The sequence below is a fragment of the Nocardia sp. BMG51109 genome, assembly GCF_000526215.1.
Taxonomy (GTDB): domain Bacteria; phylum Actinomycetota; class Actinomycetes; order Mycobacteriales; family Mycobacteriaceae; genus Nocardia.
Genome location: NZ_JAFQ01000004.1, coordinates 1,896,166 through 1,953,836, shown reverse-complemented (window position 1 = coordinate 1,953,836; position 57,671 = coordinate 1,896,166). Strand labels below are relative to the sequence as shown.

Annotated in this window: 50 protein-coding genes, 1 tRNA gene and 1 other RNA gene (1 of these 52 running past the window's edge); 26 read left to right on the top strand and 26 right to left on the bottom strand. The window is 68.1% G+C overall.

What is annotated here, in order from left to right; genetic code table 11:
* Positions 1-130: 130 nt before the first annotated feature.
* A complete protein-coding gene (locus D892_RS0110185; RefSeq protein ID WP_024801138.1) occupies positions 131-2,437 on the bottom strand; it encodes an MMPL family transporter in 2,307 nt (768 codons plus the stop codon).
* A gap of 253 nt (positions 2,438-2,690) precedes the next feature.
* Entirely contained in the window at positions 2,691-5,051 is a 2,361-nt protein-coding gene (locus D892_RS0110180) for an MMPL family transporter (RefSeq protein ID WP_024801137.1), read from the bottom strand.
* A gap of 232 nt (positions 5,052-5,283) precedes the next feature.
* On the opposite strand from D892_RS0110180, the gene D892_RS0110175 reads away from it, so the two are divergent.
* The 5 genes from D892_RS0110175 (at position 5,284) to tgt (ending at position 11,469) form a co-directional block, all read left to right on the top strand.
* Positions 5,284-5,910 (top strand): TetR/AcrR family transcriptional regulator, encoded by a 627-nt coding sequence (locus D892_RS0110175; RefSeq protein WP_024801136.1) that lies wholly within the window; start codon positions 5,284-5,286, stop codon positions 5,908-5,910.
* Positions 5,894-6,364: an Rrf2 family transcriptional regulator gene (locus tag D892_RS0110170; RefSeq protein ID WP_024801135.1), complete on the top strand. Its 471-nt coding sequence runs from the start codon at positions 5,894-5,896 to the stop codon at positions 6,362-6,364. The genes D892_RS0110175 and D892_RS0110170 overlap by 17 nt, the downstream gene beginning before the upstream one ends.
* Before the next feature lie 78 nt (positions 6,365-6,442).
* Complete coding sequence (locus tag D892_RS0110165) at positions 6,443-8,176, top strand: ABC transporter ATP-binding protein (protein ID WP_024801134.1); 1,734 nt, start codon at positions 6,443-6,445, stop codon at positions 8,174-8,176.
* 8 nt (positions 8,177-8,184) lie between these two features.
* Positions 8,185-10,119: an ABC transporter ATP-binding protein gene (locus D892_RS0110160; RefSeq protein ID WP_051499036.1), complete on the top strand. Its 1,935-nt coding sequence runs from the start codon at positions 8,185-8,187 to the stop codon at positions 10,117-10,119.
* A 105-nt stretch (positions 10,120-10,224) separates the two neighbouring features.
* Complete coding sequence (gene tgt, locus D892_RS0110155; protein WP_024801132.1) at positions 10,225-11,469, top strand: tRNA guanosine(34) transglycosylase Tgt; 1,245 nt, start codon at positions 10,225-10,227, stop codon at positions 11,467-11,469.
* A gap of 30 nt (positions 11,470-11,499) precedes the next feature.
* Here tgt and D892_RS0110150 read toward each other — a convergent pair whose 3' ends face one another.
* Positions 11,500-12,246: a queuosine precursor transporter gene (locus D892_RS0110150; protein ID WP_369801817.1), complete on the bottom strand. Its 747-nt coding sequence runs from the start codon at positions 12,244-12,246 to the stop codon at positions 11,500-11,502.
* A gap of 85 nt (positions 12,247-12,331) precedes the next feature.
* Between D892_RS0110150 and D892_RS0110145 the strand changes: the two genes are divergently transcribed.
* Positions 12,332-12,907 (top strand): DUF4190 domain-containing protein, encoded by a 576-nt coding sequence (locus tag D892_RS0110145; protein WP_024801130.1) that lies wholly within the window; start codon positions 12,332-12,334, stop codon positions 12,905-12,907.
* Positions 12,908-12,994: 87 nt separating this feature from the next.
* Here the strand turns inward: D892_RS0110145 and D892_RS0110140 are convergent, their stop codons facing one another.
* From D892_RS0110140 to D892_RS40840, 3 genes are read right to left on the bottom strand one after another with little or no spacing between them, the layout of a single operon-like run.
* Positions 12,995-13,735: an RDD family protein gene (locus D892_RS0110140; protein WP_024801129.1), complete on the bottom strand. Its 741-nt coding sequence runs from the start codon at positions 13,733-13,735 to the stop codon at positions 12,995-12,997.
* 45 nt (positions 13,736-13,780) lie between these two features.
* On the bottom strand, positions 13,781-14,701 hold the full coding sequence (gluQRS, locus tag D892_RS0110135) for a tRNA glutamyl-Q(34) synthetase GluQRS (protein ID WP_024801128.1): 921 nt from the start codon (positions 14,699-14,701) through the stop codon (positions 13,781-13,783).
* Positions 14,702-14,705: 4 nt separating this feature from the next.
* Positions 14,706-15,176: a DUF309 domain-containing protein gene (locus D892_RS40840; protein ID WP_036566889.1), complete on the bottom strand. Its 471-nt coding sequence runs from the start codon at positions 15,174-15,176 to the stop codon at positions 14,706-14,708.
* A gap of 392 nt (positions 15,177-15,568) precedes the next feature.
* Between D892_RS40840 and D892_RS0110125 the strand changes: the two genes are divergently transcribed.
* Entirely contained in the window at positions 15,569-15,778 is a 210-nt protein-coding gene (locus D892_RS0110125; protein WP_024801127.1) for a DUF397 domain-containing protein, read from the top strand.
* 67 nt (positions 15,779-15,845) lie between these two features.
* On the opposite strand, the gene D892_RS0110120 is transcribed toward D892_RS0110125, so the two are convergent.
* Positions 15,846-17,483 carry a cytochrome bc complex cytochrome b subunit gene (locus D892_RS0110120; protein ID WP_024801126.1) on the bottom strand — a complete coding sequence of 546 codons (1,638 nt, stop codon included), beginning with the start codon at positions 17,481-17,483 and terminating at the stop codon, positions 15,846-15,848.
* A 103-nt stretch (positions 17,484-17,586) separates the two neighbouring features.
* On the opposite strand from D892_RS0110120, the gene D892_RS43570 reads away from it, so the two are divergent.
* The 4 genes from D892_RS43570 to D892_RS46535 all read left to right on the top strand — a co-directional run bounded on the left by D892_RS43570 (position 17,587) and on the right by D892_RS46535 (position 20,543).
* Positions 17,587-19,197, top strand: coding sequence for a WS/DGAT domain-containing protein (locus tag D892_RS43570; RefSeq protein WP_198036870.1), 1,611 nt, complete (start codon positions 17,587-17,589; stop codon positions 19,195-19,197).
* Between the two features lie 352 nt (positions 19,198-19,549).
* On the top strand, positions 19,550-20,092 hold the full coding sequence (locus D892_RS0110110) for a TIGR03086 family metal-binding protein (RefSeq protein ID WP_024801124.1): 543 nt from the start codon (positions 19,550-19,552) through the stop codon (positions 20,090-20,092).
* Between the two features lie 27 nt (positions 20,093-20,119).
* Positions 20,120-20,207 (top strand) — tRNA-Ser (locus D892_RS0110105).
* Positions 20,208-20,387: 180 nt separating this feature from the next.
* Positions 20,388-20,543, top strand: coding sequence for a hypothetical protein (locus D892_RS46535; protein WP_156959448.1), 156 nt, complete (start codon positions 20,388-20,390; stop codon positions 20,541-20,543).
* 116 nt (positions 20,544-20,659) lie between these two features.
* Here D892_RS46535 and D892_RS45005 read toward each other — a convergent pair whose 3' ends face one another.
* Both D892_RS45005 and D892_RS47660 read right to left on the bottom strand, forming a co-directional pair.
* Positions 20,660-21,307: a hypothetical protein gene (locus D892_RS45005; protein ID WP_232236047.1), complete on the bottom strand. Its 648-nt coding sequence runs from the start codon at positions 21,305-21,307 to the stop codon at positions 20,660-20,662.
* 353 nt (positions 21,308-21,660) lie between these two features.
* On the bottom strand, positions 21,661-22,674 hold the full coding sequence (locus D892_RS47660; protein ID WP_024801123.1) for a hypothetical protein: 1,014 nt from the start codon (positions 22,672-22,674) through the stop codon (positions 21,661-21,663).
* 148 nt (positions 22,675-22,822) lie between these two features.
* Between D892_RS47660 and ffs the strand changes: the two genes are divergently transcribed.
* The 3 genes from ffs (at position 22,823) to D892_RS0110085 (ending at position 24,703) form a co-directional block, all read left to right on the top strand.
* Positions 22,823-22,917: signal recognition particle sRNA small type (gene ffs, locus D892_RS44455), an RNA gene on the top strand.
* 149 nt (positions 22,918-23,066) lie between these two features.
* The gene (locus D892_RS0110090) at positions 23,067-24,353 is read left to right on the top strand and encodes an aminotransferase class I/II-fold pyridoxal phosphate-dependent enzyme (protein WP_024801122.1); all 1,287 of its coding nucleotides are present in this window, start codon (positions 23,067-23,069) and stop codon (positions 24,351-24,353) included.
* A gap of 137 nt (positions 24,354-24,490) precedes the next feature.
* A complete protein-coding gene (locus D892_RS0110085) occupies positions 24,491-24,703 on the top strand; it encodes a hypothetical protein (protein ID WP_024801121.1) in 213 nt (70 codons plus the stop codon).
* Positions 24,704-24,759: 56 nt separating this feature from the next.
* On the opposite strand, the gene D892_RS0110080 is transcribed toward D892_RS0110085, so the two are convergent.
* A complete protein-coding gene (locus tag D892_RS0110080) occupies positions 24,760-25,560 on the bottom strand; it encodes a methyltransferase domain-containing protein (protein WP_024801120.1) in 801 nt (266 codons plus the stop codon).
* Positions 25,561-25,872: 312 nt separating this feature from the next.
* On the opposite strand from D892_RS0110080, the gene D892_RS45000 reads away from it, so the two are divergent.
* The 3 genes from D892_RS45000 (at position 25,873) to D892_RS0110070 (ending at position 27,635) form a co-directional block, all read left to right on the top strand.
* Positions 25,873-26,499, top strand: coding sequence for a DUF433 domain-containing protein (locus D892_RS45000; RefSeq protein WP_084161007.1), 627 nt, complete (start codon positions 25,873-25,875; stop codon positions 26,497-26,499).
* Entirely contained in the window at positions 26,496-26,912 is a 417-nt protein-coding gene (locus D892_RS46525; RefSeq protein ID WP_156959447.1) for a hypothetical protein, read from the top strand. Before D892_RS45000 ends, D892_RS46525 begins: the two co-directional genes overlap by 4 nt.
* Before the next feature lie 144 nt (positions 26,913-27,056).
* On the top strand, positions 27,057-27,635 hold the full coding sequence (locus tag D892_RS0110070; RefSeq protein ID WP_024801118.1) for an HhH-GPD-type base excision DNA repair protein: 579 nt from the start codon (positions 27,057-27,059) through the stop codon (positions 27,633-27,635).
* Positions 27,636-27,659: 24 nt separating this feature from the next.
* Here the strand turns inward: D892_RS0110070 and D892_RS43565 are convergent, their stop codons facing one another.
* The 9 genes from D892_RS43565 to D892_RS40810 form a co-directional block, all read right to left on the bottom strand.
* Complete coding sequence (locus tag D892_RS43565; RefSeq protein ID WP_156959446.1) at positions 27,660-28,667, bottom strand: RDD family protein; 1,008 nt, start codon at positions 28,665-28,667, stop codon at positions 27,660-27,662.
* Positions 28,667-29,311, bottom strand: a complete 645-nt coding sequence (locus tag D892_RS43560; protein ID WP_024801116.1) for a hypothetical protein — start codon at positions 29,309-29,311, stop codon at positions 28,667-28,669. Before D892_RS43560 ends, D892_RS43565 begins: the two co-directional genes overlap by 1 nt.
* A complete protein-coding gene (locus D892_RS40815) occupies positions 29,311-30,558 on the bottom strand; it encodes a hypothetical protein (RefSeq protein ID WP_024801115.1) in 1,248 nt (415 codons plus the stop codon). The genes D892_RS43560 and D892_RS40815 overlap by 1 nt, the downstream gene beginning before the upstream one ends.
* 7 nt (positions 30,559-30,565) lie before the next feature.
* Positions 30,566-30,853 (bottom strand): hypothetical protein, encoded by a 288-nt coding sequence (locus tag D892_RS0110050; protein ID WP_156959445.1) that lies wholly within the window; start codon positions 30,851-30,853, stop codon positions 30,566-30,568.
* A 442-nt stretch (positions 30,854-31,295) separates the two neighbouring features.
* The gene (locus D892_RS0110045) at positions 31,296-32,447 is read right to left on the bottom strand and encodes an LLM class flavin-dependent oxidoreductase (RefSeq protein WP_024801113.1); all 1,152 of its coding nucleotides are present in this window, start codon (positions 32,445-32,447) and stop codon (positions 31,296-31,298) included.
* Between the two features lie 14 nt (positions 32,448-32,461).
* Positions 32,462-33,463, bottom strand: coding sequence for an ABC transporter substrate-binding protein (locus tag D892_RS0110040; RefSeq protein ID WP_024801112.1), 1,002 nt, complete (start codon positions 33,461-33,463; stop codon positions 32,462-32,464).
* Positions 33,460-34,302: an ABC transporter ATP-binding protein gene (locus tag D892_RS0110035; RefSeq protein WP_024801111.1), complete on the bottom strand. Its 843-nt coding sequence runs from the start codon at positions 34,300-34,302 to the stop codon at positions 33,460-33,462. The genes D892_RS0110040 and D892_RS0110035 overlap by 4 nt, the downstream gene beginning before the upstream one ends.
* On the bottom strand, positions 34,275-35,081 hold the full coding sequence (locus D892_RS0110030) for an ABC transporter permease (RefSeq protein WP_232236046.1): 807 nt from the start codon (positions 35,079-35,081) through the stop codon (positions 34,275-34,277). Before D892_RS0110030 ends, D892_RS0110035 begins: the two co-directional genes overlap by 28 nt.
* 215 nt (positions 35,082-35,296) lie before the next feature.
* Positions 35,297-36,322, bottom strand: coding sequence for an AfsR/SARP family transcriptional regulator (locus D892_RS40810; RefSeq protein WP_156959444.1), 1,026 nt, complete (start codon positions 36,320-36,322; stop codon positions 35,297-35,299).
* A gap of 135 nt (positions 36,323-36,457) precedes the next feature.
* On the opposite strand from D892_RS40810, the gene D892_RS0110020 reads away from it, so the two are divergent.
* Positions 36,458-39,097 (top strand): AAA family ATPase, encoded by a 2,640-nt coding sequence (locus D892_RS0110020; RefSeq protein ID WP_024801108.1) that lies wholly within the window; start codon positions 36,458-36,460, stop codon positions 39,095-39,097.
* A gap of 111 nt (positions 39,098-39,208) precedes the next feature.
* On the opposite strand, the gene D892_RS0110015 is transcribed toward D892_RS0110020, so the two are convergent.
* Positions 39,209-40,045 (bottom strand): SDR family oxidoreductase, encoded by an 837-nt coding sequence (locus D892_RS0110015; RefSeq protein WP_051499584.1) that lies wholly within the window; start codon positions 40,043-40,045, stop codon positions 39,209-39,211.
* Between the two features lie 229 nt (positions 40,046-40,274).
* Here D892_RS0110015 and D892_RS0110010 point away from each other — a divergent pair, with 229 nt between their 5' ends.
* Positions 40,275-41,855, top strand: a complete 1,581-nt coding sequence (locus D892_RS0110010; RefSeq protein ID WP_024801106.1) for a succinic semialdehyde dehydrogenase — start codon at positions 40,275-40,277, stop codon at positions 41,853-41,855.
* Here D892_RS0110010 and D892_RS0110005 read toward each other — a convergent pair.
* Both D892_RS0110005 and D892_RS0110000 read right to left on the bottom strand, forming a co-directional pair.
* Complete coding sequence (locus tag D892_RS0110005) at positions 41,814-42,632, bottom strand: AfsR/SARP family transcriptional regulator (RefSeq protein WP_198036869.1); 819 nt, start codon at positions 42,630-42,632, stop codon at positions 41,814-41,816. The two genes, D892_RS0110010 and D892_RS0110005, sit on opposite strands and share 42 nt — an antisense overlap.
* Before the next feature lie 130 nt (positions 42,633-42,762).
* Positions 42,763-44,355, bottom strand: coding sequence for a long-chain-fatty-acid--CoA ligase (locus D892_RS0110000; protein WP_024801104.1), 1,593 nt, complete (start codon positions 44,353-44,355; stop codon positions 42,763-42,765).
* Between the two features lie 320 nt (positions 44,356-44,675).
* Between D892_RS0110000 and D892_RS0109995 the strand changes: the two genes are divergently transcribed.
* From D892_RS0109995 to D892_RS0109980, 4 genes are read left to right on the top strand one after another with little or no spacing between them, the layout of a single operon-like run.
* The gene (locus D892_RS0109995) at positions 44,676-48,077 is read left to right on the top strand and encodes a type I polyketide synthase (RefSeq protein ID WP_024801103.1); all 3,402 of its coding nucleotides are present in this window, start codon (positions 44,676-44,678) and stop codon (positions 48,075-48,077) included.
* Positions 48,074-49,024, top strand: coding sequence for an AfsA-related hotdog domain-containing protein (locus tag D892_RS0109990; RefSeq protein ID WP_024801102.1), 951 nt, complete (start codon positions 48,074-48,076; stop codon positions 49,022-49,024). Before D892_RS0109995 ends, D892_RS0109990 begins: the two co-directional genes overlap by 4 nt.
* A 20-nt stretch (positions 49,025-49,044) precedes the next feature.
* Positions 49,045-50,379: an NAD(P)/FAD-dependent oxidoreductase gene (locus D892_RS0109985; protein WP_063630019.1), complete on the top strand. Its 1,335-nt coding sequence runs from the start codon at positions 49,045-49,047 to the stop codon at positions 50,377-50,379.
* 29 nt (positions 50,380-50,408) lie between these two features.
* Positions 50,409-52,400: an AMP-binding protein gene (locus D892_RS0109980; RefSeq protein WP_024801100.1), complete on the top strand. Its 1,992-nt coding sequence runs from the start codon at positions 50,409-50,411 to the stop codon at positions 52,398-52,400.
* A 164-nt stretch (positions 52,401-52,564) separates the two neighbouring features.
* On the opposite strand, the gene D892_RS0109975 is transcribed toward D892_RS0109980, so the two are convergent.
* Positions 52,565-53,155: a hypothetical protein gene (locus D892_RS0109975; protein WP_156959442.1), complete on the bottom strand. Its 591-nt coding sequence runs from the start codon at positions 53,153-53,155 to the stop codon at positions 52,565-52,567.
* A 223-nt stretch (positions 53,156-53,378) separates the two neighbouring features.
* Here D892_RS0109975 and D892_RS0109965 point away from each other — a divergent pair, with 223 nt between their 5' ends.
* Together D892_RS0109965 and D892_RS46515 are read left to right on the top strand one after the other, a co-directional pair.
* Positions 53,379-53,897 carry a flavin reductase family protein gene (locus D892_RS0109965; protein ID WP_024801098.1) on the top strand — a complete coding sequence of 173 codons (519 nt, stop codon included), beginning with the start codon at positions 53,379-53,381 and terminating at the stop codon, positions 53,895-53,897.
* On the top strand, positions 53,884-54,045 hold the full coding sequence (locus D892_RS46515) for a hypothetical protein (protein WP_156959441.1): 162 nt from the start codon (positions 53,884-53,886) through the stop codon (positions 54,043-54,045). The genes D892_RS0109965 and D892_RS46515 overlap by 14 nt, the downstream gene beginning before the upstream one ends.
* 79 nt (positions 54,046-54,124) lie before the next feature.
* Here D892_RS46515 and D892_RS0109955 read toward each other — a convergent pair whose 3' ends face one another.
* Complete coding sequence (locus D892_RS0109955; RefSeq protein WP_024801097.1) at positions 54,125-54,766, bottom strand: hypothetical protein; 642 nt, start codon at positions 54,764-54,766, stop codon at positions 54,125-54,127.
* Positions 54,767-54,859: 93 nt separating this feature from the next.
* Positions 54,860-55,723: an SDR family oxidoreductase gene (locus tag D892_RS0109950; protein ID WP_024801096.1), complete on the bottom strand. Its 864-nt coding sequence runs from the start codon at positions 55,721-55,723 to the stop codon at positions 54,860-54,862.
* 447 nt (positions 55,724-56,170) lie between these two features.
* On the opposite strand from D892_RS0109950, the gene D892_RS0109945 reads away from it, so the two are divergent.
* Entirely contained in the window at positions 56,171-57,304 is a 1,134-nt protein-coding gene (locus D892_RS0109945; RefSeq protein WP_024801095.1) for an LLM class flavin-dependent oxidoreductase, read from the top strand.
* Between the two features lie 85 nt (positions 57,305-57,389).
* On the opposite strand, the gene D892_RS0109940 is transcribed toward D892_RS0109945, so the two are convergent.
* Positions 57,390-57,671: the 3' portion of an alkene reductase gene (locus tag D892_RS0109940; protein WP_024801094.1), read on the bottom strand. 792 nt of this gene lie beyond the right edge of the window; only the last 282 of its 1,074 coding nucleotides appear in the window; its start codon lies off the right edge, out of view; its stop codon occupies positions 57,390-57,392.

The window sequence follows — 57,671 nt, the reverse complement described above, 5'->3', positions numbered from 1 at the left end:
ATTCGGCGGGTTCCCGCCGGAATGACGGCGGGTGAAGCATGCCGGAGTGACAGGGTGAAGCGTGCCGGAGTGACAGGGTGAAGCGTGCCGGAGTGACAGGTGCCGGAACGACAGTGCCGGTTGGCCGGTGCTATGGCCCGACCGGCACTGTCCGATCCTGCTCGTCGGCCCGGTTCAGCTCGCGCAGCCGCGCGCCCTCCACGTCGATGTCCGGCACGATCTTGCTGAGCCAGCCCGGAATCCACCAGGCCCACTTGCCCATCAGGATCAGCAGCGACGGGATGAGCACCATCCGGACGAGGAAGGCGTCGAACAGCACGCCGGCGGCCAGGGCGAAGCCCATCGACTTCGCGGTGGTGTCGGACTCCAGGATGAACGAGCCGAAGACGAAGATCATGATGATCGCCGCGGAGGTGACCACCCGGGCGCCGTGGTGATAGCCCTTGATCACCGCCTCCCTGGGCGATTCGCCGTGCACGAACTCCTCGCGCATGCGGGTCACCAGGAACACCTGATAGTCCATGGCCAGGCCGAACACCAAGCCGATCAACATGATCGGCAGGAAGCTCACGATCGGTCTCGGTTCGGAGATCAGGCCGAGCGCGCCGTCCTGGAAGATCAGCACGGTGGCGCCGAAGGTGGCCGCCATCGACAGCAGGAACCCCAGCGCGGCGGTCAGCGGCACCAGCACCGACCGGAACACCGCGATCAGCAGCAGGAACGCCGCGCCGGCGACGATCGCCAGATAGGGCACGATCTTGCTGAGCAGGGCATGGTCGACGTCGGCGTAAATGGCCGTGGTGCCGGTGATTCCGTACTCGATGCCGTACCGCGACCGCAGGGTCGACTCCGCGTCGCGGGCCTCGCGGACGAGGTCCTTGGTGTCCTGATTGTTCGGGCCGGTCTTCGGGATCGCGTTCAGCAGCGCACCGGCGCCGTCCTGGCTGAGCTGCGGCTCGGTGACGTAATCCATATTCGGATAGCCGGCCAGTTCGTCGCGCAGCGCCTGCACCGCGGCGGGCCGCTGATCCGGGGCGACGTTGCCGAGTTCGGCGACCACCATCAGCTTGCCGTTGCTCCCCTCGCCGAACCCCTCGGTGCGCAGGTCGTAGGCCTTCCGGATGGTGGTGTCCTTCGGCATGCTGTCCTCGCCGGGCAGCCCGAGCTGCAGATGGGTGGCGGGGCCGGCGGCCAGCGCGAGCACGATGACGCTCAGCACCAGCGCCACCGCCGGGGCTTTGCCGATCAGCCGCGCCGCCCGGGTGCCGTTGGTGACGATGGTGTCGTCCTCGGGATCGTGCTGGGCGATCCCGGGCAGCTTCGGCTTGAACAGCACGCGGCCGAGCGCGCCCAGCAGCGCCGGCATCAGCGTGATGGCGGTGAGCACCGCGAACGCGCCCGCCAGCGCGCCGCCCAGGCCCATGAAGGTCAGGAACTCGATCCCGACGATGGCGAGCCCGACCAGTGCGATGATCACCGTCCCGCCGGCGAACACGACCGCCGATCCGGCCGTGCCCAGGGCCGTCCCCGCCGCCGCCTCGGCCGAATCCTGCACGGCCAGTTCGTGTTTGTAGCGCGAGACGATGAACAGCGCGTAGTCGATGGACAGCGCGATGCCGATCATCGAGGCCAGGAAGGTGGTGAAGCTGGGGATCGTCAGGAACGACGTGCCCAGCATGATCACCGACATGGTCACGCCCAGCCCCACGAGCGCGGTGACGATCGGCACGAAGGCGGCGACGATCGCGCCGAAGGCGATGATCATGACGATCAGCGCGAAGCCCATGCCGATCATCTCGGCCTTGCCGCTGGGCTGCTCCTGCTCCATCGCGATGGTGCCGTCGAGTTCGACGGTGAGCCCGGCGGCGCGGGCCCCGTCGGCGATGTCGTAGGCGGCCTTGCGATCGTCGGCGGTGACATCGGTGAACTGTGTGATGGTGAACGGAACCGTCAGCACCGCAACGGAATCCGGGTCGGTCTTGTTCAGCACGTTCAGCGGCGCGCTGCTGCACTCGGAGGAGAACGCCCCGGAATCCCGTTCGGGCGCAAGGCATCCCATCTGTTCGCTGGCGGCGATCGGGTCCTGCGGAGGCGTGGCGTGATCGACGATGCCGAGGGTGCCGATATCGGCGATCAGCTGCCGCACGGCCGCGTGGTTGGCCGGATCGGTGAGTTTCTGCCCGGCGGGCGCCGCGATGACGTAGGTGCCGGTGACGGCGTCGAACTGGAACGCCTGCGACATGCCCGGGAAGTGCTGGTCGAGGATGTGCGTGGCGCGCTCGGACGGCAGGTTCGGAATGCTGAAGTCGTTGCTCATCGGCTTGCTGAGCTGGCCTCCGAGGCCGCCGATCACGAGGAACAGCACGATCCAGACGGGTAGGACGATCCACTTGCGGCGGAACGCGAACCTGCCCCACCGGTACAGATAAACGGACACGAGCGTCTCCTTGCGGTCTGTGAGCCGTGCTGTTCGAAACGCGTGCTGTTCGAAACGCTCCGACCACCGACCGGAGCGGCAGATCCTCGAGCTGGAGAGCTATCCCGAGTCTGGTGGGTAGTCGCTTCAAGATCAAGGGCATCGCCACCTCGAACTCGATCGACGCTCGAGCTCTGGGACACAGCCCCGGAATGCCGTCGGCCCCCAACCCGACACGGGCTGGGGGCCGACGTTCTCGTGCGGACCGGTGTGCTCAGCCGACCGGAACGGGTTCCTTCTCGGCCTCGGCGTCACGGTTGCGCTGCTGCAGTTCGCGCAGCTTGGTGCCCTCGACGTCGATATTCGGCAGGATCCGATCGAGCCACCGCGGAATCCACCAGGCCCACTTGCCCATGAGCACCAGCAGCGACGGGATCAGCACCATCCGGACGATGAACGCGTCGAACAGCACGCCGGCGGCCAGGGCGAAGCCCATCGACTTCGCGGTGGGGTCGGATTCCATCATGAAGCCGCCGAACACCGAGATCATGATGATCGCGGCCGACGTCACCACCCGCGCGCCGTGATGATAACCGGCGACCATGGCGTCCTTCGGCGACTTGCCCTGCACGTATTCCTCGCGCATGCGGGTCACCAGGAACACCTGGTAGTCCATCGCCAGGCCGAACACCAGGCCGATCAGGATGATCGGCAGGAAGCTGACGATCGGATGCTGCTCCCCGATCAGGCCCAGCTTGTCCTGCTGGAAGACCAGGACGGTGGCGCCGAAGGTGGCCGCCATCGACAGCAGGAAGCCGAGCGCGGCGGTCAGCGGCACCAGGATCGACCGGAACACGAGCACCAGCAGGATGAACGCGGCCGCCGCGACGATGGCCATGTACGGCACGATCTTGCCGAGCAGGGCGTTGGACACGTCGGCGTAGATCGCGGTCGTGCCGGTGATGCCGTACTCCATCCCGTACTGCGACTTGAAGTCCGTCTCCGCTCCGCGGGCCTGCTTCACCAGGTCCTGGGTGGCCTCCTCGTTCGGTCCCGTCTCGGGGAACGCCATCAGCTGGGCGCCGGTGCTGTTCGCGAAGTCGGGGGGCTGCTGCGGACCGGGGACGTTGGTCGACGCCGCGGTGACGAAGTCCATGCCGTCGTAGGCGGCCAGCTTGTCGCGCAGCGCGGTCACGGCCTGTTCCCGTTGGGCCGGGGCCACATCGGTGAGGTCGGCGACGACGGTCAGGATGCCGTTGCTGCCCTCGCCGAAGCCCTCGGTACGCAGGTCGTAGGCCTTGCGGACGGTGGAGGACTGCGGCTGGCTGTCCTCGCCGGGCAGGCCCAGGCTGAGGTTCACCGCCGGGGCGGCCAGCAGGCCCAGCACCACGACGCTCAGCGCCAGCGTCACCGCCGGGGCCTTGCCGATCAGCCGGCCGAGGCGCATGCCGTTGGTGACCGAGTTCTCGTCGTCGGGATCGTGCTTGGCCACCACCGGCAGTTTCGGCCTGAACAGGAACCGCCCGAACGCGCCCATCAGCGCCGGCAGCAGGGTCAGCGCGACGAGGATGGCGAAGGCCGCGGCGAGCGCGCCGCCCAGGCCCATCCAGGTCAGGAAGTCGACGCCCACGATGCCCAGGCCGCACAGCGCGATGATCACGGTCAGGCCGGCGAAGACCACCGCCGAACCGGCCGTGCCGATCGCGGTACCGGCCGCCTCCTCGGGCGAATCCTGTACCGCCAGTTCGTGTTTGTAGCGGGAGACGATGAACAGGGCGTAGTCGATGGACAGCGCGATGCCGATCATCGACGCCAGGATCAGGGTGAAGCTCGGGAGTTCGGCGACCGAACTGCCCATCATGATCAGCGCCGAGGCCGACCCGACGCCGACTATGCCGGTGAGAATCGGCACGAAGGCGGCGATCAGCGCGCCGAAGGCGACCATCATCACGAGGAAGGCGACGGCGTAACCGATCATCTCGGCCTTGCCGCTGGACTGTATCTGCTCCTGCGCGATCGAGCCGCTCAGCTCGACGGTGAGCCCGGCGTTGCGCGCCTCGTCCGCCACGTCGTAGGCCGCGGTGCGGTCCGCCTCGGTGATGTCGGAGAAGGACTTCACGGCGAACGGGGCCTGGACGTAGGCGACGGTGTCCGCGTTGCCCTCGCCGAGCACGTTCAACGGTGCGAGACCGCATGTGGAGACGAAGGCCGGGTCGTTGCGGTCACCGGTGAGGCAGCCCATCTTCGAGGTGGCCTCGATCGGGTCGGTCAGCGACTTGGGCTGATCGGGCGTGCCGTGGTCGATGAGATCGAGCTGGTTGAGCCGCTGGACCAGGGCCGTCACGGCCGAGTGATTCGCGGGGTCGGTGAGCTTCTGCCCCGCGGGCGCCGCGATCACGTACGTGCCGGTGACGGCATCGAAACCGAACTGCTTCGACGCCCCGGGGAACTTCTCGTCGAGGATGTCGGTGGCCCGCTGCGACGGCAGGTCGGGCATGTTGAAGTTGTCTTTGGTCTGCTTCTGCAGGCTGACCCCGAGCCCTCCGAGTATCAGGACGATCAGTAGCCAAGCCGGTAACACGATCCATTTCCGGCGGAAGGCGAACTTGCCCCACCGGTACAGGTATACGGACACGACTGGGTTCTCCTAGCGATAACGGGGTGTGTGGGTTGTGGGTTGTGCCGGGTTCAGGACCCCCCGTGACAGCACTGGACAGCACTCTCCGCAGTCGCCGCGTTGCGACCGCCTCCACCTGACGTTTTCTGCCTACCGTGCGGTAGGTAGACTACCGATCGATAAACGGAGGAACAACCTCAGTATGCAGGGTTCCCGCGGCTCGGCCGGATCGTGATGAGAGGATCGTCCCATGCGCGCTCGTCGTAGTTCCGGAAGCGTTATCGCAGGTGGGAGCACCAAGGATGCGATTCTAGAGGCCGCGATCCGGCTCATTTCGACCAAAGGGTTCGATCATACGAGCCTGCGCGAGGTCGCAGATGCGGTAGGAATCACAAAAGCCTCCCTCTACTATCACTACGACTCGAAGAAGGCTCTGCTGCTGGCGATCCTCGAACCGATATTCGACGACCTCAACGCGGTCGTGGACGGTCTGGACGAAGTGGCCTACGGCCCCAGGGGAATTCGCGAGGTGCTGACACGGCAGCTGCACGCGCTGCTGCGGCACCGCACCGCGGGCGCGATGTGCGTGCGGGACGGAGTCGCCATCCTGAACGCCATCGGGGACCAGCGCTATCCCGATATCGTCGGCATCCATCGGGAGCTGAGTTCCTGGCTGTCCGGGCCCGATCCCACGCCGGAGCGGACGCTGCGGGCGAGCGCGGCGCTGGAGGTGCTCGGCACCGCGCTGTGGTCCACGGAGCTGAACCTCGACACCGACGACGAGCTGATCGAGCGGGTGCTGCTGGACGCCGCGCTCGGTGTGCTGGGTGCCGGTGTGGATCCGGCGGCTGGGAGCGGCCGTGCACATCAGCGCTAGGGTCGACTACGCGGTCCGGATCCTGCTGGAAATCGCTCGCGCACAAGCGGATTCGGTCAAGGCCGACGTGCTCTCCGCAGCCCAGGCGATCCCGCCCAAGATCCTCGAGTCGACGGCGGCCGAGCTGCGGCGCGCCGGGCTGGTGACGAGCCGTCGCGGCCCCGACGGCGGCTATCGTCTGGCGCGGCCGGCCACCGAGATCAGCGTCGCCGACGTGATCCGCGCGATGGAGGGACCGCTGGCCTCGGTGCGCGGGGAACGGCCGGAGGACGTGCGCTACGCCGGCGCCGCCGAGCCGCTGCAGCGGGTGTGGATCGCGTTGCGGGTCAACATCCGAGCCGTGCTCGAACGGGTGTCGATCGCGGAGATCGCGGTGGACGAACTGCCGGCCTTCGTCGGCGAACTGACCGATGACCCGGGGGCCTGGCAGCGGCGGCCCGGACCGCCCGCCTGACCTTGCGCCGAGTAGCTGCCCGACTGCCCGAATAAGGTAGCGGCGCTTGTCGTATCGAGGCGGTAGCCTGCACGCATCATGTTGATCAGACTGCTGCGCAGCTTCATGAGCCCCTACCGCACCCAGCTGGCCGGGGTCGTCGCGCTGCAACTGGTCTCGGTCATCGCGATGCTGTACCTGCCCAGCCTGAACGCCGACATCATCGACAACGGCGTCACCAAGGGCGATGTCGGCTACATCTGGAACACCGGATTGTGGATGCTGGCGGTCAGCGGCGTGCAGATCCTGGCCTCGGCGTGCTCGGTGTATCTCGGGGCGCAGGCGGCGATGGGCGCGGGCCGCGATATCCGCGCCGCGCTGCTGCACCGGGTCGGCGGTTTCTCCGCGCGCGAGGTGGGCCTGTTCGGCGCGCCGTCGCTGATCACCCGCAACACCAACGACGTACAGCAGGTGCAGCTGCTGATCGTGATGAGCGCGACCATCCTGGTAATGGCGCCGATCATGTGCGTCGGCGGCATCATCATGGCGGTGCGCCAGGACCTGGGCCTGTCCTGGCTGCTGCTGATCGCGGTGCCGGCGCTGGCGCTGACCATGGCGGTGATCATCTCCCGGATGGTGCCCGGCTTCCGGCGCATGCAGGAGCGCATCGATGCGGTGAACCGGGTGCTGCGCGAGCAGATCACCGGCATCCGGGTGGTCCGGGCCTTCGTGCGCGAGCGGCAGGAGACCTGGCGCTTCGGCGTCGCCAACTCCGAGCTGACCGACGTCTCGCTGTACGTCGGCCGGCTGATGGCGCTGATGTTCCCGGCGGTGATGCTGATCAGCAACCTCACCACCGTGGCGGTGATCTGGTTCGGCGGGCACGCGATCAACGAGGGGGAGATGCAGGTCGGCTCGCTGACCGCGATGCTCTCCTACATCATGCAGATCCTGATGGCGGTCATGATGGCCTCGTTCCTGGCCATGATGGCGCCGCGCGCGGCGGTGTCGGCCGAGCGCATCGCCGAGGTGCTGGAGACCGAGTCGTCGGTGACCCAGCCGCCCCTGCCGCAGCCGTTCGAGTCCGATCCGGGTTCGGTGGAGCTGGCCGCCGCCGAGTTCAAGTTTCCCGGCGCGGAGAAGCCGGTGCTGCGGGCCATCCAGTTCGCGGTGCAGCCGGGGGAGACCGTCGCCGTCGTGGGTTCCACCGGTGCGGGGAAGACCACGCTGCTCAATCTGATTCCGCGCCTGATCGACGTGACCGACGGCGCGGTGAAGGTGGGCGGCACCAACGTGCGCCACGTCGATCTGGATCTGCTGCGCTCGCAGATCGGCCTGGTGCCGCAGAAGGCGTACCTGTTCTCCGGCACCGTCGCGTCCAATCTGCGCTACGGCGATCCGGAGGCCACCGATGAGCAGCTGTGGCGTGCCCTGGAGATCGCGCAGGCCGCCGATTTCGTCCGGGATATGCCCCAGGGGTTGGAAACCCCTGTCGCACAGGGCGGTACGACGGTATCCGGCGGTCAGCGCCAGCGGCTGGCGATCGCCCGCGCGCTGGTGAAGCGCCCCAGGATCTACCTGTTCGACGATTGCTTCTCCGCGCTGGACGTGGCCACCGACGCCCGGGTCCGGGAGGCCCTGCGGTCGGAGATCACCGATGCCGCGGTCATCACGGTGGCACAGCGGATCTCGACCGTGCGCGACGCCGACCGGATCGTGGTGCTGGAGGACGGCGCGATGGCCGGCACCGGCACGCACGACCGGCTGCTGCGCGACTGCGCGGAGTACCGCGAGATCGTGGAGTCCCAGATCAGTGCGGAGGAGGTGCGGTGAGGCCGGGGATGCCCGGTCCGGGAGCGCCGGATACCCGGGCCAAGTCGTTCGGGCCGTCGCTGAAGCGGTTGTTGCGGCAGCTCGCGCCCGAGCGGTTCTACCTCATCGCGGTTCTTGCGCTGGCGGTGACGGCCGTCGTGCTCAACACGCTGGGCCCGCAGCTGCTCGGCAAGGCCACCAACCTGATCTTCGACGGTGTGGTCGGCAAGCAGCTGCCCCCGGGGCTGACCAAGGATCAGGCGATCGAGGCGCTGCGCGCGCAGGGCCAGGACAAGCTCGCCGACATGCTCGCGGGCATGCACGTGATCCCCGGTGCGGGAGTCGATTTCGGTGCCGTGGGCCGGGTGCTCCTGCTGGTGCTGGCGCTGTATGTGTGTGCCGCGGTGTTCACCTGGTTGCAGGCGTTCCTGCTGAACCTGGTGATCAACCGCACGGTGAAGCGGCTGCGCGCCGACATCGAGGACAAGATCCATCGGCTGCCGCTGCGCTACTTCGACTCCACGCCGCGCGGCGATCTGCTCTCCCGGGTGACCAACGACGTCGACAACATCCAGCAGAGCCTGAACCAGACGATGAGCCAGCTGCTCGTCTCGGTGTTCACGGTGTTCGGCATCCTGATCATGATGTTCTGGATCTCTCCGCTGCTGGCGCTGATCGCGCTGCTCACGGTGCCGGCGGCGGTGATCGTGACGGCGCAGATCGCCAAGCGCTCCAAGCCGTACTTCGTCGACCAGTGGAAGTACACCGGTCTGGTGAACGCGCAGGTGGAGGAGGCCTACACGGGCCACGAGGTGGTCACGGCGTTCGGCCGGATGCGCGAGGTCGGCCAGGAGTTCGACACCCGCAACGACAAGCTCTACGAGGTCAGTTTCCGGGCGCAGTTCATCTCCGGACTGATCATGCCGGTGATGATGTTCATCGGGAACCTGAACTACGTGCTGATCGCCGTGGTGGGCGGGCTGCGGGTGGCCTCGGGCAATCTGTCGCTGGGTGAGGTGCAGGCGTTCATCCAGTACTCGCGGCAGTTCAGCCAGCCGCTGACGCAGATCGGCTCGATGATCAACCTGCTGCAATCCGGCGTGGCCTCGGCCGAGCGGATCTTCGAGGTCCTCGACGCCGAGGAGCAGATTCCGGATCCGGAGGTGGAGGATGCCCGCCCGGTGGTCCGCGGCCATGTCGAGTTCGCCTCGGTGTCGTTCCGCTACGAGCCCGACAAGCCGGTGATCGAGGACCTGTCGCTGGTCGCGGAGCCCGGGCACGTGGTGGCGATCGTCGGCCCCACCGGCGCCGGCAAGACCACGCTGGTGAATCTGCTGGAGCGTTTCTACGAGCTGGACTCGGGCGTGATCAGCATCGACGGCGTGGACATCACCCGGATCAGCCGCGATCACCTGCGCTCGCGCATCGGCATGGTGCTGCAGGACACCTGGTTGTTCGGCGGCACCATCCGGGAGAACATCGCCTACGGCAATACGACGGCGAGCGAGGAGGAGATCCTCGCCGCCGCCCGGGACGCCTACGTCGACCGTTTCGTGCACTCGCTGCCCGAGGGCTACGACACGGTGATCGATGAGGAGGGCTCGGGCGTCAGCGCGGGGGAGAAACAGCTGATCACGATCGCCCGGGCGTTCCTGGCCAAGCCGTCGATCCTGATCCTCGACGAGGCGACCAGTTCGGTCGACACCCGCACCGAACTGCTGGTCCAGCAGGCCATGACGGCCCTGCGCCGCGACCGCACCAGCTTCGTCATCGCGCACCGCCTGTCCACCATCCGCGACGCCGACACGATCGTGGTGATGGAGCAGGGGCACGTCGTCGAGCAGGGCACCCACGACGAGCTGCTGGCCCACCGCGGCGCGTACTACGACCTGTACCACGCCCAATTCGCCGGTGCCGCAGTCGATCAGGACGTGGTGGACGAGGACGCCGTCGACGCCGTATAGAGCCGGTCCCCGCTCCGGGGTGATCCGGTGGGGTCGGTGACGGTGGGCCGGTGACGGTGGGTAGGTGGGGTTCGGGACGTCGCGGGGTGCTGGCACTATTGCGGGGTGCCCGATCAGTCGTCGTTCTCGTTCGCCGTCGGTACTCGCCTGGACGGGCGGTACGGCCGGACGGGTGTGATCACGACACCGCACGGCACCATCTCGACGCCGGCGTTCGTCCCCGTCGGCACCAAGGCGACGGTGAAGGCCGTGCTGCCCGAGATGATGAGGGAGCTGGGTGCGCAGGCGCTGCTGGCCAACGCCTATCACCTGTACCTACAGCCGGGTTCCGACATCGTCGACGAGGCGGGGGGTCTGGGCCGCTTCATGAACTGGGACGGGCCGACCTTCACCGACAGCGGCGGTTTCCAGGTGATGTCGCTGGGCGTCGGGTTCAAGAAGGTGCTGGCCATGGAGGCGGTCGGCGTGCAGAACGACGAGGTGATCGCCGAGGGCAAGCAGCGGCTGGCGGTCGTCGACGACGACGGCGTCACCTTCCGCTCGCACCTGGACGGATCGAGCCATCGGTTCACGCCCGAGGTCTCGATGGGCATCCAGCATCGGCTCGGCGCCGACATCATGTTCGCCTTCGACGAACTGACCACCCTGCTGAATACCCGTGAGTACCAGGAGAAGTCGCTGCGGCGCACGCACGAGTGGGCGCTGCGGTGCATCACCGAACACGAGCGGCTCACCGCCGCCCGCCCGCATCGGCCGTACCAGGCGCTGTTCGCGGTGATCCAGGGCGCGCAGTACGAGGACCTGCGCCGCAAGGCCTGTCGCGAGCTGGAGGCGATCCGCGGCGCCGGCGGAACGGGATTCGACGGCTACGGCATCGGCGGCGCCCTGGAGAAGCACAACCTGGGCACCATCGTCGGCTGGTGCGGCGCCGAACTCCCCGAGGAGAAGCCGCGGCACCTGCTGGGTATCAGCGAGCCCGAGGACCTGTTCGTCGCGGTGGAGAACGGCGCCGACACCTTCGACTGCGTGAACCCGTCCCGGGTCGCCCGCAACGCCGCCGTCTACGTGGACGCCGGCCGCTTCAACATCAACACCAGCCGGTTCCGCCGCGACTTCACCCCGATCGACGAGACCTGCGACTGCTACACCTGCGCGCACTACACCCGCGCCTACCTTCACCACCTGTTCAAGGCGAAGGAGATGCTGGCGGCCACCCTGTGCACGATCCACAACGAACGCTTCACCGTCCGTCTCGTGGACCGTATCCGCGCCTGCATCGACGAGGGCCGCTTCGACGAGTTCAAGGCCGAGGCGCTCGGCCGCTGGCAGGGGCGGATCCGAAACCCGTAGCGGCAGTTCCCTACAGTGCCGGTCGGCGTTTCAGCTGTAGATCGCCGGGCGGTCCAGCGGCTTGTAGCTGGGTTCGTGCTTCTTCAGCAGGGCGATGCAGCGGTAGCTGACCGGCAGGATGATCGCCTCCACCAAGGTTTTCCACACGAAGCCGACGATCACGTAGTTGATGAACGCGCCCCACGAGTCGATGCCGATGGCGGTCGCCGCGATCGAGCAGAACACCAGGGTGTCGCCGAATTCGCCGGCCACGGTGGAGCCGAGCAGCCGCGCCCACAGGTGCTTCTCCTTGGTGCGCTCCTTGATCAGCATCAGCGTCGTCGAGTTCAGGAACTGGCCGACCACATATCCGGCGAGCCCGGCCGCGACCAGTTGCGGCGTGGTGCCGACCACCGTGCGGAACGCGTCCTGATTCTCGTAGAACCCGGCCGCGGGCAGGCCGATGGCGATCCAGAAGCACACCACCATCAGCAGCAACATGCCGAAGCCGTAGTAGATGGTGCGCCGGGCGGCGCGGAACCCGTATACCTCGCTCAACACGTCGCCGATGACGTAGGCGAGCGGGAACAGGAAGAAGGCGGCGTCGGTGGTGATCGGCAGGAGCTCGATCGGTCCCAGCGACACGTGTTTGTCGGCGAAGAACTGGACGCCCTTGGTCGCACAGATATTGGAAATCATCAGGGTGGCCGTGAACAGCGTCACGATCAGAGTGAATGGACCCCCCGCGGCCTGCGCGAATGCCGCGTGTTCGGCAGCGGGGTGTCCAGACCCCTCGATTTGCTCATTTTCAGTGGTATCGCTGGTATCGCTCACGAGCAGACGACGATACCGGCCGCGAGTCCTCGTGGAATAGGCTGTGATGATGACGAATCCCGGCGATTCCGACGAGTGGTGGAAACAATACGGTGGCGAGGGCGTGTCGTCAGAGTCGGAGTCCGGGGGCCGTCCCTCGGGACCGCCGCCCCCGCCCGCACCGCCGTCGGGCTACTCCTCGAACCCCCAGCAACAGGCGCAGCCGCCGGTGACGCCGCCTCCGCAGCAGCAGTATCCGAGTTATCCACAGCAGCCTTCGCAGCCGTATCCACAGGCGGGCGCACCGACCGGTCCGCCCGGGCCGTACGGCCAGCCGGGCGGGCAGCCCTACGGCCAGCCGGGTTACGGCTATCCGGCCGGCGGCGCCTACCAGCCCTACGGTTATCCCCAGCAGGCCCAGGGCACCAACGGCCTGGCGATCGGCTCGCTGATCGCCTCGATCCTGGGGGTGTGCAGCTGTGCCATCGGCTCGATCGTCGGCATCATCCTCGGCGTCATCGCGCTGAACCAGATCAAGGAGCGCGGGGGTGAGGGCCGCGGCCTGGCCCTGGGCGGTATCTGGGTCGGGGTCGCCAGCATCGTGCTGTGGATCGTGTACGTCGTGGTTGCCGTGGCCACCAGTTGATGCCCGCAGACGAGTGAAGGGGCGCACCCGGAGTCCGGATGCGCCCCTTCCGTTATTCGTCGAGCGAGCTGTTCGGCCGGAGCCGGATCAGCCCTTGACGACGGTCGCCCCACCGGCGAACTTGTCGTGCCAGCCCTGCCTGTTCGGATCCTGCGAGATGGTCACCGCGATGTAGATGACCAGGCCGAGCTCGACCAGCGACCCGATGCACGGGATGAGCTGCGAGACCACCCACAGGTTGCGCTTGGCCGAGGCCGCGGCGTCCAGATTGCCGCCGTTCGGGCCGAGTACCCGCAGGCCCAGCGCCTTCTTCCCGAGCGTGCCGCCCTGCGAGACCTCCATGCCCACGAAGTAGCCCAGGTTCACCACGGCCGCGAGGATGCTCCACACGATCTGGCCGCCGATGTTGTTCCCGATGACGAAGACGTAGATGAGTACGAGCGGGATGAAGATGATGAGGGCGTCGATCAGGCGTGCCGCGAACCGGACACCCAGGTCGCCCGGAACCGCCCCGGGGGGAACCCCCGGCGCGCCGTACTGCGGCTGGCCGTAGGGCTGCTGGCCGAACTGCTGACCGTACGGATCCTGCGGCTGCCCGTACGGCTGCTGCCCCGGGGGCTGCTGTCCGTACGGCTGCTGCGGTTGCTGAGGGTACTGCCCCTGCTGACCCTGCTGGCCGTACTGCGGCGGCTGTCCGCCCGGGTACGGCTGCTGGCCGGGGTACTGCTGTCCGCCCTGCGGATACTGCTGTCCGCCCTGGGGATACGGCTGGCCATATGGCTGGCCGCCCTGCGGATACTGGTTGGGGTCGTACCCACCGCTAGTCATCAATGGTCCTCTGAATTGGTTGTGGCTTCGGACTTCTTGCGTAGGTTACGGATTCCGGATGGATTTCACCACGTTCTGCGGGTCGAGTGTCCACGGCTCGAGCGGCAGCGTAGCCGGTGTGAACCCGTCGAGTAGCTCGGCGGGGGTGGTCGCGGTGCGGCCGAGCGAATCCGCCAGCAGCGCAAGCACCTGTCGCGGTGTCTCACCCAGTGCGATGCGGTCGGCCGACGTGACCGCGCCGTCGCGCTTGGCAAGCCGCTTACCCTCGCGGTTGAGTACCAACGGGACGTGGGCGTAGTGCGGCACCGGCAGCCCGAGCAGGGTGGCCAGATAGGCCTGCCGCGGGGTGGACGCCAGCAGGTCGTCGCCGCGGACCACCTGGTCGATGCCCTGGTCGGCGTCGTCGACCACCACCGCGAGGTTGTATGCGGGGGTACCGTCGCCGCGACGCAGCACGAAGTCGTCCACGAGACCCCGGTAGTGTCCGTGGATTTCGTCGACGATCTCGAATTTCGTCTCGAATCCTGTTGTCTGCGAACGCAAGCGCAGCGCGGCGGGACGGCCCTCGGCGCGGTGGGCGGCGCGCTCGGCGTCGGTGAGGTCGCGGCAGGTGCCCGGGTAGGCGCCCATCGGTCCGTGTGGTGCGCTCGCGGCCTGTTGGATTTCCCTTCGGGTGCAATAACATTCGTAGGTCAGGCCCGCCGCTGTGAGGGTGTCGACGGCCGCGAGGTGTCGGTCCAGGCGCTCGGACTGCCGGAGCACGGGCGGATCCCAGTCCAGGCCGAGGGCGGTCAGGTCGGCCAGTTGACGCTCGGCGGCGCCGGGCCGCACCCGATCGAGATCCTCGATGCGGATATAGAAGGCGCGGCCCGTCGACCGGGCGAACAGCCACGCCAGCAGCGCGGTGCGCAGATTGCCCAGATGCAGGTCGCCCGAGGGGCTGGGTGCGAATCGTCCGGCCGGCATCGGGTCAGAGCCGTAGCCGGGGGCGCAGCCGGTCCTCGCCGATCGTCCGGCCGGCATCCAGATCCGCCAGCAGACTCTCGGCATGGGACACCAGGCCGGGGCCGTCGATGCCGTACGGCGCCGCACCGTAGGCGGTCAACCGGCCCGCGGCCCGCTCCAGCAAGGTGCGCGCACCCTTCGGGTTGCCGCGCTGGATATGCGTGAGGCCGACGGCGTACTGCGCCAACCCCTGCCACAGCATCCGCTCGGCGAACGGCCCGCTCTTCCACGCACCCTCCAGGACCTCGTGCGCGTTGAAGGCCAGCCCGTCGTCGAGCAGTCGCTGGGCGTAGTCGAGGGTCTCGTTCGGCGGCAGGTCCAGATCGTCCGGAATGCGCTCGACGCCGACGCTGCCGGGCGGCAGCGGGCGGCCCAGCCGGTCGCGGGGACGGGCATTTCGGGCACGTCCGACATCGTCTCGATCACGTTCGACCACGACTCCATGATCCACGATTCACGCACGCGGCGATTATCCGGTCCGTTCGCGGTAGTACGGCCGTGCGTGAATTCTCGTCGGAGTGCGCGTTTGCCCGACCGCTTCCGAGGGAATGGCAATTGCACGGCTATTCGAATTCTCGGTAACTTTTCGTAGGCCGGACGGTATCGAAAACGAAAGTAAACGGCCGCTATTGCGGGGACCTGCTAATGTGCACGCCGGGGTCGATCCCCACCAGGTCCACGGTGTGGACGTGCGCGATCAATACAGCAAGTCGCACTATTGCGTGCTACCACCAGGCGCACCACGGGATTCTCCGCACGGCGGATCCCGGCGTAGCAGAAACGATGGCAGAGATATATCATTCTCGACGCAGCAAAGGAGCTAGTGCCGTGAAGGTTGATTCGATCGGTGCCGTGTGGCGCAAGAGCACATACAGCGGCCCCGACGGAAACTGTGTGGAAGTTGCGTTTCTGGCCGGCGGCAATGTCGCGGTTCGCGACACCAAGGACCGCGAGCAGGGCCCGGTGTTGGCATTCGCCCCGGGCGAATGGGACGCGTTCGTCGCGGACGTGCACGCGGAAAGGTTCGGTCCCGCCTGATCGGCGGTTTCGAACCAGGCAGAAACGGGCCCCGGGTCGATTCGGCTCGGGGCCTTCGCGGTGCCGCTCAGTCCTCGTGCTCCGGAGCGCGGTTCTCCTGATATCGCCGGAGCACGGCCAACTGCTCGTGTTCCTGTTCGCGGTCGACGGCGCGCAACTGCTCGATCTCGCCCGCCGGATCCGCCCGGAGGAAGCTGCCGCTGCCGGGCTTACCGGACAGGCCCAACCGGTTCATCTTCTTCGGCACCGGTGCGCCCTGATAGGGCAGCGGAATCGGATGGCCGTGCTCGTCCACCGGGCCCAGCGGCTGGTGCAGCTCGATGTACTCACCGTGCGGCAGGCGCCGGACCACACCGGTCTCGATGCCGTGCTCGAGTACGGTGCGATCGCTGCGTTGCAGCGCCAGGCACAGCCGATAAGCCGCGAAGTAGGCCAGCGGCGGCGCGAGCAACAGGGCGATCCGGAAGAACCAGGTCGTCGCGTTGAGCGAGATGTCGAATGCCAGGGCGATGATGTCGTTGACGCAGGCCAGCGTGAGCACCAGGTAGAAGGTGATCGACATGGCGCCGATCGCCGTGCGCACCGGCACGTCACGCGGGCGCTGCAGCAGGTTGTGGTGCGCGTAGTCCTTGGTGAGGCGTTTCTCGATCCAGGGGTAGGCGATGATCGCCACGAAGATCACCGGCATCAGGATCGCCACCGAGAACGCGCCCGGGACGGTGTGCCCGAAGATGTACAGCTCCCAGGCCGGGAACAGGCGCAGGAAGCCGTCGGTCCACATCATGTAGAAGTCGGGCTGGGTGCCGGCCGAGACCTGAGACGGGTTGTAGGGCCCCAGATTCCAGATCGGATTGATCTGTAGCACGCCGCCCATGATCGCGACGACGCCCAGCGTGAACATGAAGAACGCGCCCTGATCCAGCGAGAACACCGGCACGATCCGGGTGCCGATCACGTTCTTCTCGGTGCGCGCCGGGCCGGGGAACTGGGTGTGTTTCTGGTACCAGACCAGGGCGATGTGGGCCGCGATGAGCGCCAGGATGATGCCGGGGAACAGCAGCACGTGCGCGATGTACAGGCGCGGGATGATGATCTCGCCGGGGAAGTCGCCGCCGAACAGCAGCCAGTGCGTCCAGGTGCCCATCACCGGAATTCCCAGGGTGATTCCCGCGAACGCGGCGCGCAGGCCGGTCCCCGAGGCCAGATCGTCGGGGATCGAGTAGCCGAAGAAGCCCTCGAACATCGCGATGATCAGGATGATCGCGCCCATCACCCAGTTCGCCTCGCGGGGGCGGCGGAACGCGCCGGTGAAGAAGACGCGGCACATGTGCACGATCATCGACGCGGCGAAAAGCAGTGCGGCCCAATGGTGTACCTGTCGCACGAACAGGCCGCCGCGCACGTCGAAGCTGATCTGCAGCGTCGATTCGTAGGCGCGCGACATGGTCACCCCGCGCAGCGGCTGATAGGTGCCGTCGTAGACGACCTCCGTCATCGACGGGTCGAAGAACAGCGTCAGATAGATGCCCGACAGCAGCAGGATGATGAAGCTGTAGAGCGCGATCTCGCCGAGCAGGAACGACCAGTGCGTCGGAAAGACCTTGTTGATGGATCTCTTGGCGAAGTTGGCCGCGGTATATCGCTGGTCGGCGGAATCGGCCTGTGTGGCGATCCTGCGGCCGAGGGAACCTTCTCGTACTGCCATGGCAGTCACCCCACCCCGGGTTAAAGAGCCGTAGATCTTCTACTACAGACTGTAGCACTAGCGGCGCGTCCGATCGATGGTTCGAGCCGATATGGTCGGCGGGATGGATGCGCTGACGCCCCAGGATGCGACCAGATACTGGTTGTCCCACCGGACGTGCAACGACCTGTTCCTGCTGTACTGCTTCACCGATACCGGCCGCTCGGCCGATGATCTGCGCGCGAGCGTCGCGGCCCGCAGTGCGCGCATTCCCGATCTGTCGGTGCGGGTGCGGGAACGGCGGTTCGGGTATCCGGTCCGGGTGCCGCGCGGATTCACCGGCGATCAGGTCGTCGAGCACCGCCTGGACGAGCCCGGTTGGCCGAATGTCGTTGCGGCGCTCGGCGATCTGCTCGGCGAGGGTGTGCGCGCCGACGAGTACGCATGGCGCCTGCATCTGTTCCGCGGGGTCGTCGGGGCGCCCGGCGGTGCCGATCCGGCGCTCGTCGCGGTGCTACAGCTGTCGCACGCGCTCGCCGACGGACAACGGGCGGCCGCGGTCGCGCGGGCACTGTTCGCCGAGGGTGCTGGTCGGGCGGGGCCCGTGCGGACCCGTGGGGTACGCAAGGCCGACAGTCGCAGCGGTTTCGTGAGTGTCGATGGAGGTGATGCGGCGTTCGGCAGCGGCGGTGGGGACGGCGAGGCTTCGGTGGCGGACCGCTGCTCGGTGCCGCGGGTGGCGGAGCCGGGCACAGATCAGGTGTGGCCGGCTCATTCCCACGCTCGTCGTGTCCATCGCCGGCGCGCAGCGCTCGCCGCGCGGTTGCGCGATCGGTGTCTTCGACGGGCTCTTGCCGGTACGGCAGGAGGTTGGCTGGGTCGCGTGGAAAACTCTGCGACAGAGGCAGTTTCACTGCTCGCCTTCCCGGTTCTGCTGAGTAGAACCGTTGTTCGCGGGTTCGCGGCGGAGGGTGCGCGCCGTGAGCTGGCTTCTCGGGCCGAGCGTGGCGAGGTGCCGCCGGCCGCGCCCGGGTTTCCTCCTACCCTGCTGAATCAGCCGCCCGAACCGGCCGAACACGTGGTGCGCATGCTCGTTCGGGATGACCTGAAGATTCCGGGGTACACGGTCACAGTGGTGGTCCTGACGGCCGTCGCCTCGGCGTTGAACCGGTACCTGAAATCGCCGGAAGCCGAACTCGCTGCCCAGGTCTCGATGGCGGTGCCGAGCCGAAATAGTCGCTCGCACAACAATTACCGTGATCTCGGCATCGCATTGCATGGCGCCGAACCGGATCCCCGCCGCCGCGCCGACCGGATCGCCGCCGATCTGGACGCGCGCCGCGCCCGTGCCGAACATCCGCTGCTGTCGGCGCAGGATCGCGTGACGGATGTGCTCCCGGCTTCCGTGCTGCGCCGCGACGTGGCCACCTATCCGATAGATCAGGTGCCCGACGCGCTGTCCGGCCACACGGTGGTGTCCAGCGTGAATCGCGGACCGGCGGATCTGACCTTCGGCGGCGGCCCGGTCCGGTTCACCGCCGGCTTCCCCGCCCTCGGCGCCGTCATGCACCTGACGCACGGCGTGCACGGTCTCGGCCGCACGGTCACGGTGTCGGTGCACGCCGACCCCGCCGTGGTGCCCGATATCGACGCCTACGCCGGGCAGCTGGATGCCGCGCTCACGGAGGTGCTGGAGATGTTGGGAGACGGTCCGAAACCCCCTGCCGGGCACTGATACTCGAGCGGCCCTCTTCGCCGATCCCCGTCACTCCGGCGTGCTCGGCCGGGATCTATTGCCGACTGGACGGTGGCATTCGCGGGCGGCGGCGCCGTGCCGGGCCCGCGCTGTAGTTCGAGATATCGGTTGCGGACGAGGGCAGCTCTGGATTCCGGCCACCAACATGCACGAATGGCTGTGGAGGGGTGTTGATGACTCTCCGGAGGATCCGACTCACGGAACGAGGGTGCCGTTGCTGCGCTGACACCCGTGCGATCCGGCCCGGTGCCGATTATTTTCCGCCGCCCGGGCCGTCGATTCTTCGAGGGCGCCAGTGCGCGCGGACGGCCGCCGACCCGAGGAGGACGCGATGATCGACCTGAAACCGGCCTGCCACACCATGATCGAGCTGCTGGCGGACGTGTCCGACGAACTGCTCGGCCGCCCGACACCGTGCGCCGAGTACACCGTCGCCGATCTCGTCGACCACATCGTCGAGTCCGCGCGGGGCTTCATCGAACTCGCCGGACGGGCCGCCCCGCCTCCTGGTGATCGTGCGGCACAGGTGGCGGAACTCGGCGAGGCATGGGCGGACCCGGCCGCCTGGACGGGCACGGGCGGCCCGCCGCAGCTCCGGTTGCCCAACGAGCTGTGGGGCAGGATCGCCCTCACCGAGATGGTGGTGCACGGCTGGGACCTCGCCGTCGCGCTCGGCCGCCCGTTCCACCTGCCCGAGGAGACCTTGCGAGCCTGTCTCGACCACGTCACCGCTTTCGTCCCCGAGGCGCCCCTGCCCGAACTGTGGGGCAGCGCGGTCGACGCCCCCGCCACGGCACCGCTGATCGACCGAATCGTCGCCGTAACCGGCCGCGACCCACACTGGACCCCTGCTCGAGCCCCGTTTTTACAGTGACGCGACCCGGCCGGTATGCTGCCCCACGGAGGATTCGCCTAGTGGCCTATGGCGCTCGCCTGGAACGCGGGTTGGGTTAACGCCCTCGCGGGTTCGAATCCCGCATCCTCCGCCAGAAGTGGATTACTCAATCCTGGCCCGAACGTTAGTTTGGGCCAGGATTGTGCTGATATGGCCTGTTTCCAGAAGCTCAGCAGGACCGCACCGCTTCGGTCGGTTGGCCTCTGGCCGGAGCGACGGGGCGAGGATGTGGCGTCGATGAGCGTGGTTGGCGCATTGGTGTGGGCCGGATCGCATGGGTACGACGTTTGTGGACGATCTTGTCGAACTCGGCCACATGATCAGCCTCGGCTGCTACACCGAGGTGGAACTGCATGCCAAGGCGAATGAGATGGCGGCCGAGTGTCTGATGCGGCAGGTGGCTGCACGAGACCGAAGACGATCTCTGTGATCTCATCGAGAGCGCGTTCGAGAGTGACGTCGATCAGAACGATTCCGACGACAACCGCATGTGATCATCCGGAGCAGCTTATCGGGCACGACAACGTGATAACGGCCGTCAATCGTCTAACCGCGATCCCCAAGTTGTGGCTTCCTGCGGTACGTTGCAGTCACTGGCTCCTTCGAGCCGATCCATGCCGCCGCGTCGGGGGAGATCCACCTTGCAACTGCGATGGCATCGGCGACGTCATCGATCAGACGCCGTTGATGGATCGGCTCGTGGTGAGCGGCCCGATTCCGCACGAATGCGAGGCGTTGAAGTCGCTGTTCGACTTGCTTCCGTCTCTGGCCGATGTCGGCATGACCGTGAGGAAACGCCGTATTCAAGGCTGGCACCCACAGGGAAGTCAAGTACCGAGACGCGGTGAGGTACCGCCAGAATCCGAACGAAAGTTCAGCTACCACCTTTCCGTGCACCTCGGTCGGTTGGCGCTTGATCGCACGTCTACGAGCTTCGGCAATGTCTGCACACCCACGTGCATCCAGGGGCGCGTGGGTGAACCACGCTCCATCGCCATAGCGGCTCTGCGACCACTGGCTGAGCGCAGCATCCATTGCGTTTCGCACTATGACTTCGGTCATGGATATGAGCGACAGGGTGCCGGCCGATGCGTTCGTGTTCCACTCGTACAGCCGAAGGGCTGCATCGAGGTCGTCGTTCGCTGCAGTGAGGTACGAACTCAGCCGTTGATGCGTAAGCAGATCTGCGATCACGCAGTTGCTCCAGGCTGCCCGAGCCATGCTTGACATACTCCGAGTCCCCCCTACACTCGTCTATTGAAGGCCCCGGAACGATCACTGGCTTCGGTCATATCGCCGGGGCTACGTCGTTCCCGCCCCCACTACCATCGACCACCTCCGGTGCTTCGCGTGGCTTCGCCGTGGTCGATGGTAGTAGGGCGGGGTGCATTTCCTGCACGAAATGCCGATGGCCTTCTATGTGTGCAGCTCAGGGCACTGCGCAAGGAGCCCTGTCGTTTCGACCGCCGGGTTCGAAAGCCATACCGTTCCTTCCACAGCGGAAAGTCGCCGGTAGATCTACCGGCGACTTTCCTTTCTCTATGGGTTCACTTGTGCAGGCTGGTGAGGACCTTCTTCAGCTCGTCCTTGCAGACCGTGTCGACTTCCTGCTTGTTGGTGGGGGACGGGGTGTCGATGGACAGCTTCACCCTGGCGGACAGGTTGGAGTCGAGTACCGCGCAGGTGTAGTCGAGGCTGGTGAAGCTCGAGTAGATCGATTCGTTGGCGGCGTAATAGGCGTCCTGGCCCAGGCCCGTGATCGTGCCCGAGGTGCGGCCGCTGCCGCTGGTCTGGGTGTCCATCTGCTTCCAGGTGTTGAAGCTCGGCGAGCCGTACTCGCCCTGGAAGTCGGCCTCGAGGTCCAGGTCGGAGCCGTCGTCGCCGTACTTGCCGGCACCGGTGTAGGAGGCCTTGCACTCCAGGGAGCCGCCGTCGTAGCTGGTGGGCTGGCGTTCGGTGTGTTCCGGGGCGCCGTCCGGGATCGGTGCCCACTTGCTCAGCACCGTGGTGTCGACCAGCATGCAGGCATTGGTGGCCTTGGCCATCGAGTAGTTGCCTTCGGCCTTGTTGCCCTTGCCGGTCAGGCCGCCGCCGCCACCGCCGTTGTCGTCGCTGTTCGCCGCCAGCACCGCGATGCCGATCACGGCGCCGATGACGACCACCAGGCCCACGGCGCCGCCGATGATCCACGGGACGGCGCTGCTCTTCTTGGGCGGCGGGTACGGTCGGCCCGGAAACTGCTGCTGCCCATAAGGCGGGTTGCCGTACGGCGGGGGCGGCGGATATCCGGGCTGCTGCTGCGGCTGGCCCGGCGGCGGGGCCTGCTGTGGATATTGCGGCTGCGAGGCGCCGACATAGTTGTCGAATCCCGCGCCCAGCACGGTCGGATCGGTGCCCGTGACCGGGCCCTGCGGCCTGCCGCCACCCAGTACGGTCGGTTCCGTGCCCGTGACCGGTGTGCCCGCACTGGCCGGCGGTGTCGACCACCACTGCACGGTCTCATTGGGTTGCCCGCTCTGCGCCGGCTCGTCCCGGTTGTGCGGTGGGTTGGTGCCTGTCAATGCTCATTCCTCCGGTTGTGGCGCGGAAGCCCCCACGAAAATGTCGCACAGATCGTAACGATTCGGGCGGCAAACGTCGCGACCCTACTTGTCGGGCGGCCCGTGAGGGCCCGTTTCGGTAGTTGCTCGCGGTATGGCTACACTGGCCGATGGATCCCGCGCGGCGCGCATCCTGTGAACTCCCCCAGGGCCGGAAGGCAGCAAGGGTCAACGGGCTCTGCCGGGTGCGCGGGGTCCCCTTTATTTCCGGGGTGGTGGTTCGGGGGAGGTCGGCGCGATCCGAAAGCCGCCTGCACCACACCGGGTTCTCCGGGTAACGTGGTCGGCTGGACCGGCGCCGGTAGCGCTCGGTTCGCAAACCCAGTACCTCGCTGCTTGAAAGGCTGCCCAGGATGCCCCGGCAAACGCAGATCGGTTTGATGAGCCACGCGGAACTCGTGTCCGAGCACGACACGCACAAGGCCGCCTACGCCAAGCTCGCGGCCGAAAAGCTCACGCTGGACATCACGCGAGGCAAGCCGTCGCCGGCGCAGCTCGACTTGTCCGCCGAGCTGCTCACGCTGCCCGGCGAGGGCGAGTTCCGCGACGGCTCCGGCACCGACTGCCGCAATTACGGTGGGCTGCACGGACTCCCGGAGCTGCGCGCGATCTTCGGCGAGCTGCTCGGGATCCCCGCCGACAATCTGCTGGCCGGCAACAACGCCAGCCTGGAGTTGATGCACGACGTCATCATGTACGCGATGCTGCACGGCACCGCCGATTCCCCGCGCCGCTGGGCGGACGAGCCGATCAAGTTCGTATGCCCGGCGCCCGGCTACGATCGGCACTTCGCGATCACCGAATCGCTGGGCGTAGAGATGATTCCGGTCGCGATGAACCAGGACGGCCCGGACGTGCGCGCCGTCGCCGATCTGGTGGCGGCCGATCCGCAGATCAAGGGGTTGTGGGCGGTGCCCAACTACTCCAACCCGACCGGTGTCAACTTCTCCGAAGAGGTTGTCCGCGAGCTGGTTTCGATGCCCGCCGCGGCCCCCGACTTCCGGTTGTTCTGGGACAACGCGTACGCCGTGCACCCGCTGACCGATACCGCGGCGCCGGTGCTGGACGTGCTCGGCATGGCCGCGGCCGCCGGAAACCCCCATCGCCCCTTCGTCTTCGCGTCCACCTCGAAGATCACCTTCGCCGGGTCGGGGGTCAGTTTCATCGGCGGATCCAAGGCCAACCTGGACTGGTACGCCAAGCATCTGTCGAAGAAGAGCATCGGCCCGGACAAGATCAACCAGCTGCGGCATCTCCGATTCTTCAAGGATGCGGAGGGTGTGCGCACGCACATGCAGAAGCATCGCGCCATCCTGGAGCCGAAGTTCAACCTGGTGCTGCGGATCCTGGAGGAGCGGCTGGGCGCGTCCAAGGTCGCTTCCTGGACCGAGCCCAAGGGCGGCTACTTCATCAGCCTCGACGTGCTGGAGGGCACCGCCGCCCGGGTGGTCGGGCTGGCCAAGGAGGCCGGAATCGCCCTGACCCCTGCGGGTTCGGCGTTCCCGTACGGAAAAGACCCGGAGGACAAGAACATTCGCATCGCGCCGAGCCTCCCGTCGGAAGCGGACCTGGAGGCGGCGATGAACGGGCTGGCCACCTGCGTGCTGCTGTCGGCGACGGAGAAGTACCTGGGCGAGTAGGTCGCGCGGGGCCTGGTTGTCGTGGTGACCGGGCCGGTCGGGTGTCGTGGTGACCGGGGCCGGTCGGTGGCCCGATGTTCGGTTCCTGTTCGCCGGGAGCCGTGCCGTGTCGTCGGCGGTGCGGTGACAATGGCGGCATGTGGCTGTACAACGCCCTGTGGATCGGGTTGGTCGGGCTCGCGGGGCTCGGTGTCCTCGCGCTGATCGTCGCCGAGGTCCGATTCCGGCTGCGGCTGCGTCGCCTGCCGAAGGATCGCCGGCAACGGCGGAAAGCATTGCGGGAGTTGGGCGTGCCCGAGTATCCGGCAGACGAGATCGAGGGTCCGTCGGGTGTTCCGCCGAATATCTAGAAACGGAACGCCGCCGCTCACGTCGGGCCGGCGGCGTTCCGCGCGTTCGAGGGCGCCTACTCGGGCTTGTGGGCGAGCACGGCGAAGATCGTCACCGACAGGTGGATGTCGCCGCTGCGGGCACCGGCATCCAGGTCGGCGAGCAGTTGCTCGCGCTGCTGCTCGGTGATCGCGCCGCGCGCCACCGCCATTGCCGAGACCCGGGCGACCAGCGCACCGGCACCGGCGCTGTGGTCCTGGATCAGCGCGTGCGAGCCGACGTCATCGATCTCCAACCCGGCCCGGGTGAGCAGCCCGGGCAGCCGGCGCCCGGCGAACGGGTCGGTGGTGTTGCCGATCAGCGTCTCGATCACCTCGTGCACCACGTGGCGGTCGCCGGGATGCACGATCGCGGTGCCCCAGTCGCTGTCCATCAGCACGACCCGGCCGCCGGGCCGCAGCACCCGCGCGATCTCGCCGACGGCGCGGCCGGGGGTGGTCAGATGCTGGAAGACCCGCTCGCACAGGGCCGCATCGACGCTCTCGCTGCCCAGCGGCAGGTTATAGGCGTCACCGGGGACGAATCTGGCGGTCGACCCGGCCTGGGTGGCCCGGTCCTCGGCCGCGGCGAGCAGGTCCGGATCGGGCTCCACACCGACCGCGGACCCGGTAGGGCCGACCGCGTCGGCGAAGGCCAGGACCTCCGAGCCGCTGCCGGACCCGATATCGATCGCACTCTCCCCGGGCTGCGGGGCGAGGGCTTGGTGAGCCCAGTGCCGCAGCCGGCGAATTCCGGGGAGGGCGGCCCGCAGATCATGGACGTCGATGAGACGATCCGCCTGCGGGCCGGAGAACGAGGTGCTGTGTGTAGGCGCCATCTGTCCAGCCGTTCTATCTCTCGGCACCGTTGCCACCGTGGATGTAGCCATAGTGTCAGGCATGCGGCCACCTTACGCGCGCCCGGAACCTACGGGCCGGTACGAGAGCGGGGTGCGCCACGCCGATGCGTAAGACCCTCTCGTTCGGCGCGGATCGGCCGGGCGATCTGTCCTGTGTCACGTTCAACGGTGAGCTTGTTGTTCCCGGCATGTCGTTATGACACATGGGTTACTGTGTGGCGCAGTCGCCTTGGGGGGCTTGACGTGCGATTATGGATACGTCGACTGAGGTGACAGAGAGGAGGTGTCGAGATGTCATTCCCTGTCGACATAACTTCCGCACTGACCGGCGCAACCCTGCGGCAGCTCCGGAATTGGAGAAACGGAGCTTCGCCGCTTCTGGTCCCGGAGTACGGAGTCCGGCCGCAGGCTCTGTATTCGTTCCGCGACCTTCTTGCGTTGCGCACTGTGGTGAAGCTGCGTAGTGAGACCTCGTTACAGAAAATACGCAAGTCGTTCCGGTCGCTCCAGGATATGGATTTGACCGAACATCCGTCGAACTACACTTTGATCGCGGGCAAAGACTCGATCTACCTCGTCGAAGGCGAGAGTGACGCAACTGATCTGGTTAAACAGCCCGGACAGCGCGTGCTCGTGACTCTCGACGATGTATTTGCGCCATTCTCCAATTTCAAAGGCACTGAAGTAGTCAACTTCATTCATCCGCGAGAACGACTGGATGTTCGAGAAGGGCGCATTGGTGGATGGCCGACCATCCGTGACACACGGGTGCCTTTCGATACAGTTGCCCGCCTCGTCGCTACCGGCGATATCCCTGCGGCGGAAGTCAGCCGGCACTTCCCGACCGTCCGCACAGGCGATGTTGCCGACGCCGTCAGCTTCGACCAGCAGATTGCTGCCATCGGGCGGTCGGCGTGAAATTCTTCTTGGATGAGAATCTCCCGCAAGGTCTCATCGAACACTTGGGTTCCATATTTCGTGTGCACGAGTTCGTGGGAGTCAAGGTTCTCGGTACCAAAGGTATGGAGGATGTTCCGCTTTTCTCCGCCGTGGCTGGATCGGGATGTCAAGTATTCGTGACCGGCGATATGCGACAATTGAGATGCGAAAATGAGCGTTCGGCTTGCCGAGCGGAGCGTTTACATTGGATTGGCGTCCACCACGTGCAGTCGGTGGGATACCATGTTATCGCTGGACCGGCGTCGACGTTGGTGCATGCGCTACCGTTCGTGCTCGATCGTCTGGCCCATATAACGGAGCCGCAGTTCTTCAAGCTCAGGAAGTCCGAACGGAACTACACACAAGTATTTCATTCGCAGGGGAATCTCTGATAGTGATGCGTGCGCTCCCGGCTCTTGCGTTCGACGCGGTCGAAGTGGGTTCGACTCGTTCTGGTCCACCAGATTTGCCATCGGTACAGCGGTGACGTTGGTGATCTGACGCAGTGCGGATGACGGAGGTGGCATGATCGGGGGATGGTTACCCGCAAACTGTGTCTTGCGCAGGATCCGGAGGCGGACGAACTGCTGTCGAGTGACGACTTCGCGTTGCTGACGGGGATGCTGCTGGATCAGCAGTATCCGATGGAGCATGCGTTTCGCGGGCCGCGGAAGCTTGCCGAGCGGATGGGTGGGTTCGATATCCGGCGGATCGCCGCGGCCGATCCGGACGAGTTCGAGGAGCTGGGCGCCACCCCGCCCGCGATTCACCGGTACGGGCGGTCGATGGCTCGGCGGGTGCAGGATCTGGCGCGGTACATCGTGGACAACTACGACGGCAAGGTGGAGAACCTCTGGACCGAGGGTGACCCGGATGGCAAGGAGGTGCTGAAGCGTCTCAAGGCACTGCCCGGCTACGGTGACCAGAAGGCGCGAATCTTCTTGGCGCTGTTGGGTAAACAGCTCGGCGTCCGGCCTGCGGGCTGGCGCGCGGCCGCGGGCGCCTACGGCGACGAGGGCTCGCACCGCTCGGTGGCCGATGTGACCGACGGCCCATCTCTGTCCGAGGTCCGGGAATTCAAGAAACAAGCGAAGGCCGCGGCCAAGAAGGGCTGAGCCCCGAGATCCCGGTTCGTGGCACTAGTTGAGCAGCAACGGGCCCAGTTGCAGCAACCAGAACAGCGCGATGAGGGGCAACCAGGATTGCGCCCAGATGATCAGCAGGTCCACGAAGTCGACGCGGCCCTCGGTCTCGGCATCCACGACTCGTAACCCGGTTACCAGCTTGCCCAGCGTTGCGCCCAGCGCCCACTGCACCACGACGCGGTGGACGAAGGACAGCGCGGGCCACAGTGCCAGCAGAGCCCACCAGGGCGGTAGCTTGTCGGCCGTCGGCTGAAGTTGCGGCATGCGCGACGGAAGGTCGACCAGCACCGCCAGCGCGAGCATCGCGGGCACGATGTGCACGGCGATATCGATGGTCCATGACAGCAGCGTCCGGAATCGCGGCGGCCGGTCCTCCGGCTGCCCGGGATCTCGTCGGCGCGTGGTCACGACCCGCACCCGGTCCAACGCGGGCGGGCGGACGATCGCCGCCGGTGCCCCGTCGGTCGAATACTTCCCGATGTCCTTGCGCCGCACGGGTTTCGGATGGAAATGCGGATCGAAGCTGGGCAGGTCACCGCCGGCGAAGATGGCCGGGACGACGAGCACGACGATGAGCGTCGCCCCGGCTCCGCGGAACCAGTAGCCGACCAGCGTCCAGAACGAGATTCGTCCGCCGGTCTCGGGATGGACGATCCGCAGCCCGAAGATCAGCTTGCCGATCGTGGCCTGGCAGGCCCACTGCAGCACGACACGGTCCGCGAACGACAGCCCCAGCCACGTCAGGAGCAGCACCCACCACGGCGGCAACGCCGCGATCAGCTCGCCCGGCTCGCCGCCGATCTTCACGATCTGCCACGACCCACCCCAGGTCAGCGGCCATACGGCGAGCGGCGGGGTGTGCAGGAGCCAGTCGACGGCGAACGACAGAGCCCACCGCAGCCTGCGCGGCGACGGATAGCGCGGATCGCCCCGATCCCCGTGCCGAAGCCGCTTCGGTGCTTCGTCGTGAACCTGTTGCGTGCCCGAGGTCGTCTCCGCCATCACAGCTTCAGCCTTGTCGGAATGTTCAGCGCCGCAGTCGAATCACCGGTGGAGGTGAATGTCACCGATCGCGCGATGTCGACCACCAACCGACGGAAATCCGGCCCGTGGGAGACGAACGCCGTGGACAGTTCGACCGCCGCCAACGCCGCCCCGTCGTCGGACGGCACGGTCGCACGCAACTGATAGACCGGCGCCGTCTCGTCGGCGTCGTGGTGCCCGGGGACCTCCGGCACCGGCAGGTCGGTGATCCGTTCGCGGAACATCATCGGCTTGCCGTCGATGGTGACCAACTCGACGTCGGCCCCGGATGCCGCCTCCGGGTCGCCCTCCGCCAGCGCCAGCAACATCGCCCGGGGGTTTTCCGCGGGAGTGCCGGTCTCGAGCACCCACACCGTCAACCATGTGACGATCGGCTCGCCGTCGGCCATGTGCATGCCCATCCCGCAGTAGCGGACACCGCTCGCCGCCAGCGCCGCCAACAGGTCTGCGCGCTGGTCGATTTCGGCCCGCAGCGCCGTCGCGTCGGCGGGTTGCAGCGACGCGGCCAGCGCCGTCGCGGCGGCCGCGGCCCGGTCGAGTCCGTGCAGCGGCATCGGGACGTAGCCGCGGGGCAGGACGAGATCGACGTCGATTCCGGCCATTATTCGCCGCCTCCTCCGACGGCGCTGCCGCTCTTGAGACCCAAAGACGTGGTGCGGGACAGTAGTTCGGCGCCGCGGGCCGTTGTCGCCGTGCCGGTGACCGCGCCGAACTCGGTGAGGCCGGCCGATATCCCGGTCGGGCTGGCCAGCTTCATCGAGATATTGTCCACGGCCCCGGCCGATCCGGTGATCATCTTGGCTCCGATACCGGCCGAGGAGGCACCCTCGGAGAAGCCGCCGAGGAACCCGCCGAGCCTGCCTACGTCGTCGGCACCCTTGAACGCGGCCGTGGCCCCCAGCGCAAGTCCCTTGCCGCCGGGCAGGATCGACAACGTGTCGCCGAACAGCGTGCCGCCGGCCGACAGCTTTTCTTTCCAACTCCCGTGCAGCAGATCGTCTCTCAGCTCCGGATCGGAGAGGTCCATCGCCAGCACTCCCGCACCGGCGGCCAGGGCGATCGGGCCGAATACCGCGGTCAAGGGCGGGAACAACGCCAGCACACCGGAGACCGCCGAGACGACCGACAGGACGTTTCGGATGGTGTCCTTGTGCTCGGACAGCCAGTCACCGACGGCTTTCAGCGCATCGCCGAAGCCCTTTTTCAGGCGATCCCACAGTCCGGGCTCGTCGGGCGCGAAATCCCCGGCCGCATCCCGAAGCTCCTGCGCGGCCTTCTCGGCCGCGCCCTCGTGCTCGTTCTTCAAGGTGCCGGCCTGCGCGAGGATCGACGCGACCTGAGCGTTCGCCTCGGTGAGCGCGGTGTTGGCGGTGTCGACCGCGGTGGTGGCCGCGTTCAACCGCGATTGCACCGCGGCGAGTTGCTCGGTCGGCACCTGCTTACCGGCCAGGCCCAGATCGGGGTTGGCCTTGGCATTGTCGTAGGCGGTCTGCGCGGTGGCCCGAGCCTGCGCGGCGGCGGCCATCTCGGTGTCGAGCCGGCTTGCGACGTCACGGTGGGCGATGAGGACCCCGTGCCACCCTTGCAGCACACCGACGGCCCTGCCGAGCGAGTCCTGCGCCCGGCGCAGGTCGGCTCCGAGGGTCTGGTCGAAATTCTTGCGGAACGCGTCGGCGGCCTCGCCCTGCCACACGGCATCGGTGGAGTTCTGCAACCGGCTCAGCATCCGGTTGCACTCGGTGACGGTGTCGCTCGCGCTCTTCACCGCGGTCGACATGGTGTCCAGGTCGGCCGGGACGCCGGCGGCGGGGTTGAACCCGAGGTTCGGGTAGGGATTGTCGTCTGCCATGTCCGACCTAGGCGATAGTCGCGCCGGGAGCCGCGGCACCGGGCTGAGCGATCGATTGCCCCACCTTGTTCAGCGCATCGGTGAACGCCTGTTCGGTGGAGGCATAGGCGTCGTGGGTGCGCCGCAGGCCCTCCGCAGTGGCCTCGACGCCCTTGCCGATCTGCTCGGCGCCGTAGCGCCACTTCTGCTGGAATTCGTCGGCGGCGGAGACCAGTTCGTCCGTGCCGATACGCAGCGCGGCCTCTTGCGACATCTTCGCGCGGACGTCGTCGAGCAGCTCACCGGCGCGAACCATGGAATCCGCTGCGCCTCTCAACACGTCGAGATCGGCTTGGAGGAAACTCCCCATCGTTTTGACCCCCCACAGTGGTTATCGAAATAGGGCCGTCGCACGGACAGCCCGGTGAGAGTAGCAGATTCCGGCGGATGGGACGTGCTCTGTGGATGGGGTCTGCGCTGCTCGGGCGCCTGTTCAGGTCGTGATCGATTGTGTTGGTGGAGACCGGGTTCGCGCGTCTTCGGGTTGCCTGGTTCGAGGCGGCCGCGGAACCGACCGACCCGGGTTGCGCGGTACTCCTACCGGCGCGCTGAAAACCTGGCCGGGGCAAGAACACTCGTTGCACCCGTAGCCTTGTCGTCCCGGCGCGCTTCCGGCCGGAGTCCACTGTGGTTGGAGGTGGACCCCGGCCGCAGGTGCGTGCCGGGCGGGCGCGGGGTTGCGGGCCGCCGCGGCACGGCTAGCTGCTGCTGGCCTGGGCGGTGGCGAAAGGGGTTGCTACGGTGCGGGTTTCGCGGTGGGACGGGGGGTTCCAGAGGCCGCGGCGCTGGAGGATGGGGAGGACGCCCTCGCCGAACCAGTATGCCTCCTCGACGTGGGGGTAGCCGGAGAGGATGAACTGGTCGATGCCCAGGCGGGAGTACTCGATCAGGCGCTCGGCGACCTCCTCGTGCGAGCCCACCAGGGCGGTGCCGGCGCCGCCGCGGACCAGGCCGACGCCCGCCCACAGGTTGGGGGCGATCTCCAGGCGCTCGCTGGAGCCGCCGTGCAGCTCCAGCATCCGGCGCTGGCCCTCGGACTCGCTCTGCGCCAGATTCGCTTGCACGCGTTCGATATCCGCGGGGTCGATCGACTCCAGCAGTCGGTCCGCCTCGGCCCAGGCCCGTTCGGAGGTGTCCCGGGAGATGACGTGGATGCGCAGGCCGTAGCGCAGCCGGCGGCCCTGGTCGACCGCCAACCGGCGAATCCACTCCAGCTTCTTGCTCACCGCGAAAAGCGGTTCGCCCCAGGTGAGGTAGGTGTCGGCGTACTTGGCCGCCACCGGCCCGGCCGCCTGTGAGGAGCCGCCGAAGAAGATCGGCGGGACCGGGTCGGGCTGGTTGTCGAGCAGCGCGTCCTGCACGTGAATGTGCTTGCCCTCGAAAGAGATCGGCTCGCGCGAATCCCACAGCGAGCGCACCACGTGCAGGAATTCCCCGGTGCGCTCGTAGCGCTCCTCCTTGTCCAGGAAATCGCCGAAGGCGCGCTGCTCGTGCGGTTCACCGCCGGTGACCACGTTCAGCAGCAGCCGGCCGCGCGAATGCCGCTGGAAGGTGCCCGCCATCTGCGCGGCCAGCGTCGGGCTGACCAGGCCGGGCCGGAACGCCACCAGGAACTTCAGCGTCTCGGTGGTTTCGACCAGCATGGCCGTGCTCAACCAGGCGTCCTCGCACCACAGTCCGGTCGGGGTGAGCACGCCCTCGAAGCCGTTCTCCTCCGCGGCGCCCGCGATCTGGTTCAGGTAGCGCAGCGAGGCCGGGCGGTCGCCCGACATCGAGGTGCCGTGACCGCCGGCGACGAGGTTGCGCGAGTCGCCGTAGGTGGGCAGAAACCAATGGAAGGACAGGGACATTCGGGGTGCTCCCTTCAGGAGGCCGTGGGGAAGAGGTCGTTGAAGCGGGTATCGACGAAGTCCGGGATGTTCACCTTCTTCGGAATCAGTCCCGCGTCGGCGAAGGCGTCGGCGACCTGCTGTTCGGCGTCGATGGTCGCGGGGTCGAGCGGATGGTCCTGGTAGGGATCGCGTTTCGCGGCCACGAGCGTCACGTCGGTGGGCAGTCCGGTCAGCTGTCCCCAGGTCTGTGCCCACTGCTCCGGGTGCTGATCGGCCCAGGCGTGCGCGCGCTGGGCGCGGCCGAGCAGATCCCGGATCGCCGCCGTCCGCGACTTGCTTTCCAGCGCCTCGGATCCCGCGACGAAGAACGCGTCGCCGTTGATATACCCGTTGCCGTCCACCAGGATTCGGGCCCCGGTCTGCGCCTCGCCCTGGGCGGTGTAGGGATCCCAGATCGCCCACGCGTCGACGCGGCCGGTGCTCAGCGCCGCGAGCGCGTCGGCGGGTTGCAGGTACTGGGCCTCGATGTCGTCGAACGACAGTCCGTTCTTGCTCAGCACCGTCAGCAGGTGGTGGTGCGCGGAGCTGCCCTTGGTGACCGCGATCCGCTTGCCCTTCAGGTCGGTCGGGGCACGCAGTGGGGAGTCCTTCGGCACCAGGATCGCCTGCCCGGCGGTGCCCGCCCGATATCCACCGACGATCTTGATCTCGGACTTGGCCGCGGCGGCGAACACCGGCGGCGAATTGCCGACGCCGCCGAAGTCGACCGAGCCGGAGTTGATCGCCTCCAGCATCGGCGGACCCGCGGTGTACTGCGACCATTCGATCTTGTACGGCACGTCCCGCAGCTCGCCGGCGGATTCCAGCAGGGCCTGCAGCCCGGTGCCCTTCTGGTCGCCGAGGCGCAGCGTCACCTGCGACAGGTCCACGGTGCCGTCGGGCCGGACCGCCGTGTCCTCGGCGTCGTCGGTGCCACAGGCGGTGGCGACCAGCGCCGTGAGGGCGAGGGCGGCGAACAGGCGGCGGTTGATCATGCGGTTCCTTCGGTCTCTGCTGTGCCGCCGTCGAGCGAGCCGACACCGAGTTCGGTGAGCAGGTCCCGGCGCAGCGCGGCGAATCGGGAGTCCTCGCGGCGGCGCGGCCGGGGGAGGTCGATGGTGATGTCGTCGGCGATCCGGCCGTCGGCGAGGACCAGCGCGCGGTCGGCGAGCAGCAGCGCCTCGTCCACATCGTGGGTGACCAGCAGCACGCCCGGCCGATGCCGCGCCCACAGTTGCAGCACCAGCCCGTGAATGGTGATGCGGGTCAGCGCATCCAGGGCGCTGAACGGCTCGTCGAGCAGCAGCAGATCCGGATCGCGCACCAGCGCGCGGGCCAGCGAGGCGCGCTGCGACTCACCGCCGGACAGGGTGAGCGGCCAGGCGTCCGCGCGCTCGGTGAGCCCGACCTCGGCCAGCGCGTCGCGCGCGGCGGTTCCGGGGTCGCTGTGCCGCAGGCCCAGGGTGATGTTGGCGTGCACGCGTTTCCACGGCACCAGCCGCGGCTCCTGGAAGGCGACGGCGACATCGCCGGACACGGTGAGCTCGCCGCCGTGGTCGCGATCCAGTCCGGCCAGCGCGCGCAGCAGCGTCGACTTGCCGGAGCCGCTGCGACCGAGCAGGGCGACGAATTCGCCGCGGCCGATGTCCAGATCGATGCCGTCGAGCACCGTGCGGGGGCCGAAAGCCTTGGTCAGCTTGCGAATTCGGGCCACCGGATCGCGGTCGGCGGACCGTTCCCGTTCGTCGACGGCTTCGGTCTCGGTGGTGCCGGTGTCGGTGGTGTCTGTCTCGGTGGTGTCGGTGCTCAGCTCGCCAAGAACCCGCGTCGCCATACCAGCGCCTTCCTTTCGATCAGCCGGACAACGGCATCGGTGATCAGGCCGAGCAGGCTGTAGACCAGCAGCCCGACGACGATCACATCCGTGCGCAGGAATTCGCGGGCATCGTTGATCAGGAAGCCCAGTCCGGCATCGGCATTCACCTGTTCGGCGACGATCAGTGCGAGCCAGGCCACCCCGAGCGACTGCCGCAGCCCGACCAGGGCCTGCGGCAGCGCGCCGGGCAGCACGATGTGCCCGATGGTCGCGAGCCGCGACAGCTGCTGCACCCGGGCCACCTCCGCGAGCTTGCCGTCCACCCCGCGGATTCCGGCAAAGGTGTTGAGGTACAGCGGAATCGCGACGCCGAAGGCCACCAGCACGATCTTCGGCAGTTCGCCGATGCCGAACCACAGGATGAGCAGCGGGATGAGCCCGTAGAACGGCAGCGTCCGCAGCATCTGCATGGGCGGATCGACGACGTACTCCCCGAACAGGCTGAGCCCGGCGAGCACCGCCAGGACGATGCCGATCGCCGCGCCCACCCCGAAGCCGATCGCCGCGCGTTGCAGCGACACCGCGATGGCGTGCGGCAGCGTACCGTCCCGGAACAACTCGATCGCCGTGTCCACCACCGTCGTCGGCGCGGCCAGCAGCCGTTCCGGCAGCACGCCGGTGGCACTGGCGACCTGCCAGAGCACGACGATCAGCACCGGAACGACCAGCCGCACCCAGCGCCCGGACGGCAGTCGGGGCAGCCGGACGGGTGTCGACCGCAGGGCAAGTGAAGACAACGTGAAACCTCGTGCAGTGGTGGCGGACTGTGTCGGCGGTGCCGAGCGGTCGGCAGCCCGAGGTGCCACAGTGCCCGAGGTGGAGGCGGATGTCACCGGTTGAAATCTGCCTGGTTCTTACACCTGACAGTGCCGGTCGGGCGCCTTTCCAGGCGGGTGCCGGTCGGACGCCTTACCGGTCGGGTGCCGGTCGGGCGCCTTACCAGGCGGACGCCCTACCAGGCATAGCTCGATTCGCGCGGATAGCGGCTGCGCCGGCCCGGTGACGTGGCCTCCAGGCGCACCCGCGCCGGATCGTCACACAGCACGGCATCGTGCAGTCGGCGCAGATTCGCTCCGGGTTCGGAGCCGATTTCCGCCAGTAACAGCGTGCGGGCTTCCCGGTATGTCGCGAGCGCGTCGACGCGTCGGCCGGCACGATATTGGGCGACCATCAACTGTTCGCAGAATCTCTCCCGGAATTGATGACTGCCGATGAGCGGGATGAGTTCGCCGATGAGTTCGTGGTCGCGCCCGGCCGTCAGCTCGACATCCATCAGCCACTCCACGGCGGCCAGGCGCATTTCCTCCAGCCGGGCGGCCTCCGCTTCGACGGCCGGTGAATTTATTCCCTCCAGCGCCGGGCCGCGCCACAACGACAATGCGCCGCGAATATCGTCGGCGAGGGCGGACCAATCCACCGGCCCGGACTCGGCGGCGGCGGTGAGATCTCCTATGCGCGAGACGAATTCCCAATGATCCGAGGTGTGCACACCGGGCCGGAGCAGATATCCGGGATAGGCGGTGACGATGATCTCGTGGTCGGAGACGGGGCGCAGGATTCTGCGCAACCGCACGACGCACGACTGAATCTGGCGCCGTGCCGTGGACGGCGGCGAATCGCTCCAGACCCCGTCGACCAGGCGGTCGACGGAGACGATCCGATTGGGCCGCAACAGCAGCATGGCCAGGACGATCCTGTCCCGATGGCTGGTGATCGGCACCGTGCGCGGGCCCGTAACCTCCAGCGCGCCGAGAACGTGAAAATGCAGACGGCCGACCAATTTTCCTCCCTCGGTGGCGACCTCGGCACCGAGGTATCGGTGCCGGGCGCCCGCCGACGGAACGGTGACCACTCCGCCGACGAACGCGGATCTGTCGGTCGCATCGTTGTGAACGGTGAGCCGACCTGCCACACGAGCCCCCACAGCCTCCGTGGCACCCCGCGGACCGAGGTCGTACTCCAGATCCTTCTTCGTCACGGCCACATTGCCCGACACTGGTAATTCTTGGCGTACAACGAGATCCGCGCATCGGTAGTTCAACCTATGTGTTACCTAGGGAGGCGTACCTCGGACAATGGTCGGAGGTACGTTCTGCGGCTAGGCTTTGTTGGTATGTCGGCGGCGCGCCGAGGACGGGCAAGAGATGTCGTAGCGGCCACGGATCGGTTCGTCGGCCGTGAATCGGAGCAGGACAAGATCAGTCTGTTGCTGCTCGGTCCGGCCCGGTTGATCACGTTGACAGGCCCGGGCGGGATCGGCAAGACCCGGCTCGCGGCAGAGACCCTGCGCCGATTCCGCAAGGCCGGAGGCACTCCGGTGTACTGGACGCGGTTGGCCCGGCTGCCCAAGGGTTCCGACGCGCTCGCGGTCGAGGAGGAGGCGGCCCGCTCGGTGGCCGAGGCCGATTTCTCCGGGCGGTCGGCTTGGGACAGCCTGGTCGGTACGTTGACCAGGACCGACGCGGCGGAGCGCAATCTGCGGACCGTCCTGGTGATGGACAACTGCGAGCATGTCGTCGCCGGCGCCGGGCGTTTGATCGCGGAGCTGCTGGACGCGGTGCCGACGCTGACCATCCTGGCGACCAGCCGGGCGGCGGTGGGGTGGGCCGACGAACATCTGGTGCAGGTTCCCCCGTTGACGCGGCCGCAGGCCGTGCTGCTGTTCCGGCAGCGCGCCGAATTGACCGGGCACCCGGTCACCGGTGCCGAACAGGAGGAGATCGTCGGCCAGATCTGCCACCATGTGCACGACAATCCGCTGTATGTCCGGTTGGCGGCGGCGCGGCTGGTGCGCCAGCCGCCGGCGATGATCCTCGCCGAGCTCAGCGGCGAGCCGACCGATAAGCGGATGCGCTGGTCGCACGGGCCCCGGGTCGGTTCGGAGCCGCGGCATCGGGGCGTCCGGGACGCCATCGCCTGGTCCTACGATCTGTGCCGGGACACCGAAAAGCTGCTGCTGGACCGGATGTCGGTGTTCGCCGCCGGCTACGACACCAATACCGAGGACGACACGGCCTCCGGGCTGGATGTGGGCGCGGACCTGGACGCCATCGAGATGGTCTGCGCCGACGACGATCCGGCCCCCGGACGCGACGAACACCGTGCGGCGCAGGGTGTCCCGGCCGTGCGCCTGGCCCGGGGCGAGATCGAGGGCGCGCTGGGGCGGCTGGTCGATCAGTCGCTGGTGACCGTGCACATCACGCCGACTGCGGTGCGGTATTCCCTGCTGGAGAGCATTCGCGTGTTCGCCCATCAGCGGCTGTGTGAACGGTCCACCGACGAGGTGGACGAATCGGAACGGTTCGCCCGGCGCCACCGCCGCTACTACCGGGACGAAATCGTTCGGGCACAACGCGAATGGTTCGGTCCCGCCGAGCGGGAACTGATCGTCTGGGTGCGCGCGGCGGGCGACAACATCGCCACCGCGATCGAGTCGAGTCTTTCCTCGGGCGAGGTCGAACTCGGGCTGGAAATCGCCATGGGCATAATAGGTCTGCAGATCTTCCGGCGTTCGCTCCGAGATCGTTCGCTGCGCGAAGTCTGCGGGTGGATCGAGAACACGCTGCAGGCGACCCGGTTGCGGTCCACGCGGCTGACCGATCTGCAGATCGAGGCCATGGCCTCGCTCGGGTGGCTCGCGTTGCTGCAGGGCAGGACCGACGACACCGAACGGATACTCGAGGACTGCGCCACCTCTTGCCTGGACGACCCGGAGACCGCAAGGAACTGGCGGCGCACCCCCGACACCGATCTCGGCCTCCCCGCTCCGGTCGAATTCCTGTGGGGGGTGGAACTGATGATGGTTCACCACGATCCGAGGTCGGTGACCGTCCTGGGCCGCGGTCGCGAAAAGCTCGGTGCCGTCGGCAATCGCGGCGGCGAGGCGCGGATCGAGCGGTTCGAGGCATGGGCGGCGAGCTTGCTGGCACCGCGGCAGCAGGCCCTCGAGATCACCCGGCGCCACCTCGATCACACCGCCGACGCACGCGCCGGCTGGGCGAAGGCGTGGGCCGAGATGGTGCGGGCGATCGCCCTGACCAAGCACGGCGAGCCCACCGCGGCGCTGGAACTCGGCCGCACCGCTCTGGCGCAGTTGGTCGCCGCGCGGGACCTGTGGGGCGCGGTAGCGGCGGTGAGCGTCCGGACCTGGACATTGGCGAAGCTCATCACCGATGCGCAGGTGGCCGGACATCCCGACCGGGCTCGGCTGAGAGCGCTGGCCACCGAGATCGCCAGGCTCGCGGGAGGTAGCGGGCGAGAGTTGACGGAGCTGGGCGCCGACACCGGGGGGCTGGGGCCCGTGGCCGAGGAGACGAACAGGGCGGTCGAGGTCGCCCGCAATGTCCTGGGCGCCGGGGCATACGCCGATGCCGCGCAGCAGGGCGCCCTACTGCGGCCGCAGCTGGGCGAGGTTCACCGCCTGGCGCTGGGCACGCTGCCCGCGGACCGGCTGTCGGCGGACCACACCCGCGCGCGGGCGAACGCCACATCGCTCTGGGACGAGCTGTCCGGCGCCGAGCGGCAGGTGGCGTTGCTGGCGGCGGCCGGGTGGACGAATACCGCGATCGCGGCTCGCCGGGGCAGTTCCGCCAAGACCGTCGACGCGCAGATGGCCGCGATCCTGCAGAAGCTGATGATCACCTCCCGGATGGACATCATGGATTTCGTGCCCGCCGACCGGATCGGTGAGGTCCGGGCCGAAGCCGCCAAACGACCGCGCCGAAACGGCGGACCACGCCGGAAGCGGCCGTAGGCCGCTACTGGACTGCGGGCGGAGCGACGGGACCGGAGGAGGAAGCCTGCGTAACCACCGGAGGGACCCGCGTAGGCCGCCATTGGGCTCCATGAACCGCTGCGGCAGCGCTCATTTCGGCCGCGTATCGGTGACGGACTCGGCCAGGCCGGCGCGGAGCCAGGGCAGGAAGAGGTGGCGCAGCGCGGGAAACAGCAAGGGGCGCGGGATGCTCCGGCCACCCCACGCCTGGAGCTTGGCCGTGCGGCCGGGGACGACCGTCGGCCGGCCCGCGAACAGCCCCTCCAGCCCCGCCCGGGCGACCAGGTCGGCGGACATCGCGGAGTAGGAGTCCTCCCGCTCCGGCGTGACGCCGCCGACCTGATAGAACTCGGTGCGCACCGGTCCCGGCGACAGCAGCGTGCAGGTGACCCCCGTACCCTGCAGCTCCACGTGCAGCGCCTCGGCGAAATTGTTCACGAACGCCTTGCTGGCCGCGTACGCGGCGGCGGTGGGTACCGGCTGAACGCCGGCGATGGAGCCGGTCATCAGGATCGAGCCGCTCCGCCGGGCGATCATCGCGGGCAGCACGGCCAAGGTGAGCGCCTGTGCGGCAACCACATTGACCTGCACGAGCGAGCGCTGCGCCCGCGGGTCGCTGTCCGCCACGTCGCCGCAGACGGCCAGGCCCGCGTTGTTGCACAGCACCGCCACCCGTCGCCGGGCCAGATCGTCGCACAGCGCCTCGCGGTGCACGTGGTCGGCGAGGTCGCAGGCAATGGTCTCGACCTTCGTGCCGAACCGGTTGCGGATGCTGGTCGCCAGCGCGTCCAGCCGATCCGCTCGGCGGGCCACGAGAACGGTCGGGAAGCCGCGGGCGGCGAGCTGAGAACTCAGCGCCGCGCCTATTCCCGAGGACGCACCGGTGACCACGGCCCATCCGTCCGTATCGGATACCTCGTGTCGCACCGGCAATATCCGCACCGCACTCCCTACCGAACCGTTTGTTTACGTCGAAAGTACCGCTGCGCGAGGTTTTTCGGTCACCGCGCGGGAATCGTCCGGTAACGGCGGCCCGGCTCCCCGGCGCCCGCGCGAGTTCCCCGGCGGTTACCGGACGGTTTCCGAAAGATGTTGGTGTACAGGGAATTACGAGTATGTTATCGATATCCCATCGCTCGACGGCAGGAGTGCGGCGATGCCTGTCCCGCAACGTCAGACCCTCGACCGGCTACGCGACCTGGCCGCCCTCGGCGACCCGGCCGGCCGGCCGCAACGGCGCATCGACGAGGTGTTCACCGGGGATCCGCTCGCCGAGATCCCGATGGGCGACGCCGAGGACGTCACCGCGGCGTTCGCCGAAGCCCGTGCCGCACAGGGCCGGTGGGCCGAGACGAGCCCGCGCGAGCGCGCCGCCGTCTTCGAACGGTACCGCACGCTGATCCTGGACAACCGGGACTTCCTGATGGACCTGCTGCAGGCCGAGACCGGTAAGTCGCGCGCGGCCGCGAACGAGGAGGTGCTCGGTCTCGCGCTGGCCACGCAGTACTACGCGCGGGTCGCGTCCGGGCTGCTGCGGCCCTACCGGGTCCCGGGACTGTTCCCGATACTCGTCCACACCGTGGTGTACCACCAGCCCAAGGGGGTGGTCGGGTTCATCTCCCCGTGGAACTACCCGATGATCCTGTCCATCGGGGACGCGGTACCGGCGCTGCTCGCGGGCAACGCCGCCGTGATCAAGCCCGACTCCCGGACGCCGTTCTCGCTGCTGGCCAACGCCGAACTGCTCTACCGCGCCGGCCTGCCGCGCGACGTGCTGGCGGTGGTGCCCGGCGAGGGCACCGTCGTCGGCGCCGAAATCGCCGGCAACTGCGACTATTTGATGTTCACCGGGTCCACGGCGACGGGCCGCCTGCTGGCCGAGCAGTGCGCCCGCAGGCTGATCGGCTTCTCCGCCGAACTCGGTGGCAAGAACCCGATGATCGTCGCGGCCGGCGCCGACCTGGACACCGTCGCCCGGGCCGCGTTGCGGGCGTGCTTCGGCAATGCCGGCCAGCTGTGCCTGTCGATGGAGCGGATCTACGTCGAAGCGGCTGTGGCGCAGGAGTTCACCGAGAAGTTCGTCGCCGCGACCGAGTCGATGACGGTCGGCGGAGCCTACGACTTCACGGTGGCGATGGGCAGCATGATCTCCGCCGACCAGCTCGAGCGGGTGGCCAAGCACGTCGCGGATGCGAAATCCAAGGGCGCGAAGGTCCTTACCGGCGGCAACCCGCGACCGGATCTCGGGCCGTTGTTCTACGAGCCGACGGTGCTCACCGGCGTCACCGACGAGATGGAGTGCGCGCGGCAGGAGACCTTCGGGCCGCTCGTCGCCATCTACCCGGTCGATACCGTCGACGAGGCCGTCGCGCGGGCCAACGATTCCGAGTACGGGCTGAATGCCAGCGTCTGGGCCGGCAGCAAGGCACGCGGCAGGCAGATCGCGCGGCGGCTGCGCACCGGGACGGTGAACGTCGACGAGGGCTATGTGCCGGCCTTCGGCAGCATGGGCGCCCCGATGGGCGGCATGCGCGATTCCGGGCTCGGCCGCCGCAACGGAGTCGAGGGGCTGCTCAAGTACACCGAACCGCAGGCGGTGGCGACGACCAGGTTCAAGAACCTGGACACCCCGCCGTTCCTCACCGACGGCCAGTGGCAGCGGTTGATGATTCAGCTGGCCGGGCTGGTCGGCCTGCTACCCGGCCGCGATGTGCCGCCACGGACCCGAAGGCTGTGAGGGAGAAAGGAACTCGAGCCCGGGATCCTGCCGCAGGATCATCTGGTACAGCCGCTGCAGCTCGAGGCCGGGCTCGATGCCCAGGTGCTCGACCAGGGCGCCGCGGGTGCGCTGGAACGCCTTGAGGGCGTCGGCCTGCCGGCCGGATCGATACAGCGCCAACATGTATTGCTTGCAGAAGGTTTCGCGGGTCGGCACCGCCACCGTCAGGATCTCCAGTTCGGGGGTGATCTCCCGATGCCGCCCGCTGGCCAGTTCGGCGTCGAAACAGTTCTCGTAGGCGTTGAGCCGCTCGTCCTCGATGGCGGTCAGCTCGCTCCACAGGATGCCGTTCTCGGCCAGGTCGGCCAGCGGGCGGCCGCGCCAGAGCCCGAGGGCCTGGCGGAATCGGACGCGCGCGTGTTCGGCCGCGCCGGAGGCCAGTTCGTCGGCGGCGATCCGGACCAGCCGGCGAAACAGCATCAGATCGACCGCATCCGGGTCGACCCGCAGCAGATAGCCCGGGGGCTGGGTGAGCAGCGTGGTCTGCGCCGGCCGCTCGTGCTCGGCGAGGACGCGGCGAATCCCCGACACCGCGTTCTGCACGATCTTGCGGGCCGTCGGCGGGTAATCGCCGCTCCACAGCGCCTCGCGCAGCTGACTCGCGGGCACCACCTGGTTGTTGTGCAGTAGGAGGTAGCCGAGGACGGCGCGCCGGGTGACTCCACCCAGCTGGATCTGCGCACCGTCTTCGACGACATCCAATTCACCTAGAACACGGAACTCCACTACCGTCACCTCTCGCCTTGCGCAGCCGTGAGATATGGCTGTACTCGGGTTACAGGGACGTGGCTTCGAGGCGGCCTCATACCGACATCGAATGGTCAACGCACACGATCCGGAAACTGTCCTCACCAAGGACATGTCGTCAGTTGATGGCCCTCTCCCGTCCGGCCCAGAACCTGTCCCGCAGCTCCCGGTGCAGGATCTTTCCGGTGGTATTGCGCGGGATGTAGTCGACGAAGTCGAACTTGCGGGGCAGCTTGAACGGCGCGATCCGGTCGCGCAGGAACGCGGCCAGCTCGCGGCCGGTGACCTCGGCCCCGGCGTGCACGGCCACGAAGGCGTGCACCACCTCGCCCCAGCGCTCGTCGGGCACGCCGATGACGGCGGCCTCGCGCACCGCGGGATGAGCGGTGATGGCGTTCTCCACCTCCGCCGGGTACACGTTCTCGCCGCCGACGATGATCATGTCCTTGATGCGGTCGCACAGGAACAGATATCCGTCGGGGTCCAGCCAGCCGGCGTCGCCGGTGTGCAGCCAGCCGTCGACGAGGGTGTGCGCCGTGACCTCCGGCTTGTTCCAGTAGCCGAGCATCGTCGCCGGGCTGCGCACCAGGATCTCGCCGATCTCGCCCGGCGGCAACGGATCTCCCGCGGTGTCGACGACGGTGATGTCGAATCCGGGGCAGGGGTAACCGGCCGAGCGCAGCCGCGGGTTGCCGGGGGTGTGGTCGGCCGGCGGCAGATAGGTGATCGAACAGCCGGTCTCGGTCATGCCGTAGAACTGGACGAATCCGCAGTCGAACCGTTTCATGCACTCGGCGAGCAGGGTTTCGGGGATCGGGGAGCCGCCGTAGGCCGCCAGACGGAGCCGGGTGAACGCCTCGCCGGTCGCCGCCGGTTCGCCGAGCATCAGCGCGAACATCACCGGCACCGCCACCATGACGGTGATGCGCTGGGCGACTACGAGATCCACGGCCGCGCCCGGCGTGAACTCCGGCAGCAGGACCACGGGCACCCCGGCGAACAGGCCCTGCACCACCCAGGCCAGGCCGGCGATGTGGAAGCTCGGGATGGCGACCAGGAGCCGGTCGTCGTCGCGGACGTCGAACCAGTCCACCTCGGGTGCGAGCAGGCTCTCGCGGGCCGCGTAGATGCTGCGCTGGCCGATCATCACGCCCTTCGCCAGGCCGGTCGTGCCGCTGGTGTACATCTGGATGAGCGGATCGTCCGGTCCGACAGCGATATTCGGATCGGTGGTGGGGTGGCCGTCGAGCCAGTCGGTGAAGCCGCCACCCGGACGGCCGGGAATATCGGTGTGCACCACGTCGATTCGGGTGCCGGCCCGCTCCTGCGCCTGCACCACCACCGATTCGGTCGCGGCATCGACGAACAGCAGACGGCAGCCGGAATCGAGCAGGATGTGGGCGAGTTCGTCGGCGGTGAGCAGCCGATTGACCGGGATCAGCACCGTCGCGGTCTCGGCGGCGGCGATCAGCAACTCGTAGAGGTGCTCGGAGTCCCGGCCGATGTAGGCGATCCGGTCGCCGGCGCCCAGGCCGGCCGCTAGTAGCGCGTTCGCGGCCCGGGCGGACGACTGTTGCAGCGCGGCGTAACCGATCGAACGGTCGCCGCAGACGAGGGCGATATCGTCGGGGCGAGATTCGGCATGTTGCCGGCAGAGTCCGGCGAAATCGACGGGAATTTCAACGGATTCGGCTGCTTTCGGAGAAATCATAACAACCTCTGATCTCCGGCTCGCGACGAATTCGTCGGCGTCGACGTTTTTAATCAGCGAACCAGGGTAAACATCCGTACATTCGGATACGTGTCTTCGATTCTTGACCGCGCAAGTCTAGCGGTCGGCGGGTAATCGGCCGGTAATCGCGCACCCACCGGTTGACCTGGTCGGACGGTTGATTTTTCCTTGTGGCCGGACGATTACCGGTCGATGGGTGGTGCGGTGCGACACGCCCATAGGATTTCATCGCACACCAGATATGCGGGGGCGCGCCGAACGGTGCCGTTACGGATTTCGAACGATACGAGGATGGCAAAATGTCGCATGCAGAACTGTCCGGTGCGGACGAGCATGCCGGGGCCGACGCACCTGATTCCGCGAGCCGCGCCCTCGACCTGTTGCAACACCGATACTTGAGCGAGCGGCAACGGCTGCTGATGGAGATGATCCGGCGTCAGGTGGATGCGGTTCTCGGCGACTTCGCCCCCGAAAACATCGATGTCACAGCGGGTTTCGTCGATCTGGGGCTGGATTCCCGGACCGCCGTCGAATTACGCGACCGGGTGGCGGCCGAGACCGGGATCGCCCTGCCGGCCGCGGTGATCTTCGACCACCCCACCATCGAGGCGCTGGCCGCGCATCTGAGCGAGCCGGCCGGTGCGGAGGCCGAGGCGGCGTCGTCGGCCGCGGCGCACCCGGCCGCGGCGGCGGACGATCCGATCGCGATCGTCGGGATGGCCTGCCGCTTCCCGGGCGGCGTCGCCACCCCCGACGACCTGTGGCGGCTGGTCGCCGAGGGACGCGATGCCATCACGGGGTTCCCGGCGGATCGGGGCTGGCCCCTCGACGATCTCTACGATCCGGAGCCGGGCGTGCCGGGCAAGTCGTATGTCCGAGAGGGCGGATTCCTCGACGGCGCGGCGGAATTCGATGCCGGGTTCTTCGGGATCTCGGCCCGGGAGGCGCTGGCGACGGATCCGCAGCAGCGCATGCTGCTCGAACTCGCCTGGGAGGCCTTCGAGCGGGCCCGGATCGATCCCGCTGCGCTGCGGGGCACGGAGACCGGCGTATTTCTCGGACTCAGCGATATGGGCTATCGCTCGCTGCTGGCCGCGGGCCCGGACCTGGCGGGCGCCGAAAGCTATCTGCTGACCGGGAACATGCCCGCGGTGGCCTCCGGCCGGATCGCCTACTTCCTCGGCTTGCAGGGCCCGGCGGTGACCGTCGATACCGCGTGCTCGTCATCGCTGGTGGCGCTGCATCACGCCGCGCAGTCGCTGCGGTCGGGCGAATGCTCGCTGGCGCTGACGGGCGGTGTGTCCGTGACGATGTCGCCGCTGGGCTACGTATTCTTCTCGGCGCAGCGGGGTTTGGCGTACGACGCGCGCTGCAAGTCCTATGCCGCCGCGGCGGACGGCACCTCGTGGTCGGAGGGCGCGGGAGTTCTGGTGCTGGAACGGCTTTCGGACGCCAGGCGCAACGGCCATCCCGTCGCGGCCGTGGTCCGCGGCTCGGCGACCAACCAGGACGGCGCGTCGAACGGGCTGACGGCGCCGAACGGCCTGTCCCAGCAGCGCGTCATCCGGCAGGCGCTGGCGAACGCCGGATTGTCGGCGTCGGATGTGGATGCCGTGGAGGGCCACGGAACGGGCACGGTACTCGGCGATCCGATCGAGGCGCAGGCACTGCTGGCGACCTACGGGCAGCGACCGGCCGAGCAGCCGTTGCTGCTCGGGTCGATCAAATCCAATATCGGGCACACGCAGTCGGCGGCCGGCGCCGCGGGCCTGATCAAGATGATCCTCGCCATGCGGCACGCGGCGATGCCGCCCACGCTGCACGTCGACACGCCCTCGCCGCACGTGGACTGGTCGGCGGGGCACATCCGCCTGGTGACCGAGTCGCGGCCGTGGCCCGAGCGCGACCGGCCCCGGCGGGCCGGGATCTCCTCGTTCGGCATCAGCGGCACGAATGCGCACGTGATTCTCGAGTACGATCCCGCATGGGCCGAACCCGTTGCCGCCGACGGTGACTCGGTCGAGGGTGCGTTGTCGGTGTGTGTGCTGTCCGCGCGGACCGACGGTGCGCTGCGGGGTCAGGCGGAGCGGTTGCGTGCGGCCTGCGTGGCCGACGACGCGCCGGACGTCGCGAGCATCGCGCTGTCCGCGGCCACGACCCGGACCGGATTCGACCGCCGCGCCGCGCTCGTCGTCGCGGATCGCACGGAACTGGCCGACGGGCTCGCGGCGCTGGCGCAGGGCGCCGGCGCGTCCGGCGCGGTGACGGGACGGGCCGGCTCGGCGCCGAAGGTCGCGATCCTGCTGCCCGGCCAGGGCAGTCAGGCCGCGGGCATGGGAAGGCAACTGTACGAGGCGTATCCGGAGTTCGCCCGGGTCTTCGACGAGCTGTGCGGCGAATTCGACCGGCATCTGGACCACCCGCTGCGCGCGGTGATCTTCGATACCGACGACACCGGCCTGCTGGATCGCACCGACTACACCCAGCCCGCGTTGTTCACCGTCGAGGTCGCGCTGCTGCATCTGCTCCGGTCCTGGGGAGTGGTACCGGATTACCTGCTCGGGCACTCGATCGGCGAACTCGCGGCCGCCCACGCGGGCGGGGTGTTCCCGACGGCGGATGCCGCCGCGGTGGTGGCCGCGCGCGGGCGGCTGATGCAGCGGCTGCGCCCCGGCGCCATGCTGTCGGTGCGGGCCTCCGACGTCGAGGTCGCCGAATCGATCGTCGGGCAGGAATCGACAGTGGCGATCGCGGCCAGCAACGGCCCGAACGCGACGGTCGTCTCCGGTGACGAGGAGGCGGTGACCGCGATCGGAAAATACTGGCGGGCGCGCGGGCGGCGTACCAAGCGGCTGCGGGTGGAGCGGGCTTTTCACTCCCCACATCTGGACGGCATGCTCGACGAGTATCGGCGAGTGGTCGCCGCGGCCGGGCCGCGGTCGTCCGCGATCCCGGTGGTATCCAACGTCACCGGCGAATTCGCGACCACCGAGCAGTTGTGCAGCCCGGACTACTGGGTCGCCCAGGCCCGCCACGCCGTGCTGTTCCGCGACGGCGTGCACACGCTGGCCGACGCCGGAGCGACCCTGTTCCTGGAGGCCGGGCCGGGCGAGGCGCTCGCCGGGATGACCCACGAATGCCTCACCGACGGTGGGCATTCCGTGGCCGCCGCACTGCGTCGCGGACAACCGGAGGTGCGCAGCCTGTTGCGCGCCGTGGCCACCGCCTGGACCACCGGCGCCACCGTGGACTGGGCGGCGATGTACGCGGGGCGCGGGGCGCGGGTGGTGGACCTGCCGACCTACGCCTTCCAGCATCGGCGCTACTGGTCCGGGACCACCGCCGCCCTCCCGGCCGTCGAGCAGCGGCCCGACGGCGCCCCGGACGTCGATCCCGGACAACGGTTCCGGGACGACCTGGCCGCGCTGCCCGAATCCGAACGGCTCGAATTCGCCGCCGGCGTGGTGCGGTCCCAGCTCGCGGAGATCCTGCTCGAGCTGGACGGCGAGATCGCCGGCGAGGCGAACCTGTTCGAGGCCGGCCTGACCTCGCTGTCCATGTTGGAGCTGCGCAGCAGGCTGAATCAGGTTGCCGGGACGTCGATCTCGCTGGAGAGCCTGATCACCCATCCGACGGTGCGCGACGCGGCGCGGTTGCTCACCGGAGTCGAAGAACCCGTGCTGGAAGAGGTTTCGCCATGAGTCAGGCCACCGAGACGATGTTGAGTTTCGAACGCACGGTGCCGTGTTCGCTGGCGCACCGCCGCGCGCTGGGCGAGGTGTTCGTCGCCGACACCTCGACGGACGGATCGGAGGGCTTTCTGGCCGCGATCCAGATCCCGCGCGCGCACTCGCTGTATTTCGACCGGCTGGTGGACTATCACGACCCGCTGTCGACGGTGGAGGCGATCCGCCAGGCGATGATCGTGGTGGGCCACCGGTATCTGAACGTTCCGCAGAACACCCCGGCCAGCCTGCAGCAGCTGGATTTCGAGGTCGAGGATCTCAGTGTCTTCCGCGACACGGGTAACGCACCGCTGGAGGGCATCGTCCGGGCGCACGCCGGGATGTTCGACTCCTTCGGCGACGCCGCGGGAACGTTCTTCGAGGCGCAGCTCACCATCGCCGGTTCGCAGGCGATGACGTTGCGGGGCAGCGGTATTCAGTTCCCCGCTGACACCTACCGGGAGATTCGCGCACTGCAGCAGGACAATCGGCCCGGCGTGGACGCGCCCGCCGAGCCGGTGCAGCGGGTGGCTCCCGAGCAGGTCGGGCGCCGAGATCCGCGCAACGTCGTCGTCGGCACGACCGAACGGGGGTTCTCGCTGGTGATCGATCAGCGGCATCCGTCGTTCTTCGACCACGCCTACGACCACGTGCCCGGTCCGTTGCTGATCGAGGGATACCGGCAGGCGGCGGTCGTGGCCGCGGCCCGCGCCGGGTTCCTCGCCTCGCCCGTCGCCGCCGTGCTCGGCTGCGAAGCCACCTTCTCCGGGTTCGCCGAACTCGGTGCGCCCGTCGAGCTCACCGCCGAGCCCGAGGCAGACCCCGACACCGACGGCGCCCGAGTCGCACTCGGCGTCCATCAGTTCGGCGCCCGCATCGCGGGGTGCCGCATCGAACTAGCGCCGTATCCGGCCGGCGCGTGACAACGACCAGGAGCGACGACATGACCACCTCGACGAACAATGTGACGAGACTCGACAAGACCAGGAAATACGCCGTGGTCGGCGGCGGTGTCGCCGGCATCGCCGCGGCCCACGAGCTGCAGCGGGCCGGGCACAAGGTGGAACTCTTCGAGCGAAACCCGGTGCTGGGCGGGCGATTCGGGGTCGACCACCTCGGTGACCGCCCGGTCATGATGGGCGGCAAGAACATCAGCCGCACCTACACCGAGTTGCGCGCCTTCCTCACCGCCATGGGCGCCGGGGACGACTTCGAGTACTTCGGCGTCAACACGTCCCGGCTGATCGACGGCAAGCTGATCACCTTCGACAGTAAGAACAGCCGATTGGATCTGGTCCGCAAGATCCTCCGGCTCGGTTCGCCGCTGGACCTGCTGAAGCTGGGCATCCTGATGTTGCGGATCAAGCGCGACGACAGCAACCGGTTCCTCGGCGGTGCGACGTTCTCGCGGATCGGGGCCCGACGCGACCACCGCCCGCTCACCTCGTATTTCGGTTCGGCACTGGCGAACAACATGTTCCGGCCGCTGACGGTGCGGCTCAACGGCGCCGAGCCGGACGAGATGTACCTCGGCAACTTCAACGTGAATCTGAGCCTGGCCAGCACCTTCGACCAGCTGACCCACGGCGTTCAGCCCGCGCTCGACGAGTTCTCGAAACACGTTGCGGTGCGGACGGACTCACCTGTGGAATCGCTCGTCGTGCAGGACGGGAAGGTGAGCGGGGTGCGGATCGCGGGCAACGGCAAGGGGCCCGAGCAACTGCCCTACGACGGGGTCGTGGTGGCCACGCCGGCCTACGCCGCGGCCGACATCGTGAAGTCCGAGATGCCCGCGCTGAGCGAGCTGCTGGCCGAGGTGCGGTACTTTCCGGCCGCGGTCGCGGTGATCGAATACGATCGCCCGGTCTTCGGCACGGTGGTGCGCGCGATCGCGCTCGACGGCGGGCGGTGCAGCAATGCCGGCGTCTACGGCGTGAACGACCTGAACATCGTGCGCTACACCTTCAGCGGGCGAGCCGCGCGCCCGATGCCGACCCCGGACGAGCTCGGCGCCTGGGTCGACGAGGCCGAGACACTGATCAAGGGCCTGCTCGGCATCGAGGGTGAGCTGGTCAGGGTACATACGGTGACCCGGATCTGGGATGCCGCCTACTGCGCCTACCTGCCGTTCTACGGCGATTTCCTGTCCAAGGTGCGCACGGAACTGTCCGGCGTGCCGGGCGTCGAACTCGCCGGTGACTACGTCAAGGGAGCGCCGCTCGAGGCCTGTTTCCGGTCCGGCCAGGAAGCGGCGAAACGGTTACTGCGCCGCGGATGAGCCGGCGCCGATCTCGGAGTGTTGAATCAATGACTTCTTATATCGATCTGGTGCGGGCGGGTGCGGACGAACGCGGCGACGACGTGCTGTACACCTTTCTGACCGACGGTGAGTCCGAGGAGCTGACCCTGACCTGGGCGCAGCTGGACCTGCGCGCCCGCGCCATCGCGGGTGAGCTACAGGCCCGCGTCCTGGCCGGGGAGCGCGTGCTGCTGGTCTATCCGGCCGGAATCGACTATGTGGTGGCGTTTTTCGCGTGCCTGTACGCGGGCGCCATCGCGGTGCCCGCCTATCCGCCCGAGCTCAATCGCTCGGTTTCCCAGCTGCACACCATCATTCCGGACGCCGGGATCGAGGTGGCGCTCACCGACCCGGACGTGTACGCCCGCATCGACGCCTTCGTCGGGGTGGAACCCGCCCTGGCGACGCTGTCGTGGATCGTCACGTCACAGGTGCCCGACGGGCGCGCCGCCGACTGGCACCAGCCCGCGGTCACCCGTGACAGCCCGGCCTTCCTGCAATACACGTCCGGCTCGACCTCCGCACCCAAGGGCGTGGTGGTCACCCACGGCAACCTGCTGCACTGCGGTTCGGTGTTCGCGCGGCTCGTCGAGCCGGGTGCGCGGGTGCTGAGCTGGCTGCCGCAGTACCACGACCTCGGACTGTTCTTCGGCCTGCTGCAACCGGTGTACGGGCGGAACCCGATCATCATGATGACGCCGCTGGACTTCCTGCGCCGGCCGGCCCGGTGGGTCCAGGCGATCTCGCGGTATCGGGTGCGGGCCACGGCGGGCCCCAACTTCGCCTACGATCTGTGCGCACGCCGTACCGGTCGGCGGGAGGTGCAGGATCTCGATCTGAGCTGCTGGCAGGTCGCGATCAACGCCGCCGAGCCGGTGCGCGCCGCCACCCTGGACCGCTTCGACAAAACCTTCGCGGTGGCCGGCTTCCGCAGTTCCACCCATCTGAACCTCTACGGACTCGCCGAGGGCCTGGTCCTGACGACCGGTTCGGTGTCCGACGCGCCGCGCGTCGAGCGGTTCGATTCGGCGGCGCTCGGACAGGGCCGCGGGGTGCCTGCGAGCGAGCAGGGCCTCGGGACGACGCTGGTCAGCGCGGGGCGCGCCGTCGACGGGCAGCTCGTCGTGCTGGTCGACCCGGACACCGGCGCCGAATGCGGTCCCGGCCGGGTCGGCGAGATCTGGGTGGCGGGCGACAGCGTCGGAATCGGTTACTGGGGAAGGCTTCTGGAGACCGCCGAAGCCTTCGACGCCTGCACGGCCGACGGCAACGGGCCGTTCCTGCGCACGGGCGATCTCGGATTCACCTATGACGGAGAGCTTTTCGTCACCGGACGCCGCAAGGACGTCATCGTGATCCGCGGGCAGAACACCTATCCGCAGGACATCGAGCGCAGCGCGGAGGAAAGCCACCCGGCGCTGCGGCCGGGATGCGTTGCGGCCGTGGATATCAGTTCGGAGGAGGAGAACGAGGGCGACCGCATCGTGATCGTGCAGGAGGTGCGCCCGGACGCCGGCGACGACCTCGAGGGCGCCGCCGCGGCCGTCCGCCGGGCGATATCCACCGAACATGCCGTCGGCGTGCATGCCGTCGTGCTGATCACGGCCGGCCAGATCCCGAAGACGTCGAGCGGCAAGATCAGGCGTTCCGAAACGCTAAAGATGTTGCAGTCCGGAGCTTTCGAGGTTCAGCACCAGTGGTGGCCGGCTGAACCACCGACCGCCGATCTGAGCGCGGAGGTGATCGAGAGCTGGCTGAAGCGCCGGGTGGCCGAACGGTTCGGCCTGCCCCTCGAGGAGATCGACGTGCGGGCCCCGTTCGCCGAGTTCGGGATGAACTCCGCCGACGCCGTCGAGGTCGCCACCGATCTCGCCGCGTGGCTACGGTTCCCGGTGCCGACGCTGATCATGTGGGACCATCCCACGATCGAGGGGATCGCCGGGCACCTGGCCGCCGCGATCGCTCGCCGCGCCGGCGAATCGGCCCGGGACTGCGCATGAGGAGTGGGGCCGGGCCGATCCTGCGTCGGATCGTGCCCCGGCTGGTGTGGCTCGCGCCGCTCGTCCCGCTGGGTCCTGTGATGCAGGAAGGCGCTGGGACACAACGGTTTCCGTTGTCCGGCGACGCTGGAGGTGGATGAGTACGGGGTATGGCCGCGACGCGGCTAGCCACCCGGGTACGGGTGGTAACCGCCGGGCGGCACCGGCCGGAAGTAGGGAGCGGAGTGTTTTGTCCACAGGGAGACGACGGCGGCCAGGCCCACGATCAGGACGAGGACGCTGAAGATCGTGCTCACGACGCTGGTCGCCGTGCCGAGCAGCCCGGCGCCGACGAGTCCGATCACGAAGAACACGGCGTTGACGGCGAAGAACACCGTTCCGGTGATTCTGGCCCAGTTCTTCCCCGCCCGGCTGGCGAATGCCATCCAGGTCCACAGGGCGGCCGACACCAGGGCGACCGCGACGCCCGATCCGATCCCCACGGCAACGGCCATATTCGCCTGGGAGTCGGTGAGTTCGGGGGCGTCGTCGCGGATCTGATCGCGTATCTGTGTCAGCTGCGTGAATCCGACCGTCGTGCCGAGCAGGGTCAGCACGGCTCCGGCGAGCATGAGGTAGAACGCGACCATCACCGACTGCGGAGTGGGCGGCCTGCTCGGTGGTGCCCAGGGCTGCCCGGGGCCGCCGGGATAGGGGTGCCCGCCGGGATAGGGCTGGTAGGGCTGCCCGGCTGGGTCGGGCTGCTGGTAGATCACTGCTCCCCCTTTCGTGATCCGGCAATTCTATCCGGTACGGCCCGGCGAGCGATGCAATCGCGCCGAGCGAAACCCTCGCGCCCGAGGCGGCGCCGATGGTCTAGTCGAAGGTGCGCCGGGCGCCCGGTTTCCGTGCCCGGCGCCCCGTCGAGGCGCAGGCCGCGCGCGACGCCGGGCGAACGGCGCGCGGTGTTCGAGGTATCCGAGATCGAGCTGGTGAATCATGGCTGAACTGCACGAAATCCCCGCCGACGGTGCCGGTTTGCGCCGCGCCTTCGCGGCCTTCCCCAGCGGCGTCGTCGCGGTGTGCGCCGAGATCGACGGCACGCCGTACGGATTGGCGGTCAGCACGTTCGTTCCGGTGTCGCTGGATCCGCCGCTGGTGTCGTTCTGTGTGCAGAACAGTTCGAACACGTGGCCCCGCCTGGCGGTGGCCAGCCATCTGGGCCTGAGCCTGCTGGGCACCGATCAGCACGCGGCCGCGCGCTCGCTGAGCTCCCGCGACGGCGACCGGTTCCGCGATCTGGCACTGCATCGCGGCGCCGAGCACGCGGTGTTCGTGGACGGCGCCTCGGCCTGGCTCGAGGGCGTGATCGAGACCCAGGTGCCCGCCGGCGACCATCACGTGGTCATCCTGCGGGTGCGGCGCCTGGCCACCCCGACCGGGGTCGACCCACTGGTCTTCCACGGCAGCCGTTTTCGCCGCCTGCATCCGGAGGAGGCCCGCAATGGCGCACGGTGATCCGGGGGATCTCACCTTTCCGCTGCCGCGGCCGGTGCGCATCCTGCTCGGCGAATCGTCCGTGCCGGTGGACGATTCGCCGCGGCGGCGATGGGACTGGGTGAACCTCGACTGGCTCGGCGCGGTGCTCGGGCCCGCGCCGCTGTAGCCGGCATGCCGGGATGTCTCGAATACTGATGAGGGGCAAGACATCTCGGGATGCATCGCTCGCGGAATACGGGCGCATCTCACGCGGGATACGGCGGGCGGAAGCACAGTCGCCGGCGCGGCCCGGGCAGCGGATCGGTATGTGCCGAGATCGCCGCCGCCAGTCCCTGCGCCTGCAGGTCGTGCCGCTGCATGTCCTGGCTGAAGCCGTCGAGGTGAACGAGCGTGTGCCGCACCAGGGTCGGGCCCACGTCCGGCGGATCCGTGCGGGCCCGATAGTACGCCTCCACCGCCCGCGGATCCTCGGTCAGCGCGGCCAGTGCGCCCAGGCGCACCCGCTGCGTGAGACCGTCCCACAGGTCGGCGTCCTCGGCGGTCTCGATCCGGCGCCAGCCGCCGCGATAGTCCAGGTCCCGGATGATGCTGCCGGCCGACTTGCCCAGCCGGGCCTCGCAGACCACCGCCCACAGCGCGCAGAGCCAGCTGAGGGCGTAGAGGATCGGCATCGTGTCCAGCTCGCCGATCTCGTTGTCGGCCCGGGCGTGGGTGCCGAGGTTCGCCCACCGGAACACCAGCTCCTCGGTGTCGACGAGCAGGTCGCCGGGCAGCTCGTCCTCGGCCGGTCGCACGATGCGCACCGCGTAACCCGACTCCAGGTCGTGCAACTCCACCATGTCCGCCTCACCGGTCGGCGTCCAGCGATGCGAATGCCGATCCATCATCGGTGGTCCCCGCTCGGTACGATTGCCACGTGCTCTCGGATTGAGCCATGAATACCGCACTCGCGCAAGCAAAACTGCGGTAATCGGTTCAGGCTATCTCGTGGCGGACAGCGTGTCGGAGGTCGCCAGCAACTTGCTGAACCGGCGGTTCGCGATCCGCATGACGATCTCGTAGGGCAGCGCGAACTTGCGGGTGAACCAGTAGGCGAGGCGGATGTCGAGCGAGGTGTGCACCAGGTAGCGGTTGTGCTCGATGCCCGCGATGATCCGGTCGGCGGCCCGCTCCGGCGCCACCGCATGTCCCTCGAACAGCCCGGTCAGCCGCCGCACCCGGGGGTCGCCGCGGTCCACCCCCACGATCTGCACGGTGTTCACCAGCGGCGTGCGCACCGCGCCCGGCACCACCAGGCTGACGCCGATGCCGTGCCGCTCCAGATCGAACCGCAGCACCTCCGACATCCCGCGCACTCCGAACTTGCTGGCGCTGTAGGCGGCATGCCACGGCAGGCCGAACAGCCCCGCGGCCGAGGACACGTTGACCAGATGCCCGCCGCGCCCGGCCCGCACCATCGGGGGCAGAAAGTTCTCGATGATGTGGATCGGCCCCATCAGATTCACATCGATGACCGATCGCCAGTGCCGATGGCCGAGATTCTCCACGGTGCCCCAGGTGGCGATGCCGGCGATGTTCATGACGACGTCGAGCGCGCCGTATTCGGCGTGCACCCGATCGGCCCACGCCGCGACCGCCTCGTAGTCCGACACGTCGAGTGCCTGCGCCACCGACACGTGCCCGCCGCCGGTCTCTACCAGCCGGACCGTTTCGTTCAGGCCGTCCTCGGCGATATCGGTGAGGACGAGGTGCGCCCCCTTGCGCGCCGCGGCCAGGGCGGTGGCCCGGCCGATGCCGCTGGCCGCGCCGGTGATCAGGCATTTCCGGCCGGTCAGGTCCTTCATGGGTGGATCTCCTAGCAATCGAAGAACAATAGTGTTCACAATAAGGTATTGCGAACACTGGTGTACATAAGGGGGGTTGCGCCGGACATCACAGGCCGCGGACGAGTGCCAACTGTTGGATTCACGGTGATCGGGAGTGCGGACTTCCGGGGCTGCCGGGGATAGCGTCGATTACGCCCGTCCGGAACGGTCGCGGGAACCGGGACCGCGGCAGCCAGTTGTCGACACCGGGCGCATCGCAGGCACCGTTGCCCGGGCCGTCCTCGTTACAGGTGGGCTCGCGCGCCGCGAGTGCCGATGCCACCGCCAGGATCGATGGAGGATCTCGATTTCCATGTGCATACCCGCCGCAGGCTTCGAAACCCATCGGTGTGCTCGGCGGGCCGGGCATCCGGTCCGGGCGCGGGGCTGCCCGGCCGTGCCGGTTCGATGCGCGGAGGCGCTGCGATGAGCGTTCCACTCTCGGTGCTGGACCTGTCGCCCGTCAGCGCGGGATCGACCGCGCAGCAGGCGATTCGCAACAGTATCGACCTCGCGCGGCATGTGGAGGGCTGGGGATATCGGCGCTACTGGCTGGCCGAACATCACTTCGTGCAGGTGGCGAGTTCCGCCACGTCGACGCTCATCGCACTGGTCGCGGCGGCCACCGAGACGATCCGGGTGGGCTCGGCCGCAGTGCAATTGGGGCATCACACCCCGGCCTCGGTGGTGGAGTCGTTCGGCACGATCGATGCGCTGTATCCGGGCCGGTTGGATCTCGGGCTCGGGCGTTCGGCACAACGCGTGGCCCAGCTGCGGTCGGCCGGGGTGCCGCCGGTGCGGACGCCCGAACGCCCCACCGAGGTGCGGGAAGGCGTGGTGATCCCGCCGCCGTTCAAGCCCGGTCAGCAGCTCGACACCACGCGGCTGGCGGCCTCGTTCGAGGCGCTGCTGTTCCCCGGCGCGGAATCCGTCGACTACTCGGGGCAGGTCGAGGAGATCCGCGCCCTGCTCGACGGCAGCTACCGGACCGCGGACGACGTTGCGCTGCATGCCGTTCCGGGCGAGGGCGCCGATGTCGAGCTGTGGTTGTTCGGATCGAGCGGCGGGGAGAGCGCCCAGCTCGCCGGGCGACTGGGCCTGCCGTTCGCGGCGAACTACCATGTCTCGCCGGGAACCGTCCTGGAAACCGTTGCGGCCTATCGGGGTTCGTTCGTTCCGTCGGAGCGGTACCCGGCTCCGTACCTGGTGGTGTCGGCGGATGTCGTTGTCGCCGAGGACGATGCGACCGCCCGCCATCTCGCCTCGACCTACGGCCACTGGGTGTACAGCATCCGCAGCGGCGCCGGTGCGGCCGCATACGAGGATCCGGACACCGCCGTTCCCCTCACCGAGCAACAGCAGCGCCTGGTCCACGACCGCATCACCACCCAGTTCGTCGGCGGCCCCGACACCGTCGCCGAACGCCTCAGCGCTCTCCAACAGCTCACGGGCGCAGACGAATTGGTTGTCACCTCGGTGACCCACCGCCACGAGGACCGGCTGACCTCCCACCGCCTGCTGGCACGGGAATGGGGGTTGTCGCACGTCCGCGCGGCGTGAGCTGTCGTACCCGCTTTCCCTGGCCGGTACCCGGCGCCGGGTTGCCTGCCTTCTGGTGGTCGTCGCGGCTCTCGGCGTTCCGCCGTCAGGCCGTGTACTGATAGGCCGGATAGGTGAGATAGCCGGTGTCACTGCCCTGGTAGTAGGTGGCCTCGTCGACCGGAGCGATCGGTAGCGAGTTGCGCAGCCGCTCGACGAGGTCGGGGTTGGCGATGAAGGCGCGGCCGAAGCTGATGAGGTCGGCGCCCAGCCCGAGCCATCGGTCGGCGTCGGTGTGCCCGGTTTGCTTGGGGCCCATGGGAAATACCGGGTTCATGACGAGCGTGCCCGGCCACGCCTTGCGCAGGCCCAGCAGCACGTCGTCGTC

Coding starts and splice junctions, on each gene's coding strand:
- D892_RS0110175 (WP_024801136.1), top strand. CDS start 5,284: ATGCGCGCTCGTCGTAGTTCCGGAAGCGTTATCGCAGGTGGGAGCACC.
- D892_RS0110165 (WP_024801134.1), top strand. CDS start 6,443: ATGTTGATCAGACTGCTGCGCAGCTTCATGAGCCCCTACCGCACCCAG.
- D892_RS0110160 (WP_051499036.1), top strand. CDS start 8,185: ATGCCCGGTCCGGGAGCGCCGGATACCCGGGCCAAGTCGTTCGGGCCG.
- D892_RS0110145 (WP_024801130.1), top strand. CDS start 12,332: ATGACGAATCCCGGCGATTCCGACGAGTGGTGGAAACAATACGGTGGC.
- D892_RS0110140 (WP_024801129.1), bottom strand. CDS start 13,735: ATGACTAGCGGTGGGTACGACCCCAACCAGTATCCGCAGGGCGGCCAG.
- gluQRS (WP_024801128.1), bottom strand. CDS start 14,701: ATGCCGGCCGGACGATTCGCACCCAGCCCCTCGGGCGACCTGCATCTG.
- D892_RS0110120 (WP_024801126.1), bottom strand. CDS start 17,483: ATGGCAGTACGAGAAGGTTCCCTCGGCCGCAGGATCGCCACACAGGCC.
- D892_RS43570 (WP_198036870.1), top strand. CDS start 17,587: ATGGATGCGCTGACGCCCCAGGATGCGACCAGATACTGGTTGTCCCAC.
- D892_RS0110110 (WP_024801124.1), top strand. CDS start 19,550: ATGATCGACCTGAAACCGGCCTGCCACACCATGATCGAGCTGCTGGCG.
- D892_RS46535 (WP_156959448.1), top strand. CDS start 20,388: ATGGGTACGACGTTTGTGGACGATCTTGTCGAACTCGGCCACATGATC.
- D892_RS0110090 (WP_024801122.1), top strand. CDS start 23,067: ATGCCCCGGCAAACGCAGATCGGTTTGATGAGCCACGCGGAACTCGTG.
- D892_RS0110085 (WP_024801121.1), top strand. CDS start 24,491: ATGTGGCTGTACAACGCCCTGTGGATCGGGTTGGTCGGGCTCGCGGGG.
- D892_RS0110080 (WP_024801120.1), bottom strand. CDS start 25,560: ATGGCGCCTACACACAGCACCTCGTTCTCCGGCCCGCAGGCGGATCGT.
- D892_RS45000 (WP_084161007.1), top strand. CDS start 25,873: ATGTCATTCCCTGTCGACATAACTTCCGCACTGACCGGCGCAACCCTG.
- D892_RS0110070 (WP_024801118.1), top strand. CDS start 27,057: ATGGTTACCCGCAAACTGTGTCTTGCGCAGGATCCGGAGGCGGACGAA.
- D892_RS43565 (WP_156959446.1), bottom strand. CDS start 28,667: ATGGCGGAGACGACCTCGGGCACGCAACAGGTTCACGACGAAGCACCG.
- D892_RS43560 (WP_024801116.1), bottom strand. CDS start 29,311: ATGGCCGGAATCGACGTCGATCTCGTCCTGCCCCGCGGCTACGTCCCG.
- D892_RS40815 (WP_024801115.1), bottom strand. CDS start 30,558: ATGGCAGACGACAATCCCTACCCGAACCTCGGGTTCAACCCCGCCGCC.
- D892_RS0110050 (WP_156959445.1), bottom strand. CDS start 30,853: ATGGTTCGCGCCGGTGAGCTGCTCGACGACGTCCGCGCGAAGATGTCG.
- D892_RS0110045 (WP_024801113.1), bottom strand. CDS start 32,447: ATGTCCCTGTCCTTCCATTGGTTTCTGCCCACCTACGGCGACTCGCGC.
- D892_RS0110040 (WP_024801112.1), bottom strand. CDS start 33,463: ATGATCAACCGCCGCCTGTTCGCCGCCCTCGCCCTCACGGCGCTGGTC.
- D892_RS0110035 (WP_024801111.1), bottom strand. CDS start 34,302: ATGGCGACGCGGGTTCTTGGCGAGCTGAGCACCGACACCACCGAGACA.
- D892_RS0110020 (WP_024801108.1), top strand. CDS start 36,458: ATGTCGGCGGCGCGCCGAGGACGGGCAAGAGATGTCGTAGCGGCCACG.
- D892_RS0110010 (WP_024801106.1), top strand. CDS start 40,275: ATGCCTGTCCCGCAACGTCAGACCCTCGACCGGCTACGCGACCTGGCC.
- D892_RS0110000 (WP_024801104.1), bottom strand. CDS start 44,355: ATGATTTCTCCGAAAGCAGCCGAATCCGTTGAAATTCCCGTCGATTTC.
- D892_RS0109995 (WP_024801103.1), top strand. CDS start 44,676: ATGTCGCATGCAGAACTGTCCGGTGCGGACGAGCATGCCGGGGCCGAC.
- D892_RS0109990 (WP_024801102.1), top strand. CDS start 48,074: ATGAGTCAGGCCACCGAGACGATGTTGAGTTTCGAACGCACGGTGCCG.
- D892_RS0109985 (WP_063630019.1), top strand. CDS start 49,045: ATGACCACCTCGACGAACAATGTGACGAGACTCGACAAGACCAGGAAA.
- D892_RS0109980 (WP_024801100.1), top strand. CDS start 50,409: ATGACTTCTTATATCGATCTGGTGCGGGCGGGTGCGGACGAACGCGGC.
- D892_RS0109965 (WP_024801098.1), top strand. CDS start 53,379: ATGGCTGAACTGCACGAAATCCCCGCCGACGGTGCCGGTTTGCGCCGC.
- D892_RS46515 (WP_156959441.1), top strand. CDS start 53,884: ATGGCGCACGGTGATCCGGGGGATCTCACCTTTCCGCTGCCGCGGCCG.
- D892_RS0109955 (WP_024801097.1), bottom strand. CDS start 54,766: ATGATGGATCGGCATTCGCATCGCTGGACGCCGACCGGTGAGGCGGAC.
- D892_RS0109950 (WP_024801096.1), bottom strand. CDS start 55,723: ATGAAGGACCTGACCGGCCGGAAATGCCTGATCACCGGCGCGGCCAGC.
- D892_RS0109945 (WP_024801095.1), top strand. CDS start 56,171: ATGAGCGTTCCACTCTCGGTGCTGGACCTGTCGCCCGTCAGCGCGGGA.